At 69.0% G+C, this 55,658-nt stretch carries 59 protein-coding genes and 1 pseudogene (1 of these 60 running past the window's edge); 23 read left to right on the top strand and 37 right to left on the bottom strand.

All coding sequences use genetic code 11. The features are described from left to right. Together H7I57_RS29720 and H7I57_RS29715 are read left to right on the top strand one after the other, a co-directional pair. A protein-coding gene (locus H7I57_RS29720) for a flavin-containing monooxygenase (protein ID WP_264028118.1) crosses the window boundary here: on the top strand, positions 1 to 141 show its final stretch. It extends 1,347 nt beyond the left edge of the window; 141 of the gene's 1,488 nt are visible here — the last part of the coding sequence; its start codon lies beyond the left edge, outside the window; the stop codon is at positions 139 to 141. Between the two features lie 11 nt (positions 142 to 152). Next, a complete protein-coding gene (locus H7I57_RS29715) occupies positions 153 to 419 on the top strand; it encodes a DoxX-related protein (RefSeq protein ID WP_264028117.1) in 267 nt (88 codons plus the stop codon). Here the strand turns inward: H7I57_RS29715 and H7I57_RS29710 are convergent. Beyond that, positions 386 to 1,624, bottom strand: a complete 1,239-nt coding sequence (locus H7I57_RS29710; protein WP_264028116.1) for a TetR/AcrR family transcriptional regulator — start codon at positions 1,622 to 1,624, stop codon at positions 386 to 388. The two genes, H7I57_RS29715 and H7I57_RS29710, sit on opposite strands and share 34 nt — an antisense overlap. Positions 1,625 to 1,656: 32 nt before the next feature. Here H7I57_RS29710 and H7I57_RS29705 point away from each other — a divergent pair, with 32 nt between their 5' ends. Further along, a complete protein-coding gene (locus H7I57_RS29705) occupies positions 1,657 to 2,892 on the top strand; it encodes an APC family permease (RefSeq protein ID WP_264028115.1) in 1,236 nt (411 codons plus the stop codon). 4 nt (positions 2,893 to 2,896) lie between these two features. Next, the gene (locus tag H7I57_RS29700) at positions 2,897 to 4,147 is read left to right on the top strand and encodes a uracil-xanthine permease family protein (RefSeq protein WP_264028114.1); all 1,251 of its coding nucleotides are present in this window, start codon (positions 2,897 to 2,899) and stop codon (positions 4,145 to 4,147) included. Here H7I57_RS29700 and H7I57_RS29695 read toward each other — a convergent pair. Genes H7I57_RS29695 through thiO form a run of 9 tightly spaced genes read right to left on the bottom strand, consistent with a single transcriptional unit; the run spans position 4,144 to position 12,470 of the window. After that, positions 4,144 to 5,613 (bottom strand): M28 family peptidase, encoded by a 1,470-nt coding sequence (locus H7I57_RS29695; protein ID WP_264028112.1) that lies wholly within the window; start codon positions 5,611 to 5,613, stop codon positions 4,144 to 4,146. The two genes, H7I57_RS29700 and H7I57_RS29695, sit on opposite strands and share 4 nt — an antisense overlap. Further along, positions 5,610 to 7,118 carry a M28 family metallopeptidase gene (locus tag H7I57_RS29690; protein ID WP_264028110.1) on the bottom strand — a complete coding sequence of 503 codons (1,509 nt, stop codon included), beginning with the start codon at positions 7,116 to 7,118 and terminating at the stop codon, positions 5,610 to 5,612. Before H7I57_RS29690 ends, H7I57_RS29695 begins: the two co-directional genes overlap by 4 nt. 9 nt (positions 7,119 to 7,127) lie before the next feature. Then, on the bottom strand, positions 7,128 to 8,027 hold the full coding sequence (locus H7I57_RS29685; RefSeq protein WP_264028108.1) for an alpha/beta fold hydrolase: 900 nt from the start codon (positions 8,025 to 8,027) through the stop codon (positions 7,128 to 7,130). Between the two features lie 27 nt (positions 8,028 to 8,054). Further along, the gene (locus H7I57_RS29680) at positions 8,055 to 8,777 is read right to left on the bottom strand and encodes an ABC transporter permease (protein ID WP_264028131.1); all 723 of its coding nucleotides are present in this window, start codon (positions 8,775 to 8,777) and stop codon (positions 8,055 to 8,057) included. 8 nt (positions 8,778 to 8,785) lie between these two features. Further along, positions 8,786 to 9,691 (bottom strand): ABC transporter ATP-binding protein, encoded by a 906-nt coding sequence (locus H7I57_RS29675; protein WP_264028107.1) that lies wholly within the window; start codon positions 9,689 to 9,691, stop codon positions 8,786 to 8,788. Further along, on the bottom strand, positions 9,688 to 10,452 hold the full coding sequence (locus H7I57_RS29670) for an SGNH/GDSL hydrolase family protein (protein ID WP_264028106.1): 765 nt from the start codon (positions 10,450 to 10,452) through the stop codon (positions 9,688 to 9,690). Before H7I57_RS29670 ends, H7I57_RS29675 begins: the two co-directional genes overlap by 4 nt. Further along, positions 10,449 to 11,207 (bottom strand): thiazole synthase, encoded by a 759-nt coding sequence (locus H7I57_RS29665; protein WP_264028130.1) that lies wholly within the window; start codon positions 11,205 to 11,207, stop codon positions 10,449 to 10,451. The genes H7I57_RS29670 and H7I57_RS29665 overlap by 4 nt, the downstream gene beginning before the upstream one ends. A gap of 16 nt (positions 11,208 to 11,223) precedes the next feature. Continuing rightward, positions 11,224 to 11,421 carry a sulfur carrier protein ThiS gene (thiS, locus tag H7I57_RS29660; RefSeq protein ID WP_264028105.1) on the bottom strand — a complete coding sequence of 66 codons (198 nt, stop codon included), beginning with the start codon at positions 11,419 to 11,421 and terminating at the stop codon, positions 11,224 to 11,226. After that, positions 11,418 to 12,470, bottom strand: coding sequence for a glycine oxidase ThiO (gene thiO, locus H7I57_RS29655; RefSeq protein ID WP_264028104.1), 1,053 nt, complete (start codon positions 12,468 to 12,470; stop codon positions 11,418 to 11,420). The genes thiS and thiO overlap by 4 nt, the downstream gene beginning before the upstream one ends. A 135-nt stretch (positions 12,471 to 12,605) precedes the next feature. Here thiO and thiE point away from each other — a divergent pair, with 135 nt between their 5' ends. Then, positions 12,606 to 13,283, top strand: coding sequence for a thiamine phosphate synthase (thiE, locus tag H7I57_RS29650; RefSeq protein WP_264028103.1), 678 nt, complete (start codon positions 12,606 to 12,608; stop codon positions 13,281 to 13,283). On the opposite strand, the gene H7I57_RS29645 is transcribed toward thiE, so the two are convergent. Then, positions 13,267 to 13,758 (bottom strand): NUDIX hydrolase, encoded by a 492-nt coding sequence (locus H7I57_RS29645; RefSeq protein ID WP_264028102.1) that lies wholly within the window; start codon positions 13,756 to 13,758, stop codon positions 13,267 to 13,269. The two genes, thiE and H7I57_RS29645, sit on opposite strands and share 17 nt — an antisense overlap. A 164-nt stretch (positions 13,759 to 13,922) precedes the next feature. On the opposite strand from H7I57_RS29645, the gene glnX reads away from it, so the two are divergent. The 4 genes from glnX (at position 13,923) to H7I57_RS29625 (ending at position 19,445) form a co-directional block, all read left to right on the top strand. Continuing rightward, positions 13,923 to 15,242, top strand: coding sequence for a protein kinase G-activating protein GlnX (gene glnX / locus H7I57_RS29640; protein ID WP_264028101.1), 1,320 nt, complete (start codon positions 13,923 to 13,925; stop codon positions 15,240 to 15,242). Between the two features lie 10 nt (positions 15,243 to 15,252). Next, positions 15,253 to 16,215, top strand: a complete 963-nt coding sequence (locus H7I57_RS29635; protein ID WP_264028100.1) for a glutamate ABC transporter substrate-binding protein — start codon at positions 15,253 to 15,255, stop codon at positions 16,213 to 16,215. Beyond that, complete coding sequence (locus H7I57_RS29630; RefSeq protein ID WP_264028099.1) at positions 16,215 to 18,521, top strand: serine/threonine-protein kinase PknG; 2,307 nt, start codon at positions 16,215 to 16,217, stop codon at positions 18,519 to 18,521. The genes H7I57_RS29635 and H7I57_RS29630 overlap by 1 nt, the downstream gene beginning before the upstream one ends. 459 nt (positions 18,522 to 18,980) lie before the next feature. Further along, entirely contained in the window at positions 18,981 to 19,445 is a 465-nt protein-coding gene (locus tag H7I57_RS29625) for an STAS domain-containing protein (protein WP_264028098.1), read from the top strand. Here the strand turns inward: H7I57_RS29625 and H7I57_RS29620 are convergent. The 4 genes from H7I57_RS29620 to fgd are packed head-to-tail and all read right to left on the bottom strand — an operon-like array spanning position 19,380 to position 24,696. Beyond that, positions 19,380 to 20,585: an acetate kinase gene (locus H7I57_RS29620; RefSeq protein ID WP_264028097.1), complete on the bottom strand. Its 1,206-nt coding sequence runs from the start codon at positions 20,583 to 20,585 to the stop codon at positions 19,380 to 19,382. The genes H7I57_RS29625 and H7I57_RS29620 overlap by 66 nt on opposite strands. Next, positions 20,582 to 22,678 (bottom strand): phosphate acetyltransferase, encoded by a 2,097-nt coding sequence (pta, locus tag H7I57_RS29615; RefSeq protein WP_264028096.1) that lies wholly within the window; start codon positions 22,676 to 22,678, stop codon positions 20,582 to 20,584. Before pta ends, H7I57_RS29620 begins: the two co-directional genes overlap by 4 nt. A 17-nt stretch (positions 22,679 to 22,695) precedes the next feature. Next, positions 22,696 to 23,667, bottom strand: a complete 972-nt coding sequence (locus H7I57_RS29610) for an endonuclease/exonuclease/phosphatase family protein (protein ID WP_264028095.1) — start codon at positions 23,665 to 23,667, stop codon at positions 22,696 to 22,698. Positions 23,668 to 23,685: 18 nt separating this feature from the next. Then, positions 23,686 to 24,696 (bottom strand): glucose-6-phosphate dehydrogenase (coenzyme-F420), encoded by a 1,011-nt coding sequence (gene fgd, locus H7I57_RS29605; protein WP_264028093.1) that lies wholly within the window; start codon positions 24,694 to 24,696, stop codon positions 23,686 to 23,688. Between the two features lie 49 nt (positions 24,697 to 24,745). Between fgd and H7I57_RS29600 the strand changes: the two genes are divergently transcribed. Beyond that, positions 24,746 to 25,492 carry an MBL fold metallo-hydrolase gene (locus tag H7I57_RS29600; protein WP_264028092.1) on the top strand — a complete coding sequence of 249 codons (747 nt, stop codon included), beginning with the start codon at positions 24,746 to 24,748 and terminating at the stop codon, positions 25,490 to 25,492. 1 nt (position 25,493) lies between these two features. Here the strand turns inward: H7I57_RS29600 and H7I57_RS29595 are convergent, their stop codons facing one another. From H7I57_RS29595 to H7I57_RS29580, 4 genes are all read right to left on the bottom strand, one after another. Beyond that, positions 25,494 to 25,784 (bottom strand): hypothetical protein, encoded by a 291-nt coding sequence (locus H7I57_RS29595; RefSeq protein WP_264028091.1) that lies wholly within the window; start codon positions 25,782 to 25,784, stop codon positions 25,494 to 25,496. Between the two features lie 10 nt (positions 25,785 to 25,794). After that, positions 25,795 to 26,292, bottom strand: coding sequence for a GNAT family N-acetyltransferase (locus H7I57_RS29590; RefSeq protein ID WP_264028090.1), 498 nt, complete (start codon positions 26,290 to 26,292; stop codon positions 25,795 to 25,797). Positions 26,293 to 26,444: 152 nt separating this feature from the next. After that, positions 26,445 to 26,891: an SRPBCC family protein gene (locus H7I57_RS29585; protein WP_264028089.1), complete on the bottom strand. Its 447-nt coding sequence runs from the start codon at positions 26,889 to 26,891 to the stop codon at positions 26,445 to 26,447. Beyond that, positions 26,888 to 27,220, bottom strand: coding sequence for an ArsR/SmtB family transcription factor (locus H7I57_RS29580; protein WP_264028088.1), 333 nt, complete (start codon positions 27,218 to 27,220; stop codon positions 26,888 to 26,890). Before H7I57_RS29580 ends, H7I57_RS29585 begins: the two co-directional genes overlap by 4 nt. A gap of 81 nt (positions 27,221 to 27,301) precedes the next feature. On the opposite strand from H7I57_RS29580, the gene H7I57_RS29575 reads away from it, so the two are divergent. The 3 genes from H7I57_RS29575 to H7I57_RS29565 are packed head-to-tail and all read left to right on the top strand — an operon-like array spanning position 27,302 to position 29,709. Further along, on the top strand, positions 27,302 to 28,093 hold the full coding sequence (locus H7I57_RS29575) for a DUF899 domain-containing protein (RefSeq protein ID WP_264028087.1): 792 nt from the start codon (positions 27,302 to 27,304) through the stop codon (positions 28,091 to 28,093). Further along, on the top strand, positions 28,071 to 28,748 hold the full coding sequence (locus H7I57_RS29570) for a maleylpyruvate isomerase N-terminal domain-containing protein (RefSeq protein WP_264028086.1): 678 nt from the start codon (positions 28,071 to 28,073) through the stop codon (positions 28,746 to 28,748). Before H7I57_RS29575 ends, H7I57_RS29570 begins: the two co-directional genes overlap by 23 nt. Positions 28,749 to 28,800: 52 nt before the next feature. Continuing rightward, complete coding sequence (locus H7I57_RS29565; RefSeq protein ID WP_264028085.1) at positions 28,801 to 29,709, top strand: SDR family oxidoreductase; 909 nt, start codon at positions 28,801 to 28,803, stop codon at positions 29,707 to 29,709. Here the strand turns inward: H7I57_RS29565 and H7I57_RS29560 are convergent. The 6 genes from H7I57_RS29560 to H7I57_RS29535 are packed head-to-tail and all read right to left on the bottom strand — an operon-like array spanning position 29,673 to position 33,915. Continuing rightward, positions 29,673 to 30,077: a hypothetical protein gene (locus H7I57_RS29560; protein WP_264028084.1), complete on the bottom strand. Its 405-nt coding sequence runs from the start codon at positions 30,075 to 30,077 to the stop codon at positions 29,673 to 29,675. The genes H7I57_RS29565 and H7I57_RS29560 overlap by 37 nt on opposite strands. Beyond that, positions 30,078 to 31,301, bottom strand: coding sequence for an O-succinylhomoserine sulfhydrylase (locus tag H7I57_RS29555; protein ID WP_372510490.1), 1,224 nt, complete (start codon positions 31,299 to 31,301; stop codon positions 30,078 to 30,080). Continuing rightward, on the bottom strand, positions 31,298 to 31,711 hold the full coding sequence (locus H7I57_RS29550) for a rhodanese-like domain-containing protein (RefSeq protein ID WP_264028082.1): 414 nt from the start codon (positions 31,709 to 31,711) through the stop codon (positions 31,298 to 31,300). Before H7I57_RS29550 ends, H7I57_RS29555 begins: the two co-directional genes overlap by 4 nt. Positions 31,712 to 31,730: 19 nt before the next feature. Further along, on the bottom strand, positions 31,731 to 32,177 hold the full coding sequence (locus H7I57_RS29545; protein WP_264028081.1) for an Rv0361 family membrane protein: 447 nt from the start codon (positions 32,175 to 32,177) through the stop codon (positions 31,731 to 31,733). After that, positions 32,174 to 33,388 carry a formate-dependent phosphoribosylglycinamide formyltransferase gene (gene purT, locus H7I57_RS29540; protein ID WP_264028079.1) on the bottom strand — a complete coding sequence of 405 codons (1,215 nt, stop codon included), beginning with the start codon at positions 33,386 to 33,388 and terminating at the stop codon, positions 32,174 to 32,176. The genes H7I57_RS29545 and purT overlap by 4 nt, the downstream gene beginning before the upstream one ends. Beyond that, entirely contained in the window at positions 33,385 to 33,915 is a 531-nt protein-coding gene (locus tag H7I57_RS29535; protein WP_264028078.1) for a MarR family winged helix-turn-helix transcriptional regulator, read from the bottom strand. The genes purT and H7I57_RS29535 overlap by 4 nt, the downstream gene beginning before the upstream one ends. 62 nt (positions 33,916 to 33,977) lie before the next feature. Here H7I57_RS29535 and H7I57_RS29530 point away from each other — a divergent pair, with 62 nt between their 5' ends. The 3 genes from H7I57_RS29530 to H7I57_RS29520 all read left to right on the top strand — a co-directional run bounded on the left by H7I57_RS29530 (position 33,978) and on the right by H7I57_RS29520 (position 37,571). After that, complete coding sequence (locus H7I57_RS29530; RefSeq protein ID WP_264028077.1) at positions 33,978 to 36,095, top strand: MMPL family transporter; 2,118 nt, start codon at positions 33,978 to 33,980, stop codon at positions 36,093 to 36,095. Positions 36,096 to 36,171: 76 nt separating this feature from the next. Next, positions 36,172 to 37,380 carry a cytochrome P450 gene (locus H7I57_RS29525; protein WP_264028076.1) on the top strand — a complete coding sequence of 403 codons (1,209 nt, stop codon included), beginning with the start codon at positions 36,172 to 36,174 and terminating at the stop codon, positions 37,378 to 37,380. Beyond that, the gene (locus H7I57_RS29520; protein ID WP_264028075.1) at positions 37,377 to 37,571 is read left to right on the top strand and encodes a ferredoxin; all 195 of its coding nucleotides are present in this window, start codon (positions 37,377 to 37,379) and stop codon (positions 37,569 to 37,571) included. Before H7I57_RS29525 ends, H7I57_RS29520 begins: the two co-directional genes overlap by 4 nt. Here the strand turns inward: H7I57_RS29520 and H7I57_RS29515 are convergent. From H7I57_RS29515 to H7I57_RS29500, 4 genes are all read right to left on the bottom strand, one after another. After that, on the bottom strand, positions 37,528 to 38,244 hold the full coding sequence (locus H7I57_RS29515; RefSeq protein ID WP_264028074.1) for a hypothetical protein: 717 nt from the start codon (positions 38,242 to 38,244) through the stop codon (positions 37,528 to 37,530). The genes H7I57_RS29520 and H7I57_RS29515 overlap by 44 nt on opposite strands. Before the next feature lie 24 nt (positions 38,245 to 38,268). Next, entirely contained in the window at positions 38,269 to 39,297 is a 1,029-nt protein-coding gene (locus tag H7I57_RS29510; protein WP_264028073.1) for a GGDEF domain-containing protein, read from the bottom strand. Between the two features lie 90 nt (positions 39,298 to 39,387). Continuing rightward, positions 39,388 to 40,032 (bottom strand): PaaI family thioesterase, encoded by a 645-nt coding sequence (locus H7I57_RS29505; protein ID WP_264028128.1) that lies wholly within the window; start codon positions 40,030 to 40,032, stop codon positions 39,388 to 39,390. A gap of 11 nt (positions 40,033 to 40,043) precedes the next feature. After that, positions 40,044 to 41,339, bottom strand: a complete 1,296-nt coding sequence (locus H7I57_RS29500; protein WP_264028072.1) for an adenylosuccinate synthase — start codon at positions 41,337 to 41,339, stop codon at positions 40,044 to 40,046. Positions 41,340 to 41,449: 110 nt separating this feature from the next. Here H7I57_RS29500 and H7I57_RS29495 point away from each other — a divergent pair, with 110 nt between their 5' ends. The 3 genes from H7I57_RS29495 (at position 41,450) to H7I57_RS29485 (ending at position 43,860) form a co-directional block, all read left to right on the top strand. Continuing rightward, positions 41,450 to 42,055: a peptidase M50 gene (locus H7I57_RS29495; protein ID WP_264028071.1), complete on the top strand. Its 606-nt coding sequence runs from the start codon at positions 41,450 to 41,452 to the stop codon at positions 42,053 to 42,055. 19 nt (positions 42,056 to 42,074) lie between these two features. Further along, entirely contained in the window at positions 42,075 to 42,884 is an 810-nt protein-coding gene (locus H7I57_RS29490) for a site-2 protease family protein (protein WP_264028070.1), read from the top strand. A 67-nt stretch (positions 42,885 to 42,951) separates the two neighbouring features. Next, positions 42,952 to 43,860 carry a cation diffusion facilitator family transporter gene (locus H7I57_RS29485; protein ID WP_264028068.1) on the top strand — a complete coding sequence of 303 codons (909 nt, stop codon included), beginning with the start codon at positions 42,952 to 42,954 and terminating at the stop codon, positions 43,858 to 43,860. Here the strand turns inward: H7I57_RS29485 and H7I57_RS29480 are convergent. Continuing rightward, positions 43,857 to 44,285 (bottom strand): DUF3151 domain-containing protein, encoded by a 429-nt coding sequence (locus H7I57_RS29480; protein ID WP_264028066.1) that lies wholly within the window; start codon positions 44,283 to 44,285, stop codon positions 43,857 to 43,859. The genes H7I57_RS29485 and H7I57_RS29480 overlap by 4 nt on opposite strands. Before the next feature lie 98 nt (positions 44,286 to 44,383). On the opposite strand from H7I57_RS29480, the gene H7I57_RS29475 reads away from it, so the two are divergent. Continuing rightward, positions 44,384 to 45,211: an Rv0361 family membrane protein gene (locus H7I57_RS29475; RefSeq protein WP_264028065.1), complete on the top strand. Its 828-nt coding sequence runs from the start codon at positions 44,384 to 44,386 to the stop codon at positions 45,209 to 45,211. Between the two features lie 51 nt (positions 45,212 to 45,262). Here the strand turns inward: H7I57_RS29475 and fbaA are convergent, their stop codons facing one another. Both fbaA and H7I57_RS29465 read right to left on the bottom strand, forming a co-directional pair. Continuing rightward, entirely contained in the window at positions 45,263 to 46,300 is a 1,038-nt protein-coding gene (gene fbaA / locus H7I57_RS29470) for a class II fructose-bisphosphate aldolase (protein WP_264028064.1), read from the bottom strand. Between the two features lie 54 nt (positions 46,301 to 46,354). Beyond that, positions 46,355 to 47,368 carry an alcohol dehydrogenase catalytic domain-containing protein gene (locus tag H7I57_RS29465; protein ID WP_264028063.1) on the bottom strand — a complete coding sequence of 338 codons (1,014 nt, stop codon included), beginning with the start codon at positions 47,366 to 47,368 and terminating at the stop codon, positions 46,355 to 46,357. An 89-nt stretch (positions 47,369 to 47,457) separates the two neighbouring features. On the opposite strand from H7I57_RS29465, the gene H7I57_RS29460 reads away from it, so the two are divergent. Next, positions 47,458 to 48,141 carry a DedA family protein gene (locus H7I57_RS29460; RefSeq protein WP_264028127.1) on the top strand — a complete coding sequence of 228 codons (684 nt, stop codon included), beginning with the start codon at positions 47,458 to 47,460 and terminating at the stop codon, positions 48,139 to 48,141. On the opposite strand, the gene nhaA is transcribed toward H7I57_RS29460, so the two are convergent. Then, positions 48,138 to 49,991, bottom strand: a complete 1,854-nt coding sequence (gene nhaA, locus H7I57_RS29455) for a Na+/H+ antiporter NhaA (protein WP_264028062.1) — start codon at positions 49,989 to 49,991, stop codon at positions 48,138 to 48,140. The two genes, H7I57_RS29460 and nhaA, sit on opposite strands and share 4 nt — an antisense overlap. Next, positions 49,988 to 51,115, bottom strand: a complete 1,128-nt coding sequence (locus H7I57_RS29450) for a glycoside hydrolase family 76 protein (RefSeq protein WP_264028061.1) — start codon at positions 51,113 to 51,115, stop codon at positions 49,988 to 49,990. Before H7I57_RS29450 ends, nhaA begins: the two co-directional genes overlap by 4 nt. A 73-nt stretch (positions 51,116 to 51,188) precedes the next feature. Between H7I57_RS29450 and H7I57_RS29445 the strand changes: the two genes are divergently transcribed. Further along, positions 51,189 to 51,731, top strand: coding sequence for a TetR/AcrR family transcriptional regulator (locus H7I57_RS29445; RefSeq protein WP_264028060.1), 543 nt, complete (start codon positions 51,189 to 51,191; stop codon positions 51,729 to 51,731). Beyond that, complete coding sequence (locus tag H7I57_RS29440; protein WP_264028059.1) at positions 51,728 to 53,341, top strand: MFS transporter; 1,614 nt, start codon at positions 51,728 to 51,730, stop codon at positions 53,339 to 53,341. The genes H7I57_RS29445 and H7I57_RS29440 overlap by 4 nt, the downstream gene beginning before the upstream one ends. Here the strand turns inward: H7I57_RS29440 and H7I57_RS29435 are convergent. The 3 genes and pseudogenes from H7I57_RS29435 to H7I57_RS29425 all read right to left on the bottom strand — a co-directional run bounded on the left by H7I57_RS29435 (position 53,225) and on the right by H7I57_RS29425 (position 55,553). After that, complete coding sequence (locus H7I57_RS29435) at positions 53,225 to 53,875, bottom strand: TrmH family RNA methyltransferase (RefSeq protein WP_264028057.1); 651 nt, start codon at positions 53,873 to 53,875, stop codon at positions 53,225 to 53,227. The genes H7I57_RS29440 and H7I57_RS29435 overlap by 117 nt on opposite strands. Then, positions 53,872 to 54,770, bottom strand: a pseudogene (locus H7I57_RS29430) (hypothetical protein). Before H7I57_RS29430 ends, H7I57_RS29435 begins: the two are co-directional and overlap by 4 nt. A 6-nt stretch (positions 54,771 to 54,776) precedes the next feature. Then, on the bottom strand, positions 54,777 to 55,553 hold the full coding sequence (locus H7I57_RS29425; RefSeq protein ID WP_264028056.1) for an SDR family NAD(P)-dependent oxidoreductase: 777 nt from the start codon (positions 55,551 to 55,553) through the stop codon (positions 54,777 to 54,779). Between the last annotated feature and the right edge of the window lie 105 nt (positions 55,554 to 55,658).

Here is a 55,658-nt window from a genome sequence, read left to right as displayed (position 1 = left end):
TTCACCAATGGCGACTGCGCATCCGCGAGGTCGTACTATTTCAACCCCAGCGGGGAACCGACGCTGTTGCGCCCCACCTCGACCAAGGCCGCGATCCGGGAAGCCTCCAGCTTCCCGGTCAGCGACTATCAGTTCAACTAGGAGGACCCTCAGTGCCGAAAGAGAATTCGCGTGCCGCGACCGTGACGGGGCTCGCGCTGGCGGGCGCCGGACTGTCGCACTTCGTCGTCCCGCAGTTGTTCGAGGGCATCACCAAGCCGATATTCCCCACGAACACCCGGCAGTACGTGTACATCGACGGTGCCATCGAGACCGCCGTCGGGCTTGGGCTGGCCGCCCAGAAGACACGCAAGCTGGCACTGGTGGGGCTGGCCGGCTACGGGCTCTACTTGGTCGGCAGCGCGGTGCGCAACCGGTAGCGCCCGAGCAGCGTCACATCCACCAGCCGTTCCACCGTCGTCCTGGCCTCGTGCGAGTTCGAGTAGCGCATCAGCCGGCCGAGGTCGATGACCAGCGACGTGGCGGCGTGCACGGCGAAACGCGACTGTGCGGGCGTCCATTCCGGGCGCACCGCGCCCATGAGCTCGACCCACGACTCGACCGTCGACCGCTGCAGGTCGCGCAGTATTCGCTGGTCGGCCGCGCTGAGATTGAGCCGTTCGCAGTAGTAGACATTCTCGAGTTCGGGTTGTGCGAAGGACCGCGTCACGTAGGCGTCGATCACGGTTGCCAGCGCCTCCTCGGGGTCGCTGACCGTCGCGACGATCGTCGACAGTTCGGCGGACAGCCGATCGGAGGCACGGCGGAACGCCGCGGCGAGGATGTCACTCTTTCCCGAGAAGTACTTGTAGATACCGGAAGTCGGCATCCCGACCGCTGAGGCGATGTCGTCCATGCTGGTTTCGCGATAGCCGTTGAGGTTGAACAGCCTCATCGACTCGGTCAGCAGCGCTTCGTACTTGGATGGCTCGACTCGTCGGGGTGCGACCTCGGGTTCCTGATGCTCGGGCACGTCGGGCAGGTCGACGGACAGCGCCGTGCGGACGAGCTGGGTCAACAGATCGTGCACCTGGGCGGCGGGCAGCTTGGCCCGATGGTCGACGATGCTGCCGACAATCGAGAGCACCGCCGTCGACAGCGTGAAGCGTTGCCGCGACGTCAGCTCGGGGCGCAGCGCCGTCAGGGGGCGATGAATCCGCTCGTGCACGGTGCGCAGCTGGTCGTTGAGCATGGCCTGGTCCTCACCATGCAGATACCGGGCTTCCCACCGGTAGAGGCCTCCCGATGACCGGTTGGCCATCGCGGTCTCGATGAGCGCCGACACCAACTGGTCGAGCACCTGCTGAGGGTCGGCACCGTCTACCTGGGCGGTGCAGTCCACGAGCTGCTGGCCGAGGTTGAGGACCGCGCCGCGGAAGAGTTCGTACTTGCTCGAGTAGTGCCGGTACAGCGCGGCCGCCGAGATCCCGACCCTCGAGGCGATGGTCTCCATGCTGACACCGTGGTAGCCCAGCGCGCTGAACGCCTCGGCGGACGCGCGCGCGATCTGCGCCTTCCGATCCTTCGGCCTGCGTCGGATGCCGCTGACATCACGGCCATCACCGTCTCCGGCGGTGCGCGCCATGGCGCCCACGATATCGGACCTATGATCACGCCGTGCGCTCCCCGGACGGACCGGATCTGCAGCGACGGCTCGGCACCTTCGACACCGTCACCATCGGCCTCGGCTCCATGGTCGGAGCGGGGATCTTCGTCGCGCTCGCACCGGCGGCCGCGGCAGCCGGGTCCGGACTGCTCATCGCGCTGGCGGTGGCGGCCGTGGTGGCGTTCTGCAATGCGATGTCCTCGGCCCGGCTGGCCGCCCGTTACCCGGAGTCGGGCGGCACCTACGTGTACGGCCGCGAACGCCTCGGCCCGTTCTGGGGCCACACCGCGGGATGGAGTTTCGTCGTCGGCAAGACGGCGTCGTGCGCGGCGATGGCGCTGACCGTGGGTTACTACGTGTGGCCGGAGTACGCCAAGGCGGTGGCGGTGGCATCGGTGGTCGCGCTGACGGCCCTCGGCTACGCGGGAATCCAGAAGTCCGCACTGCTCACCCGCGTCATCGTGGCCCTGGTCCTTGCGGTGCTGGCGATGGTGGTGGTGGTCGTGCTCGGCTTCGGCGACGTCGACTCGTCCCGGTTGGTTCCCGACGGCACCGGCCTGGGCGTGCTGCAGGCGGCCGGTCTGCTGTTCTTCGCCTTCGCCGGGTACGCGCGGATCGCGACGCTCGGTGAAGAGGTTCGGGATCCGGAGAAGACGATTCCCCGCGCCGTTCCGCTCGCCCTCGGGATCGCTTTGGTCGGGTACGCGGCGGTGGCCGTCGCGGTGCTCGCGCAGTTGGGCAGCGCGGGGCTGGCCGCGGCCGACGCGCCCCTGTCGGAGGCGGTGCGCGCCGCCGGCTTCCCGGCACTCGTGCCGGTGGTCGGCGTCGGCGCCGCGATCGGAGCGCTGGGAGCCCTGCTCGCGCTGCTGCTCGGTGTCTCTCGGACCACGCTGGCGATGGCCCGCGACCGCCACCTGCCGCATCTGCTGGCGGCCGTGCATCCGCGTCACCGGACGCCGTACCGTGCCGAACTGGCCGTCGGCATCGCCGTGGCGCTGCTCGCCGCCGTGGTCGATGTGCGCAGCGCCATCGGCTTCTCGTCGTTCGGGGTGCTGCTCTATTACGCGATCGCCAACGCGTCGGCACTGACACTGGACGCGGGCCGGGTGCTGCCCGCGATCGGGCTGGTCGGTTGCCTCGTACTGGCGGCCACGCTTCCGGTGACCGCGGTCCTGGCGGGAACGGCGGTGGTGCTGGTGGGCATGCTCACCTACTTGGCTGGCGGCAGACGCCGTCATGGTGTCTAGTCGCATGGTGAACCTTGCCTGGAAGCCGGTCGAGTCGCGGTCCGACCCCGACTTCGTCGTCGCCCCCGACGAACGCCTGAGCTGGCTGAGCACCCTGGGCCTGGGAGCTCAGCACGTGGTGGCCATGTTCGGCGCCACGTTCCTGGTCCCCGTGCTCACCGGTTTCCCGCCGGCCACCACGCTGCTGTTCTCCGGCGTGGGAACCATCCTGTTCCTGCTGATCACCGGTAACCGGCTGCCGAGCTATCTCGGATCCAGCTTCTCGGTCATCGCGCCGGTCACCGCTGCGGTCGCGGCGCAGGGCACCGGCAGTGCGCTCGGCGGCATCGTCGCGGTCGGCGTTCTGCTCATCCTCGTCGGTGGCATCGTTCACCTCGCAGGCACCCGATGGCTGGACCTCACCCTGCCGCCCGTGGTGACGGGCGCGATCGTCGCGCTGATCGGCTTCAACCTGGCACCCGCGGCGAAGACGAACTTCGAGGCGGGCCCGCTGCTCGGTTTCGTCACGCTGGTCCTGCTCGTCGCCGCGCTCGCGTTCTTCCGCGGGATGATCGGCAGGCTCGCGATCTTCCTAGCCGTGGCCGCGGGTTACCTGCTCGCCCTGCTCCTCGGCGACGTGGACACCTCCGGCATCGCGTCCGCGCCCTGGATCGGCCTGCCCGAGTTCCAGACACCGACCTTCTCGCTCGCGGTGCTGCCGATGTTCCTGCCAGCGGTGACCGCGCTGATCGCCGAGAACATCGGCCACGTCAAGTCGGTCGGCCAGATGACCCGCACCGACATGGATCCGCTGATGGGCCGTGCCCTGGCCGCCGACGGGGTCGCCACCACGCTGGCAGGCTTCGGCGGCGGGTCTGCCACGACGACGTACGCCGAGAACATCGGGGTCATGGCGGCGACGCGCGTCTACTCGACCGCGGCGTACTGGGTCGCCGCGGCGGTGGCGATCGTGTTGTCGTTGTGCCCCAAGGTGGGTGCGACGATCTCGGCGGTCCCGGCGGGCGTGCTCGGCGGGGCCACGGTGGTGCTGTACGGCCTGGTCGGCATCCTCGGCGTGCGGATCTGGCTGACCAACCACGTCGACTTCTCCAAGCCCGTCAATCAGATGACCGCCGCCATTCCGCTGATCATCGGCATTGCCGACTTCACCTGGCAGGCAGGCAGTCTGACGTTCACCGGCATCGCCCTAGGTTCGATCGCCGCGTTGCTCATCTATCACGGCATGCGCCTGCTGGGCTTCAGACAGCGCGATTAGGGCGTACGCCGGTGCCGCTGGTCCCGCGGCGGCACCCCGTTGACACCGTCTGTCGACTGGGCGTAGGTCCCCACCGCGAAGGCGACGGCGGCGGCCATGATCCCCAGCGCGTCGCGGTCGACGTTGTCGATGGTGTCCCGACCCGTGTGGTAACCGGGATCGAAGGCGATCCCTGCCCGGCCTCCCCAAAGACGTTCCTGCACTTCTGTCTTCGGCTGCGACGAGCCCGTGGTGAGTCCCCCGATCGGGATGCCGGCGGCCAGGAAGGGCGCATAGTCGGTGTTTCTGCCCAGCGGCACGTCCGCGGGCCGCACCCCGGCCAGATTGAGCCGGCCCGCCAGCGTGCGCTCGATGCCGGCCGACCCGTCGGGCGCGGCGTCGATCTCGGGACCGGGTTGCGCGGACTGATCCCCGTCGTCGGTGAAGTAACCCGCGTTGGGTGACGCGATCATGTCGAAGTTCAGGTACAGCGCTATGTCGTCGAGTTGCTCGCCGGTCAACGAGCGCACGTAGTCCGTGGACCCGTCGGTCGAGATCTCCTCGGCACCCCAGAACGCGAACATCACGGTGTTTCCCGCCGCCGGTTCGGGGCCGAGCTGCAGCGCGGTCTCCAGCACCGCGGCGACCCCGGAGCCGTTGTCGTTGATGCCGGGGCCCGACCGCACGCTGTCGAGGTGCGCACCGACGGCGACGACGTTGTCGGTGTCACCGGACCTGGTCTGCGCGATCACATTCCGCGAAGTGGTCATCACCGGTTCGTTGTCGAGCAGCAGGGTCACCGGAGCGTCGGTCCGGCGCAGCGCCGCATCCGCGGTCGGGTCGATGATGCCGACCGGCACCGTCAGGTGGTTGTAGTAGCCCGGCGAGAACAGGCTCGGTGGCGCACCGACCGGCTTTGTCGGGCTGGCCCGGCTGACCACGAGCATCCCCACCGCACCCTCGGCGAGCGCGGCGGCCTGCTTGTCGACGATCGAGCACCCGCTGTCGTCGACCACGGCGATGGCGCCCTCGACCGACGCGGCCCCGTAGTCGGCCACCGTGCATCCGGCGGGCCTGCCGGGCCGCAGGGTGAGGGCACGCAACCCTCCCGGCGGTGTGGTGGTCAGCAACGACGCCTGCTCCACCCGGTGATCGCGACCCGAGACGGTGAGCGCGGGCTTACCGCCGCGGGATCCCGAGAGGCGCTGGAACTCCGGGGTCTGAACCTCGAACCCCCTGTCGCGCAGCAGGCGTGCGAGATAGTCGACGCTGGCCTGGTGCCCCGGCGTGCCGTCGGCGCGGTTCCCGTCGTTGACGTCGGCGATCTTCTGCAGCTCCACGAGATGGCGGTAGACGCCGTCGACGGTCACCTTGTCCGCGAGCAAGGGACCCAGCGCCGGGGCGGGTGCCGGGGCACTCGACGAGCAGGAGACGACGGCACTCACCGCCACCGCGGCGGCGACGGCAGGTCGCCACCGGATTCTCATGACTCGGTCAGTTGGTGGCGGGTCCGGTCATCGCGGACCGGTAACCCGTTGCGGCCACGCTGGTCCTGCGCGTACAGGCCCACCACGTAGGCCACTCCGCCGCCGTGGATCTGCAGCGCCGTGCGGTCGATCTTGTCGAGGGTGTCGGTGGACTTGTGATAGTTCGGGTCGAAGGGTTCATCGGCCTTGCCGCCCCAGACCTCGGCCTGCTGCACGGACTTCTTCTCCTCTGCGCCCGAGAAGAGGCCTCCCGAAGGAACTCCCGATTTCGTGAAGCTGTCGTAGTCGGACCTGCCGTCGAAAGACGTGTCCTCGGCGGGCTTGCCTTCGCCGTCGAGGTAGGCCACCAGGGTGCGCTCGATGCCCGCCGAGCCCTCCGGCACCCGGGGCACTCCTTCGCGCTCGTCGAGCCTTCTCGACTGGTCCCCGTCGTAGGTGAAGTACCCGGGGTTCGGTGATCCCAGCATGTCGAAATTCAGGTACAACGCGATGTCCTTGAGCGCGTCGACATCCAGCGATTCGACGTAGTCGCTGGAGCCGAGCAGGCCGAACTCCTCGGCACCCCAGAATCCGAACCGGACGGCGTTGTTGACCTGCGGTGAACTCCCCAGTTGCAGAGCGGTTTCCAGCACTGCCGCGACACCGGATGCGTTGTCGTTGATGCCCGGCCCCTCGGCGACGCTGTCGAGGTGCGCGCCGACCATGACGACGTCGGCCGTCGATCCCGTCTTGGTCTGCGCGATGACGTTGCGGGTCTTCTCGACGCGGACCCCGGCGTTGAGCCTGATCGCCACGGGCGCGCCCGACTGCGCGCGCACCTGCGCGCCCGCCGCCTTGGTGACGCTGATGACCGGGATCAACACATCGGTCTGATCCCCCAGGGTGCCGCCGGAGATCTCCTCACCCTCTTCGTTGTTCGCGACGATCAGCGCCACGGCGCCGCGCTCGGCGGCGACGGCCTGCTTCGCGCCGAACGGGCACGAACCGCGGTCGACCAGCACGATCGCGCCCTCGACCGGGAGCCCGTCGTAGTCGCCGGCCGTGCAGCCCGGCGTGTCCTCGACTCGTGCGGCCACCAGCAGGCCGGTCACGCCCTCACCCTCGGTGCCGATCGTGTACTCCATCGGTTTGGCGGGCACGGCACCGCCCGCGACGGTCAACGACGGCTCGTCCGCCCAGGGCAGACGGACATCGAACTCGGGGGTTTCGACGTCGAATCCCTTGTCCCGCAGTGCGTTGACGACATAGTCCACGCTCGCGTCGTACCCGGGGGTGCCGAGCGCGCGGTTGTCGTCGTGGGCGTCGGCGATCTCCTGCAGTCTTTCCAGGTGCGCCATGGTGGCATCGACGGTGACCTTCTCGCGGAGTGTGTCGGCGAACTGCGACGCCGCTGCGGCGTCGGTATCCGATGAGGGCGCGGGGCGGGTCTCGACGCGGGCGCAGCCACCGATCGTAAGGACGGCGACGGCCAGCACAGCCGTGAGCGTCCGTCTTGTCCTCGTCACGACACCACGTTAGCGCGAGTCCAAATAGTCCAGGACCGCGTCGGCGACGACGCGCGGCTGTTCGATCTGCAGGAAGTGTCCCGCGGACGGAATGGTCAGCACCCTGCTGCCGCTTGGCAGCACGGTGGCGACCTGTTCGGCGTATTCCGCCATCATCGCGCCGTCCTGCGCACCCTGCAGGTGAAGGACGGGCGCCCGCGGCAACTCGAAACGCCACCGGTCCAGCTCGCGGTACCGCGGCGCCGGGCGCGACGGGCGGGCCAAGGCGCGGTAGTAGGACACCGCCGCCCGCCGGTGCGCGGGGCTCGGGAGGGCGGCCAGAGCCTCGTTCAGTTCGGCGTCGGTCGGGTAGCCGGGTGGCCCCCAGTCGCGCCACAGCCGCGGGATGACCCGCGGGAGCAACCGTTCGGGCAGCCCGGGCAACTGGAAGAACACGATGTACCAGCTGTTGCGCAACTGCTGCGGCATCATCCGCAGCTGACGACCGACCGGACCGCGCGTCTTGTTGATCGCACCCACCGGAGGCACCGCCATCGAGATGTGCTCGGCGAACGGTGAGTCCGGATACGCGGCGATCGCGCTGCTGGTGAAGGCACCCCAGTCGTGGCCGATCAGCACCGCGTCGGCGGGTGCGCCGAGTTCGGTGTGCACCGCCAGCGCGTCGTACATCAGCGCACCGATGTGATAGTCGCCGTCGGCGGCGGGACCGGTCGGCGCGTATCCGCGGGAGAACGGGGCGACCACCCGCATGCCCCGCTCGGCCAGCAGCGGCGCCATCTTGCGCCACCCCCACGCGCTGTCGGGGAAGCCGTGCAGGCACAGCACGAGCCGGCCATCGGCGGGGCCCCACGACAGCGCGGCGACATCCAGGTGCGGGAGCTTCAGCTGGAGGGTCTGCGGTTCGGTCACGATGGTCGAAAACCCTTTCTTCTCATGTCAGGCATCCCGACGATGCACCGTGACGACCGCCGCGACGAACACAACGGCGACGACGGCGGTGAAGTACCCGACCGATCCCGGGACACCCCAGTGCCACGCGTATCCCGGGAACAGCCATTCCACCTCGAGGAACCTGAAGGCGTTGGCGAACGGCAGATAGGGGCCGAACTGCGCGCCCCTGCCCGGCAGATTGCCCAGCAGCGGTTCGACGAGCAGCGGCCACAGCAGAAGGACCGCAACCGCCCCGGCGGTGTGGCGCAGCAGTGCGGCGACACCCACGCCGAGGACCGCCGCCAGCGCCGAGTACAGCGCGATCGCGCCCGCGGTTCGCCACACATCCGCGAGCGGCACCCGCGCCACCAGCACCGACCCGACGACCATGGTCGCTGCCGCCACACCGGAGAACACGGCCGCGACAACGGCTTTGGCGACGAGTACCAGCGTTCTGTCCGGCGTGGCCATGAACGTGGTGCGCACCATCGCGGTGCGGTACTCCCCGGTCACCGTCATCGCGGCGACGACCATCAGCACGGGCACCCCGAACACCGCGACGCCGAGGGCCGCCGCAGGCACCGTCAGCCGCTCGTTGCCGTAGGTGGTGGCTGCCTGGAGCGCGGCGATGCCGAGGCTCAGCGCCGCCGCCGCCCCGGTCGCCCACAGTGGCGACCGGATAGTGGTCAGCTTGATCCGCTCGGCGTTCATCACCGCGGCCGCCGTCATCAGCCGGGTCATGTCCGCCCGCCCCGGTACTCGGTCACATCGTCGGTCGACGACAGGTAGGCCTGCTCCAGCGAGACCTGCTCGGCGCGCAGTTCGTGGAGGACGATCGAGTGCCGGGCCGCCAGCTCCCCGACCGCTTCGGTGGGGGCGTCGTGCACCGTGAGCGCGTCGGGCTGCACGTGCACCGTCAGCCCGGCGCCGGTGAGCACGTCGCGCAGCGTGTCCAGCTGCGGGCTGCGCACCCGGACCGTGGCTCCGCCCGAGCGGGCGATGAACTCGCTCACCGTGGTGGATGCGATCAGCTTGCCTCTTCCGATGACGACGAGGCGGTCGGCGGTGTTCGCCATCTCGGAGAGCAGGTGGCTGGAGACCAGCACGGTGCGCCCCTCGCCTGCCATCGTGCGCATCAGCGTGCGGACCCAGTGAATGCCCTCCGGGTCCAGTCCGTTGACCGGTTCGTCGAACAGCAGTACCGGCGGGTCACCGATCAGCGCGCCCGCGATGCCGAGGCGCTGGCTCATGCCCAGTGACAGCGTGCCCGCGCGGGCGCCCGCGACGGTGGTGAGGCCGACCATCCCGAGGACCTCGTCGACGCGGCGGGCCGGGATGCGGTTGGTCGCGGCGATCCAGCGCAGGTGACTGCGGACCGACCGGTTCGGGTGGACCTGCCGGGCGTCCAGCAGCGCACCGACCGTCCGTAGCGGATCGGGCAGAGCCCGGTAGGCCCTGCCGTCGATGGTGGCGGTGCCCGACGTCGGACGGTCGAGACCGAGGATCATCCGCATCGTGGTGGTCTTGCCGGCTCCGTTGGGGCCGAGGAACCCGGTCACCACACCGGGCTCGATCGTGCACGTCAACCCGTCGACGGCCCGGACAGCTCCGTATGTCTTTGTCAGGGAGGTCATTTCGATCATGTTCCGGTCGCGGCGACGACCATGTCGGCGACCGCACGCATTCCTTCCGCGTTGGGGTGCAGCGGAGCGGGACGGCGTGGCACCGGCCAGCCGAACCGGGTCGTCCACGGCTGGGACGACCACGCATGGTGGTCGCGGCTGGCGTCGGCGGCGGTGACCAGGCCACACCCGGTCGCCGTGGCCGCCGCGGCCGTCAGACGCGCGAGGTCCGTCGCCACCTCGCGACCGAGCGCGGCATCCGGTTCGCGCAGCGGAGGCGCCGGTACGCCCTGAGGCGGGAGCAGCGTGAGGTAGTCCACGAAGAGCACGGTCGCGTCGGGCGAACGTCGGCGCAGTGTCCGTCCCACCTCCACGAGTGATTCACCGACCTCGGAGAGCGCCGACTCGCGGGTCGCGGGGTCCAGCAGTGCGCGCAGCCTCGCCCCGAGGACCGGGAACGATCGGGTGAACCGGGGCAGGCCCGCGGCGAACAGCATCGGCACATAGCCGATGTCGTTCCCGCCGATCGTGACCGTCACCAGGGTCTCGGTGCCGTCGAGGGTGTCGACCTGCGGCGGCGCACCCCGCTGGGAGTCGGTGAGCACGTGCGCGGTGGTGGCGCCGGAGAACGTGACGTCGACCAGGTCGAGGCAGAGGGACTGCGCGACGAGGTGCGGGTAGTTGCGGGCCGACCGCCCGGCAGCCCTCGGCGACCCATCGGCGCGGGGCTGGATCCCCGGCCCTGCGGCCATCGAACTTCCCAGCGCGACATAGCGGTTCACCACAGAGCGGGGCTGCTCGCCTGCGCCCAGAACCTCTTCGGGATACGGCCCGCCCGCCGGGCCAGGTAGCCGCCCTTGACCGCGGCGGCCATCGCCGCGGCCATCATCGCCGGATCGGCCGCCCGGGTGACCGCGCTCGCCAGCAGCACCCCGTCGCAGCCCAGTTCCATCGCCAGCGCGGCGTCGCTCGCGGTGCCGATACCCGCGTCCAGGATCACCGGCACGGAGGCCTGTTCGACGATCATCTCGATGTTGTGCGGGTTGGCGATGCCCAACCCGGTGCCGATCGGCGACCCCAGCGGCATGACCGCGGCGCAACCGGTGGCCTCCAGCCGGCGGGCCAGGACGGGATCGTCGTTGGTGTACGGCAACACGACGAACCCGTCATCGACCAGTTGCTCTGCGGCCCTGACCAGTTCGACGGCGTCGGGCAGCAGGGTCCGCTCGTCGGCGATGACCTCGAGCTTGACCCAGTTGGTGTGGAGGGCTTCGCGGGCCAACTGGGCGGTCATCACGGCTTCCGCCGCCCCGCGGCAACCGGCCGTGTTGGGCAGCGGCGTGATGCCGATCCGGGCCAGCAGTTCGAGCACGCCCGAGCCGCTGTCGGCGTCGACGCGGCGCATCGCGACGGTGGTGAGCTCGGTTTCCGAGGCGATCAACGCCGCCTCGAGCACCGCGAGGTTGGCCGCCCCGCCGGTGCCGAGGATCAACCGCGAGCCGAACTCCCGGCCCGCGATGCTCAGCTTGCCCGACAGATCAGGGGAGGTCGGATCAGCCACCCTGCACCGCCGTCACGACCTCGACCTTCGCCCCGTCGGTGAGAGCGGTGTCCCACTGCGACCTCGGGAGCACCGACCAGTCGACCGCCACGGCGATGCCCTTCTCCGGGAATCCGAGCCATTCCAGCAGCCCCGCGACGGTGATCTGCTCGTCGACCTCGACTGCTTCGTCGTTCACCACGACCTTCATCTCACCCCCACGCTCATCAGGTCCTCAGCTCCGGCCAGCGGCGCGCCGCGAAGCTCGGCGGCGATCGCCTCGGCGGTCCACGGCGCCAGCAGGAAACCCGACCGGCCGTGACCCGCCGCGACCAGTGTGCGCGCATCGAGCCTGCCGACCAGCGGCAGGTTGTCGGGGGTCATCGGTCGCAGGCCTGCGGCGCACTCGGCGAACTCGTACTCACCGAGTGCGGGCACCACCGCGCAGGCGTCGTCGAGCAGTTCACGCACCCCCGTCACCGCGGGAGCGGTGTCTCGACCGTGTTCGTACTGCGTCGCGCCGACCACCACGCCGTCGGCCCTGGGAACCAGGTACACCTGACGGCCGTGCACACGCGCGCGGATGACGCGCTGCGGCACGGGCATACACCCTTTCCGCCGGCGCAACCGGAGGACCTCGCCCTTCACCGGACGGATCGGCAGCCCCGGCCACAATGCGGGCGCATCGAGACCGTTGGCGATCACCACGGTGTCCGCGGCATCGGCGCCGATCTCCGCGAGGTCGTGCACCGGCGGCGCCCATCGGACGCCGAGGCGGTCGCAGTGCCCGGCGAGCGCGTCGACGAGAGCTCTGTTGTCGACCGCCAGCTCCGTCTCGGCGATGAAACCGTGGCGGATGCCCTGGGCGAGAAGGGGTTCGACATCGCGGGCGGCAGTCGTCAACGTCACCGGATGTCCCTGCGCGCGCAGCCATTCGCCGACGGTCGACAGGTCGGCCGCGTCGGCGCGGTCGACGGCGACGACCAGCGACTGGCGGGCGGTGATCACCTCGGGCGGCAGGCCGTCCAGGAAATCCCGGTGCCACAGCTCGAGGGACGCCAGGCCGAGCCGGAGCAGGCGTTCCTCGCCGGGCCAGCCCTCACTGTGCGGTGCGAGCATCCCGCCTGCCACCCAGGAGGCGCCGCGCTGCTCGGTCCGGTGCACGCGGACCCTCCAGCCGTCCTGGGCGGCGCGGCGCGCGACGGCCAGGCCGATGACGCCCCCGCCGATGACGGCCAGGTTCTTCCCGGTCGTCGGCATGATTTGCTCCCTTCGCCGGCATGATCCGGATCAGGTGTGACGGTAAGAGCGGCGCGCTCACTCTCAGTCCCCGTGCCCGGGACTCCCGTGTGGTCGGTTACCAGCCTACGTCGACACGGGGTTAGCGTTCGCAGTGTGAGTGAGTCACCCGCGACGGCCAGATTGCGCCCGGCATCGCTGTACCTGTGCACCGACGCCCGCCGCGAACGCGGCGACCTGGCGGAATTCGCCGACGCAGCGCTCGCCGGCGGCGTCGACATCATCCAGCTCAGGGACAAGGGGTCGGCAGGCGAGCAGCGGTTCGGTCCGCTGGAGGCCCGCCAGGAGATCGAGGCGCTGGCCACGATCGGCGACGCGGCACGACGCCACGGCGCGTTGCTGGCCGTCAACGACCGCGCCGACATCGCACGGGCCGCCGGCGCCGACATCCTCCACCTCGGCCAGGACGACCTGCCGCTGCCGATCGCCCGCGACATCGTGGGCGAGGTGATCCTCGGCCGCTCGACCCACGACATCGACCAGGTGAAAGCCGCGGTGGCCGAGGACGGCGTCGACTACTTCTGCGTCGGCCCCTGCTGGCCCACGCCCACGAAGCCGGGCCGCCCCGCACCCGGACTGGACCTGGTCCGCGCCGCTGACGCGCTCGGCACCGACAAACCGTGGTTCGCCATCGGCGGAATCGATGCGGCCCGGGTGCCCGACGTGGTCGCCGCGGGCGCGCGTCGCATCGTGGTGGTCCGCGCGATCACGGCCGCCGAGGACCCGAAGGCGGCGGCCGAACAGCTGACCGGGCTGCTCAGCTCTCGCGGTTGACCATCAGCGGGATCGACGCGGCCACGCTGCGCAGCCGCTCCCAGCTCGCGGCGAAGCCGGGATGCAGCGGCAGGTCGGCCACCTCGTCCTCGGCAACCCACCGCAACTCCGCGCTTTCGCGGTTGGGCACGGTGTCCAGCTGTTCCCCGGCGTCAGCGATGACGGTCGTGTACGTCCACCCGGACACTTCGGCGGTGACGATCGTGGTGCGCACGACCAGTTGATCGGCGGGCAGCCCGGCTTCCTCGTGGGCTTCGCGCACCGCGGCCTGCTCGACGGTCTCGTGGCTGTCGCGGGCACCGCCGGGCAGCCCCCAGGTGCCTCCCTGATGACTCCACGCGGCGCGATGCTGAAGCAGCACCGCGGCCGATCCGTCGGGGCGGGGCGCCCGCAGCAGCAGCCCCGCCGCGCCGTGCCTGCCCCAGTAGGCGGCACCGTTGGCCGACACCACCCAGCCGTCACCGTCCCCGCGCACGCGTTCAGGATAGGGAACCGACCACGAAATCGGGGTGGTGGGCGCCAATCGCCGTCCGTGAATACCCACACGTCGGACCGGTAGCTCTTAGACTTCTTTCATAGAGTGGGGTCAGTCGGGACGACAGCCGGAGAGATCGAGACCAAGATGAGGTCCGCGCACACGTGACTGTGGAGTTGGCGCATCCCTCGACGGAACCTCTTGCGTCGCGGTCGCCGTCGACCCCGGCGCATCCGCGGTGGTGGTTCATGTGGACGACGCCGGGCCGCATCCTCAGCATCGGCTTCGTCCTGGCCGCGCTCGTGGTCGCCAGCGCGTTCGCGACGTCGACGACGATCAACGATCGCCAGCAGGCGCTGACCACCGTGCTCAACCACACCGAGCCGTTGTCGTTCGCGGCCGGGCAGCTCTACACCACGCTGTCGGTCGCCGACGCAGCCGCGGCCACCGCGTTCATCGCCGGCGCCGAACCCCGCGCCGTGCGCCAGCGCTACGAGCAGGCGATCACCGATGCCGCCGTCGCGGTGACGCGGGCATCCAGCGGCCTGACCGACGAGCCGATGGTGCAACTGCTCGGGCGCATCAACGCCAGGCTGGCGGTGTACACCGGGCTGGTCGAGACCGCACGCACCAACAACCGCGCGGGCAACCCCGTCGGCTCGTCGTATCTGTCCGAGGCGTCGTCGCTGATGCAGCAGCAGATCCTGCCGGACGCCCAACGCCTCTACGAGGAGACCTCGGCGCAGGTGGACGTCGAGACCACCGCGTCGACCCGGATTCCCGGCCCGGTGATCCTGGTGGTGCTGGCCACGCTGCTTTTCGGCGCGTTCGCCAACCGCTGGCTGGCCAAGCGCACCCGAAGACGGGTCAACATCGGGTTCGTCGCGGGCGGATTGGCCGTGCTGATCATGTTGATGTGGGTGGGCACCGCGTTGGTGATCTCGACCTCCGACAGCCGCAGCGCCAAGGACACGGCGGCCGAGTCGCTCAAGACGGTCACCAACCTGGCGATCACCGCTCAGCAGGCACGGGCCGACGAGACGCTGTCGCTGATCCGTCGCGGCGACGAGAACGTGCGAAAGCAGTCCTACTATCAGCGGATCGACCTGATGCAGGAACAGCTTGCCCGTTATCTCGCCCGCGACGACTCGATCGACAAGACCGACCTGTCCGACGCCGACAAACTGCTCGACCGGTGGCGCGCCGCCGACGACCGGATCACCGCCTACATCGCGGTGGGCAATTACCAGGCCGCGACTCAGGTGGCGCTGGGAGTCGGCGAAGACGACGCCACGCCTGCGTTCGACAAGCTGGACGAGGCGCTCAGCAAGGGCATCGAGCAGAGCCGCAGCCAGTTGCGCAACGACATCGTCAACGCCCGCCGGGTGCTGTCGGGGGCCACAGTCGGCGCCGCCCTGTTGAGCGTCGCGGCGGCGGTGGCGGTGGCGTTGGGGATCTGGCCGAGGCTCAGTGAGTATCGGTAGGCGGGGACACATGAACAGGACACTGGGAGCTCTTCTCGCGGCGGCACTGCTGCTGGGCGGGTGCGCGCAGGCGACGCCGATGGTCGCCACCCCCGCTGTCACGTTGGCGCCGCCGACACCGTCGGGGATGGACGAACTGGCGCCGGAGCCTGCGCGGCCGTCCACCGCGGTGGACGACGACTGCGACCGGCGGGCGAGCCTGCGGCCGTTCGAGACCAAGGCCGAGGCCGACGACGCGGTCGCCAACATCAAGGCGCGGGGTCGACTGCTCGTCGGGCTCGACATCGGCAGCAACCTGTTCAGCTTCCGCGATCCGATCAGCGGTGAGATCACCGGCTTCGACGTCGACATCGCCGGCGAGATCGCCCGCGACATCTTCGGAACCCCGTCTCAGGTGGAGTACCGGATCCTGTCGTCGGCAGACCGGATCGAGGCGCTGCAGAGCAACCAGGTCGACGTGGTGGTCAAGACCATGACGATCACGTGCGAGCGCAAGAAGCTGGTGAACTTCTCCACGGTGTATCTGACGGCCAACCAGCGGATCCTGGCCCCGCGCGACTCGACGATCAGGGAAGCATCGGACCTGTCCGGCAAGAGGGTCTGCGTCGCCAAGGGAACCACGTCGTTGCAGCGGATCCAGCAGATCACCCCGCCGCCGCTGATCGTCGGCGTGGTGACGTGGGCCGACTGCCTGGTCGCGCTGCAGCAGCGTCAGGTCGACGCGGTCAGCACCGACGATGCGATCCTGGCCGGGCTGGTGTCCCAGGATCCCTACCTGCACATCGTGGGCTCCTCGCTCAACGAGGAGCCGTACGGCGTCGGCATCAACCTGCAGAACACCGGCCTGGTCCGGTTCGTCAACGGCACGCTGGAACGGATCCGCCGGGACGGCACGTGGAACACGTTGTACCGCAAGTGGTTGACGGTGCTGGGACCGGCACCCTCCCCACCTGTCGCGAGGTACACGGACTGATGGCCGACGAACGTCAGGACGTCGAAGAGCACGACGAGGACCCGGGGACCCAGCCCGCGAGCTACTCCGACCTCGCCGACCTGTCCGACGATTCGATGTCGACGATGCGGCCGATGGCCACCCAGGCGGTGTACCGGCCCAACTTCGACGACGAGGACGACGACGACTCGTTGCAGACCGGCGACACCGAACCGCAGGACCACTCGACAACGGTGATGCGCACGGTGTCACCCACCCGCCGCCTCGGCGGTGGCCTCGTCGAGATCCCGCGGGTGCCTGCGGTGGACCCGTTGGCCGCGCTGATGACCGACCCCGTCGTCGCCGAGTCGAAGCGGTTCTGCTGGAACTGCGGACGGCCTGTCGGGCGCTCGACGCCGGACGGGCGCGCGCTGTCGGAGGGCTGGTGCCCTCACTGCGGCAGCGCGTATTCCTTTCTGCCGCAACTGTCCGTCGGTGACATCGTCGCCGACCAGTACGAGATCAAGGGCTGCATCGCCCATGGCGGACTCGGCTGGGTGTACCTGGCGTTCGACAAGAACGTCAACGACCGTCCGGTGGTGCTGAAAGGCCTGGTGCATTCCGGTGACGCCGAGGCCCAGGCGATCGCGATGGCGGAGCGGCAGTTCCTCGCCGAGGTGACCCACCCGGGGATCGTCAAGATCTACAACTTCGTCGAACACGAGGACAAGCACGGCAACCCGGTCGGCTACATCGTCATGGAGTACGTGGGCGGGTCGTCGCTCAAGCAGGCCACCCGCCACAAGAAGACCGACGGCGCGCGGCTCCCGGTCGCCGAGGCCATCGGCTTCATGCTCGAAATCCTTCCGGCACTGGGCTATCTGCACGCCAACGGGCTGGTCTACAACGACCTCAAGCCCGAGAACATCATGGTCACCGAGGACCAGCTCAAGCTCATCGACCTCGGCGCGGTGTCGCGCATCAACTCGTTCGGATACCTCTACGGCACTCCCGGCTACCAGGCTCCCGAGATCGTGCGCACCGGCCCCACCGTCGCCACCGACATCTACACGGTCGGGCGGACGCTGGCCTCGCTGACGCTGCACCTGCGCACCCGCAAGGGACGCTATGTCGACGGGCTGCCCGAGGACGATCCCGTTCTGGCCGAATACGACTCGTTCGGCCGGCTGCTGCGCCGCACGATCGATCCCGACCCGCGCCGGCGTTTCCAGTCCGCCGAGGAGACGGCAAGTCAGCTGATGGGTGTGCTGCGTGAGGTCGTGGCGCAGGACACCGGGATGCCGCGCCCCGGTCTGTCGACGGTGTTCAGCCCCTCGAGGTCGACGTTCGGCGTGGACCTGCTCGTCGCGCACACCGACGTCTACCTCGACGGTCAGGTCCACTCGGAGAAGCTCACCGCGCAGGAGATCATCAAGGCGCTTCAGGTTCCGCTGGTGGATCCGACCGATGTCGGCGCGACGGTGTTGTCGGCGACGGTGCTGAGTCAGCCTGTGCAGACCCTGGATTCGCTGCGCGCCGCCCGGCACGGGGCGCTGGACTCCGAAGGCATCGACCTGACCGAGTCGGTCGAGCTTCCGCTGATGGAGGTCAGGGCGCTTCTCGACCTCGGCGACGTCGGCAAGGCCACCCGCAAGCTCGACGACCTCGCGGAGCGCGTCGGCTGGCGCTGGCGGCTGACCTGGTTCCGCGCCGTCTCGGAGCTGCTCACCGCCGACTACGACTCGGCGACAAAGCATTTCACCGAGGTCCTGGACACCCTTCCTGGTGAGTTGGCACCGAAGCTGGCGCTGGCGGCCACCGCCGAGCTGGCGGGCTCGGACATCTCTGTAACCCCCGCGCGCAAGTTCTACAACACCGTGTGGTCCACCGACCACGGTGTCATCTCGGCGGGGTTCGGCTTGGCTCGCGCGCAGTCGGCCGAGGGGGAACGCGACGCCGCGGTCCGCACCCTCGATGAAGTCCCGGCCACGTCACGGCATTTCACGACCGCGCGATTGACGAGCGCGGTGACGCTGCTGTCGGGACGGTCCTCCAGTGAGATCACCGAGCAGCACATCCGCAACGCCGCCCGCCGCGTGGAGGCGCTGCCCGACAGTGAGCCGCGGGTGCTGCAGATCCGGGCGCTGGTGCTGGGCACGGCGATGGACTGGCTGGCCGACAACACCGCCAGCACCAACCACATCCTGGGTTTCCCGTTCACCGAGCACGGCCTTCAGCTCGGCGTCGAGGCCTCCCTGCGCAGTCTCGCCAGGGTCGCGCCCACGCAGGCTCACCGCTACGCACTGGTCGATCTGGCCAACAGCGTGCGCCCGATGTCTACCTTCTGAGCTCGATATAGGTGCTGACGACGTCGATCAGCGTCTGCAGATGCCCGTGACGATGGCGACTTTTCCGTCGAGTTCGGCCGTCATGGCCAAAATGATCACATGTTTGATGTTTTTTACTAATCGCCCGGCAACTGCGGAATCCGTTGCTGAGACGTCAAACTTGGCGCAACGCCCACCGGTGTTTGCTGAGCCCGGCGTTCGCGACCAGCAAACATGCAGGTGAGCGGTCCCGATCGAGATCGACCCAAACTTCTGGTCAAGCCACTGATTCCGTAGTATCGTGAGCCAACCTGGTACATGATCGGCCAGAACAATCAGAAAATGATGACGTCATCGGCGCACCGGATGCCGCAGGCAACCACCGCGACGGCTTTGAGAATCTAGGGCCTGATCCCCTGACGGCAGCGGACAGTTCGAACTCGTAGTTTGGCTGACGGTTCCTAATCCTGGGAGGCCACCGTGTCCACATCAGAATCATCGCCCGCACCGAGTACGCAGCGGGTATACCGCGCCGATCCCCGATCCTTCGACCTGCGGGAAGAGCACCACCGGGCCACCTTCTCGGCATGCCAACTCCCCCCGACGCAGGTACTGGTGACCATCCACGGCGAGATCGACGCGACGAACAGCTGCGCGCTCGCCCGCTACGTCGAACGACGGATCTGCGGCTCCCGCCGGCTGGTCCTCGACCTGCAGACAGTGGAGTTCTTCGCGGCATCGGGGTTTGCCGCCTTGTCCAACATCAACGTCATCTGTGCGCGCGCCGGGGTGCAGTGGTCGCTGCTCGCGGGACCCCACGTCTGGCGACTGCTGCGAATCTGCGATCCGGCACGCGAGTTGCCCGTGGCGCGAGGCACCTCAGCCGGCAAGTACCTGCGCACACGCCCGAGCGATCGCAAGCTCCTCGTTGGTGGGAATAACTAGCACCGTCGTCGGTGACCCGTCGGCGGAGATGCGCCTGGCTCCCCTGCCCGGGCTGTCGTTGAGGTGCTCGTCGAGTTCGATGCCGAACGACGCGAGCCCCGACAGCGCGTCGCGCCGGACCACGGCGTCGTTCTCGCCGACACCCGCCGTGAACGTGATGACATCAACCGACCCGAGCACCGCGAAGTAGGCGCCGATGTACTTTCGCAGCCGGTGGATGTACACGTCGTAGGCCAATTGTGCTGCCGCCCGGTCTGATCCGGAACCGGACTCGATCCGCTGATGGAGCACCCGGAAATCGATCTCCCCGCCGAGCCCGCGCACGCCCGACCGCCGGTTGAGCATCGACTCGATGTCCTCGACGCTCATGCCTGCCGTCCGCCACAGATAGGTGATGACCCCGGGATCCAGATCCCCGGAACGGGTCCCCATCACCAGACCCTCCATCGGGGTGAGCCCCATCGAGGTCTCCACCGGCCTGCCACCGACGATGGCCGACGCCGAGGCTCCGTTGCCGAGGTGCAGCACGATCTGGCTCAGCGAGCCCACCGGCACCCCGAGGAATGCCGCCGCCTGCTCGCTCACGTACTGGTGCGATGTGCCGTGAAACCCGTACCGCCGGATGTGCCACTCGGCGGCGATCTCGTGATCGATGGCGTAGGTGGCCGCCGCGGCGGGCAGGTCATGGAAGAACGCGGTGTCGAACACCGCGATGTGCGGCACGTCGGGCAGGGCCCGGCGCGCCACCTCGATGCCCAGGATCGCCGGCGGGTTGTGCAGCGGCGCAAGCGGAGCCAGCTCCCGGAGGCGGGCGATCAGCGCGTCGTCGACCACGGTCGGCCGGTACAGGTCGGGGCCGCCGTGGACCACCCGGTGCCCGACCGCTCCCAGACCGAGGTCCTCGAGACGGGCGCCCGCTTCGTCGAACATCTCGAACACCGTCCGCAGCGCGGCGTCGTGGTCGGCCACCGGCTCGTCGCGGCACGCGGTGGCCCGCCCGGCGGACAGGGTCGCCGACGAGGACTCCTCACCGATCCGCTCGACGATGCCGTCGGCCAGCGAGGCACCCGAGTCCGGTTCCAGCAGCTCGAATTTCACCGACGACGACCCGGTGTTGAGCACCAGCACCGAGCGGGTCACGACCGCACTCCCTGCGCCTGGATCGCCGTGATCGCGACGGTGTTGACGATGTCCTCGACGAGCGCGCCCCGGGACAGGTCGTTGACGGGCTTCTTCAGCCCCTGCAGCACCGGCCCGATCGCGATGGCGCCCGCACTGCGCTGTACGGCCTTGTAGGTGTTGTTGCCGGTGTTCAGGTCGGGGAAGATCAGCACGGTCGCGTGACCGGCGACCGTGGAGTCGGGCATCTTCGTCGCCGCCACCGACGGCTCGACCGCCGCGTCGTACTGGATCGGACCCTCCACCAGCAGCTCGGGTTCGCGCGACCGCACCAATTCGGTGGCCTTCCTGACCTTCTCGACATCAGCGCCGGAACCGGAGGTACCGGTCGAGTACGAGAGCATCGCCACCCGGGGGGCGATGCCGAACTGCGCGGCCGTGCGCGCCGACGAGATCGCGATGTCGGCGAGCTGTTCGGCGGTGGGGTCCGGGACGATCGCGCAGTCGCCGTAGGCCAGCACCTCGTCGGCCAGGCACATCAGGAAGATGCTGGACACGGTGGAGACACCGGCCGTGGTCTTGATGATCTCGAAGGCCGGCCTGATGGTGTGCGCGGTCGTGTGCCGCGCGCCCGAGACCATGCCGTCGACCATGTCGTTGTGCACCAGCATGGTGCCGAAGTACGAGACGTCGTGGATGATCTCGCGGGCCTGCTCGACGGTGACCCCCTTGTGGCTGCGCAACGCCGCGTACTGCTCGGCGAACTGACCGCAAAGCTCGCTGGTCTGCGGGTCGAGGACCGTCGCTTTCGACAGATCGACGCCGAGTTCGGCTGCGCGAGAACGGACCTGGGTCTCCTCGCCGAGGATCGTGAGATCGGCGACGGAGCGCTGCAGCAGCCGGCCCGCCGCCTTGAGGATGCGGTCGTCGTTGCCCTCGGGCAGCACGATGTGTTTGCGGTCGGACCTCGCCCGGTCGAGAAGCTGGTAGGTGAACATCTGCGGGGTCACCACCGAAGGCATCGAGATGGCCAGCTGCGCAAGCAGATCGGCGGTGTCGACGTGGGCTTCCATCAGCGCCAGGGCGGTGTCGACCTTGCGATGGGATTGCGTCGTCACCCGGCCGCGGGTCGCGGCCACCCTGCTGGCCGTCTCGAAGGTACCGAATCCCGTCTCGATGATCGGAAGACGCAGGCCCAGCCCGGACACCAGCGAGGCGATCGACGGGTGCAGCGGCAGACCACCGTTGAGAATGACGCACGACAACGACGGGAACCCCTCTGCCGCATGGGCGCTGAGCACCGCGAGGACGACGTCGGAGCGGTCACCGGGCGTGACGACTGCGACGCCCTCGGTCAGCCGCTCCAATACGTGTTCGGCCGTCATGCCGGCCACCAGCACGTCCATCACCTCACGGGTCAGCAGCGCAGGGTCGCCGCCCAGCACCGCGCCGTCGACCGCGGTCTGCAACTCGGCGACCGACGGCGCGACCATCAGCGGTTCCTCCGGCAGTACGTAGCTTCGCGGCGCGATCTTCTGCAGCGCGGCGGCGACGTCGGCCATCCGGGCCGGCTCGCACCGGTTGACCACCACCGCGGCGGTATAGGCGTGCTGGGCTGCGATCTCGTCCATGCAGACCTCGACCACCTGCATGACCTGGTCGGGTGTGCGGCCCTTCGCCTTGACGGCGAGCACCACAGGAGCGCCGAGGTTGGCCGCGATCCGGGCGTTGGTGGACAACTCACTCGGCGCCGCGACGTCGGTGTAGTCACTGCCGACGACCAGCACCGCGTCGCACCGGTCGGCCACGTGGTGGAAGCGGTCGACGATGTCGGCCAGGGCGGCGTCCGGGTCGTCGTGCAACTGCTGGTAGCTGACCCCGACGCACTCCTCGTACGGCAGTCCGGCGGTGGTGTGATCCAGCAGCAACTCGAGGATGTAGTCGCGCTGATCCGGCCCCCCGGGAACCCGCGTGATCGGCCGGAACACCCCCACCTTGGCGACCGTCGCCGTGAGCCGATGCAGGATCCCCAACGCGATGGTCGATTTCCCGGTGTCACCCTCAGGGGACGCTACATAGATTGCGGATTTCTGGGATCGAGGCTCGTCGGGCACGCGTCAAAGCCTGCCTGTCAACTGGCCGTCATGTCCACCGGCACGCGCAACGTGGCGACCAGACCGCGGTGGTCGGCTCCCGGTACCACCACCGTGCCTGCCGACGCCGCCGCGGCGTTCTTGACGAGGATGTGGTCGATGCCGATCAGCGGTGGCCTTCTCCCGCGGCCGGGATAGGTCCGGGCAAGGCCCGCCCCGGCGTCGGCGCCGGCATCGCCGTATCCCTCGTCGAGAAGCCGCCGGAACGGCGCCATGTCGGCGGTCGCGTTGAAGTCGCCTGCGACGATCACCGCGCCCGCGCCCGCGTCACGGCCCACCTCCCGCAACGTGTCGGGGAACAACGCGATGTCCCGCAGCCACTGCTCGATCGGCTGCGGCCAAGGCGCCGCAAGGTGAATCGACAGCACCGTGGTGTCGACGACCACCCCGGGGATGCGGATCCGCGTGCCCAGCATCGGCAGCGCGTAGCCGTCGATTCGCCCGGAGTTCACGATGGGATGCCTGCTCCAGATCCCGATCCCCGACGCCAGCGCAGCGGGCAGCACGACGCGAAACGGGAACTCGGCGTCCATCCCCGCCTCGACCAACCCGTCGGCCGCATCCTGTGTCATCTCCTGGACGGCGACGATGTCGGCGGCGTCGCGGGCGAGGGCCACCAGAGTGCGTGGATCAGCTTGTCCCATACCGAGGTTGGCGGTCAGCACCCGGACGTCGACCGTCGCCGTCTCCGTCTCCGCAGGTCTCTGGTAACGCGGCAGGTAGACCAGGACCAGGCCTACCGTCACCGCAACGGCCAGCAGGGTGAGCAGCCATCTCCTGCCCAGAAGCAACAACAGCATCGCCGCCGGTGCCGCCGTGGCGAGGTAGGGTGCGGCCGCGGCGACGATCAGGGTGGGGTGCCCGGAGATCGGCAGGTACCGCGCGCCGAGCCCCGCGACCGCGACGGCCAGGGACAGCAGTCCGAGCACCGTCGCGAGAATCCGGATCATCTCGCGGGTTTCGCCGCGTCAGGCCAGGCGCCGCAGCCTGGGCTCCAGGTCTCGCTGGAACAGTTCGAGGAAACGCTTCTGGTCGTGGCCCGGCGCATGGAAGACCAGGTGGTTGAGCCCCCAGTCCACGTAGTCCTTGACCTTCTCGACGGCCTCGTCGGGGTCCGACGCCACGATCCAGCGCTTGGCGACCTGCTCGATGGGCAGCGCGTCGGCCGCCTTCTCCATCTCGATGGGGTCGTCGATGGAGTGCTTCTGCTCGGCCGTCAACGACAGCGGCGCCCAGAACCGGGTGTTCTCCAGCGCGAGTTCGGGGTCGGTGTCGTAGGAGATCTTGATCTCGATCATCCGGTCGATGTCGTCGTGGTTCTTGCCCGCCGCCTCCGCACCTTCCCGCATCGCGGGGATGAGCTTGTCCTTGTACAGTTCCTCGCCCTTGCCCGACGTGCAGATGAAACCGTCACCCGCGCGGCCCGCGTACTTGGCCACCTGCGGTCCGCCCGCGGCGATGTAGATGGGGATGCCACCCTCGGGCACGTCGTAGATCGAGGCGCCCGTGGTCTTGTAGTACTCGCCCTCGAAGTCGACACGGTCGCCCAGCCACAGCTCCCGCATCAGCCGCACCGACTCGCGGAGCCGCGCATAGCGCTCCTTGAACTCGGGCCATTCGCCCTCGTACCCGGTGGCGATCTCGTTGAGCGCCTCACCGGTTCCCACGCCCAGGAAGATCCGGCCTGGGTACAGACACCCCATCGTGGCGAACGCCTGGGCGATGACGGCCGGGTTGTACCGGAACGTGGGCGTCATCACCGAGGTGCCGAGGATCATGCGTTCGGTGCGCTCGCCGACAGCTGTCATCCAGGCCAGGGAGAACGGCGCGTGGCCGCCCTCGTGGCGCCAGGGCTGGAAGTGGTCGCTGACCGTCGCGCTGTCCATGCCGTGCGCTTCGGCCGCGACGGCGAGTTCGACGAGTTCGCGGGGTGCGAACTGCTCTGCAGACGCCTTGTAGCCCAGTTTCAGTTCAGCCATTGTCCCTTTTGCTCCTCACGTCCGCGTGACTTCTTTCTACACTCGCGTGATGGCACCGGTTCTCACGACCGTCACCGACCGTGTCCACTTCGCGCAGACCGACCTGGTGAACTGGACCCTGGTCGCCGGTGAAGACGGGGTGACGCTGATCGATGCCGGCTTCCCCGGAAGCCGTGCCGACGTCCTCGAGTCGCTGCGCCAGCTCGGCTTCGGTGTCCGGGACGTGCGCGCAATCCTGTTGACCCACGCCCACATCGACCATCTCGGGACCGCGATCTGGTTCGCCGAGACGTACGGCACCCCGGTGTACTGCCACGTCGACGAGGTCGGTCACTCGAAGCGGGAGTACCTCGAACAGGCATCACCGGTGAAGGTGGCCGCCCACGTGTGGCAGGCCAAGTGGCTCAAGTGGTCGGTGGCGATCATCCGCAAGGGCGCACTGACCCACGACGGCATCCCGACCGCCGCGCCGCTGACCGATGACGTCGCGGCGAAGTTGCCCGGGACACCGAAGGCGATCCCGACGCCCGGGCACACCGGCGGACACTGCTCCTACGTCGTCGACGGGGTGTTGGTCAGCGGCGACGCACTGGTCACCGACCACCCCGTGGCACCCCGCCGGGGACCGCAGCTGCTGCCGTCGGTGTTCAACCACGACGAGGAGGCCTGCAGGCGCAGCCTGGCGACGTTGGCCACGATCGACGCCGAGGTGATGCTGCCGGGTCACGGGCCGGTGTGGCGGGGCCCGGTCCGGGACGCGGTCGCTCGAGCTCAGGCCGCCACGGCGGAGCCGTGAATCAGACGAGGGTGTCGTAGCCCAGCAGGAACAGCGCCGTGAGGATGAGGCCGCACGCGATGACGATCGCCGGCATCAGGATCATCGTGTCGAGTTCGTCGTCGTCGAGCACGTCGTCCTCGAACCGCCCGAACAGCACCCGCGCGATGCCGGCGCGCCGGAAGGCGTGCACCAGGCCGCGGACCGCCTTGGTCTCGCGGCGGCGGCCGATGACCAGGCGGGACACGCCGCCGAACACGAATACCAGTGCGGCAGCGGCCAGCATCAACCAGCCAACGGTCGCCTGCGACACATCGGCAAGCCTATCGGCCGATCCTCTTGGCGAAGGCGATGGGATAGACCTCGCCCTCGGCGGGCAGTGGTTCGGCCAGGCGTGTGTATCCCATCGACAGGTAGAGCGCCTCGGCCTCGGGTTGGCGATCTCCCGTTGTCAGGTAGATCCGCGAGTAGCCCCGCGTGGCGATCTCAGCTTCCAGGTGTGCCACCAGTGCGCGGGCGTGGCCGTGGCGCCGGTGACGGCTGTCGGTCCAGATCCGCTTGAGTTCGGCGGTGGCGTCGTCGAATCGCCGGAACGCGCCGCCGGTTACGGGTCGGCCGCCGAGCAGGCCGATCAGCAGGCCGCCGCCCGGGGGCTCGAATTCAGCGCCGGGGTATCCACGCAACCACGCATGAACTCTGTCCCGGGATCCCCCGTACCGGTCGGCGTACTCGACCGCGAGCTCATCGATCAGCGGCGCGGCCAAGGGGTCATCCTGGCCGACCTCGACGAAACGCAAGTCACCCACGGCTGGCACGGACATCACATGACTGTGCAACACCGACCGCCGCACCGCATTCCGTCAGAAGGGTGGCGGGTCGTTCCCGTAGTCGGGGGTGTGGTCGGCGGGGCGGAATTGGTAGGGGGTGCTGGATAACTGCGGTCGCTGAGGCCGGCAGCGCGGAACAGCCGGCTTCACCGTCGCGGGAGCAGCGCCGCCAACTGATCGGCCGTGACCGTCCAACCGAGGTCGTGATCCTCGAATGCCTCCGACGGCAGAAGCGAATGCTCGATGGACATCAGGGTCTGGTCGTCGCCCACGGGTTCGAACGCGACGTTGACGATGCTCGTGACCGTGGGATCCGCCCAGCCCGAATGACTCCACGTGAAACGCAGCAGGTTCGGCGGGTCGAATTCCAGGAACTGCCCGGTGATGAGGATGAGCGAGCCCGAGTCGTCGACGTCGAACCGCACCCGACCGCCGACGTGCGGTTCGACGACCACGGCCACACAGCGGGACGGACGCGGACACATCCAGTCCTTGAGGGCCTCGGGGTCGACCCATTCGTCGAACACCTCCTGCGGCGTGGCCGCAAGGACACGTTGGACGTGGACGACAGGGCCGACCGGGCCCTCGCTCACTCGCCGCGCCCCTTCCTGCGCAGCCGCTCCGACAGCGCGTCGGCCCGGGCCGACCAGAACTCGGTCTGCTCGTCCATCCACTGCCGCGCGGCGCCCAGCCCGTCCGGTTGCAGGGACAACCAGTGTTCACGACCGCGGACTTCGCGCCGGACGAGCCCCGCGGACTCCAGGACGCCGACGTGGCGCGACACCCCCGCGAAGGTCATGGGCAACGGGGCGGCCAGGTCGGTGATGCGGGCATCGCCGCGCCGCAGCGTCTCCAGCAGGTGACGGCGCGTGGGATCGGCGAGCGCTGCGTACGCCCGGTCGAGCACCGAATCTTCAACCATTCTGTTGACTATAACCGGACGCCGTGATCTCCTGACAAGAGATATTCAACCGAATTGTTGAACGATCAGAAAGGAGCGGCGGTGAACACCCCGGAGATCGTGACCGCACGCGAGTGGCAGGCCGCGCTGGCGGAGATGCTGGTCAAGGAGAAGGAATTCACGCGGGCACGCGATGCGCTGGCCGCGATGCGGCGACGGATGCCCTGGACACCCGTGGACAAGGACTACCGTTTCGACGGCCCCGAGGGCCCCGCGAGCCTGCTCGACCTGTTCGCCGGCCGTCGTCAGCTCATCGTGTACCGCGCCTTCATGGACCCGGGCGTCAGCGGTTGGCCGGAGCACGGCTGCGTCGGCTGTTCCTTGATGGCCGACCACATTCCCAACCTCGCCCACCTCAACGCGCGCGACACCACGCTCGTCTATGCCTCCCGCGGTTCGCAGTCCGACATCGCGCGCATCAAGGACCGAATGGGGTGGGACATCCCCTGGTACACCATGCTTCCCGACGAGCAGGGCGCCTTCGACGTCGACTTCGGTGTCGACCAGTGGCACGGAACCAACGCGTTCATCCGCCGGCCCGGCGAGGGCGGCGAGCAGGTGTTCCGCACGTACTTCATCGACAACCGCGGCGACGAGGCCTTCGTCAACACCTGGAACTTCCTCGACATGACCGCTCTCGGCCGTCAGGAGACCTGGGAAGACTCACCCGCGGGTTACCCACAGTCCGCACCCTATGAATGGTGGTCCTGGCACGACACCTACGCCGACACCGAACCGTCACGCTGGTTCGGCGACCCTGATCCGGACGACCCCAAGGATCCGCGCCCGCCACGACAGCAGCCTGCGGAGTGTGGTCACTGTGCCGGCCGCTGACGCCCGCCAGGTTGCCGATGTCTACCGGCACACCCAGGCGCGGATCACGCAGCTGCTGACAGGGTCCGACGCCGGGGTGTGGGCATCGCCGGTCCCGGCGTGCCCGGGTTGGTCGGTGCGAGACGTGGTGTCGCACCTGACGGCGGTGGCCCAGGACTGGGCCGACGGTCGGTTGACGGGAGCGCCGACCGACGAGGAGACGGCCGAACACGTCCGCCGGTTCGGCGGCCTCGGCGAAACCGAACTCCTCCACGCCTGGTCCGACGCCACCGATCGTCTGCACCATCGGGTCGGCACCACCGGCCGGGAGCCACCGCTGGGTGACATCGCATGCCACGAGCACGACATCCGCGGCGCCATCGGAAAACCGGGTGCGCGGGATGCCGAGTCGGTGAGGTGGACCGCCGACAGACTTCTGACAATGCTTCGGCCTCCGGTTCCGGTGCGCGTCGCGGTTGAGGATCGCGAGTATCACAGCGACCCGGAGGGCAGGGTCGAGATCGTGCTGCACACAACACGATTCGAAGCTCTTCGCTGGCGGACGGGGCGCCGCAGCCGCTCTCAGCTGGCGGCGATGGACTGGTCGGGCGATCCCGCCCGGGTACTCGATCACCTGTGCCTGTTCGGCCCCGCACGCGCCGACGTCGTCGAATGACGGTCGATTCCGGACTTCCATCCAAAATTTGACACGTGTAAAGTTCGGCCGCATGGACAACATCGCCGGCAAGACCATCGCCATCACCGGCGCGGCACGGGGCATCGGATACGCGACCGCGACGGCACTGCTGAAGCGTGGCGCACGCGTGGTGATCGGTGACCGCGATGTCGCCCTACAGGAGTCGGCGGTGGCCCAGCTGACCAAGTTGGGACCGGTGTCGGGCTACCCGCTCGACGTCACCGACCGGGAGTCGTTCGCCACGTTCCTCGACAAGGCGCGCACCGACGGCGGCGGGCACATCGACGTGCTGATCAACAACGCCGGCGTGATGCCCATCGGCCCGTTCCTCGACCAGTCCGAGCAGGCGATCCGGTCGTCCATCGAGGTCAACCTCTACGGCGTGATCGCCGGCTGCCAGTTGGCCCTGCCGGACATGATCGCCCGTCACCGTGGTCACATCATCAACATCGCGTCGCTGTCCGGGGTCATCCCCGTGCCCGGCCAGGTGGTGTACGTCGGCGCGAAGTTCGGCGTCGTGGGACTTTCCACGGCACTGGCCGACGAGATGGCCCCGCACGGCGTGCACGTGTCGGTGGTGATGCCGCCGTTCACCAACACCGACCTGATCGCGGGCACCAGGGAGACGGCCGGCACCAAACCGGTCGAACCCGAGGACATCGCGGCAGCCGTCGTGAAGACGCTCGACAAGCCGAAGACCCACGTCTCGGTGCCGCCCTTCCTGCGCTTCACCGCGCAGGCGGCCCAGATGCTCGGCCCGCGCGGGCGGCGCTGGATGAACCGCAAGCTCGGGCTCGACAACGTTTTCCTCGAATTCGACACCGCCAAGCGGAAGAACTACGAGGACCGCGCGCAGGCGGCACAGGGTGTGGTCGAGGGGTCGACGCAGACCCAGAAGCAGCCTCAGCCGAACACCGGAAGCGGCTCGCCGATCCGGTAGGCCTCGATCGTCTCGATGTGCTCGAACAGTTCCTCGAGACCGAACTGGTAGTCCTCGTCGGCGCCGACGAACACCACGTGCGCGATCTCCCCGCCGTCGTCCGGGGTCAGCAGCACCACCGTCGCATTCGCCCGTTCGGCTTCGTGGTCGACCTCGGCGGCCGACGCCGGCCACAGCCAGAACACTCCCACCTCGTCATCGGCGTCCTCACCGAAGACCCAACCGCGCTCGGTGAGCCGTGTGTCGAAATCCTCGAGCTCCGCGGCGATTTCGAGCTCTTCCAGCACCCGCTCCGGAATCCAGTTCTGACCGCGGGAGGCCTGTCGCTTCCTGCGGCGCGCCTTCTTGGCATCCGACCGCTTGGACACCTAGGCCAGCGCCCGGTCCAGGTCGGCGATCAGATCCTCGGTGCCCTCCAACCCCACAGAGATCCGCACCACCCCGTCGCCCAGGCCGATCGCGGCCCGGCCGTCCGGTCCCATGGCCCGGTGCGTCGTCGTCGCCGGGTGGGTGATCAGCGACTTGGCGTCCCCGAGGTTGTTGGAGATGTCGACGATCTGCAGCTTGTCGAGCACCTCGAACGCCCGCTCCTTGTTGCCGCCGACGAGTTCGAACGTGACCACGGTGCCGCCGCCGGTCATCTGCCGCTTGGCCAGGTCGTACTGCGGATGCGACTCCAGGAACGGATACCTGACCCAACTCACCGAGGGGTGCGCCTCGAGGAACTCCGCGATCCGGTGTGCTGACGAATTCTGGTGCTGCACACGCAATGCCAGCGTCTCCAGACCCTTGAGCAGCGTCCACGCGTTGAACGGACTGAGCGCAGGTCCGGTGTGGCGCATCAACTTCTGCACCGGTTCGTCGATGTACTGCTTGCTCCCGAGGATCGCACCACCCAGCACGCGACCCTGGCCGTCGATGTGCTTGGTGCCCGAGTAGACCACCACGTCGACACCCAGCGGGAAGCCCTGCTGCAGGATCGGCGTCGCGAAGACGTTGTCCAGCACCACCTTTGCCCCGGCGGCGTGCGCCAGCTCGGACACCGCGGCGATGTCGACGAGCTGCTGCATCGGGTTCGACGGTGTCTCGAAGAAGACGGCTCGGGTGGGTTTGGAAGTGTCAGAGAGCGCTTCCTCCCACTGGGCGAGGTCGTCGCCGTCGACGAACACCGTCTCCACGCCCCAGCGCGGCAGGATCTCGTTGCAGACGACGAAGCACGACCCGAACAGGCTGCGCGCCGCGACCAACCGGTCACCGGCGCCCAGCAGCGCACCCAACGCCGTGAACACCGCCGACATCCCACTGGAGGTGGCGAAGCAGGCGGGCGCGCCCTCGATCAGGCGCAGCCGTTCCTCGAACATCGAGATCGTCGGGTTTCCGTAGCGCGAGTAGACATAGCGGTCGATCTCCCCGGTGAACGCCTTCTCCGCGTCGGCTGCCGTCTTGTAGACGTAGCCCGACGTCAGGTAGAGCGCCTCGGCGGTTTCCTCGAAGCCCGACCGCAACAAGCCGCCGCGGACGCCGATGGTCTCCTGACTGACGCCTTCGGGCAGTTCGGCCGGTACCCGAACCGACGGCACCGGCTCGTTCACGATTGTCTCCAAGGCAGTCCGACCGCTTTCCAACCGGTGCTGCCCCGGTGCTTGTTCTCGTCGAGATCGCCCTCGAAGCCGTCCAGCATGTTGTAGGACGGGGCGATACCGGCCTCCGTCGCGGCCTCGGCCGCACCGATCGAGCGGTTGCCCGAGCGGCACAGGAACACCACGGGCGCCTCACCGGGGGTGACGCCCGAGGCCACCAGGTCGTCGACGAAACCGTCGTTGCGGGTGCCGTCGGTGCGGTTCCATTCGACGTAGACGACGTCGCGATCGAGGCCGGAGAGGTCGGCCACCCCGACGAACCGCCACTCGGCCTCGGTCCGCACGTCGACGAGAACGGCATCGCCATTCTCGCTCAGCAGCTTCCAGGCTTCCTCAGGCGTGATGTCTCCCGCGTAACTCACGGTCGTGAGTCTCCCACAGCTAACGGGGACCGGTCGAACAGACCTTCCACACCCCGTCCTGGCGCGCGAAGGTGATCTCCACCGTCTCGGTGGCGTCGGGGTCCTTGTCGAAGTGGTAGGTGACATCGGCGGTGGCCCGGTCGCCGTCGATGGTGACGGCGGTCGTCCCGTCGACGAAGCGCTCACCTCGCTGTGCCACCGAATTGCGTTGTCCGGCAAGAAGTTCTTCTTCCACGCCGTGTTGTTCGGCGCATGTGTAGGCACGAAAGTCGGCGTAGTCCTGCCGCTGCAGCGCGTCGTTCTGCGCGACCACGGCGCGACCGATCTGCTGGTCGTCGGTGAGGTCATCACCGTCGAACACGTTGAACAGCCAGATTGCGATCACGACGGCGACGATGATCGTCAGCGCACCCAGGAACGGACCGGCGGTCCCGCCGTCGGACGATGTCTCGGACGGTTCGGTCACCGGAGCCTGCGCAGCGCGGTCGCGACCCGGCGGGCACGGTCGCGCGCCACGATCGGATCGGGTGCGGTCGCCATCGACAGGGCCAGCCAGGGCCTGGCGGTGACGTCGGTGGAATCGGGTGGACGGTACAGACGCACGTCGCTCTCGGCGACGGCCAGCGCGTCCGCCAGCACGCCGCGCACCTGCCCTTCCTCCATGACGGCGCCCTCCGACTGCGGACCCGCGTAGCGCACCTCGACCGCGCCCGGCGAGATCATGATGGTGTCCACGGGAAGGCCGAGGATGGCCCGGGCGTGCAACTCGAACTCGGAGAGCCGCTGCGAGCGCAAGGTCACCAGCCCGCTGTCATGGGGGCGCGGCCGCACGTCGGCGAAGTACACCTCGTCACCGCGCACCAGCAACTCGACGCTGAACACCCCGCGGCCGCCGAGGGAGTTGACGATGCGCGCGGCGATCGACTTCCCGGCGTCCAGCGCGGCGGGCGAGAGCTGCTGGGGCTGCCAGCATTCAAGGGTGTCGCCGCCGTCGGACTGATGGTGGCCGATCGGCTCACAGAAGTGCACGATCGGGCCCGCGGGGCCGGTCGTGCGCACCGTCAACATCGTCACCTCGACATTGACGTCGACCACGGTCTCCGCCATCACCCGCTGCATGCTGAGCCGGCCCCCCGCGACGGCGCGGCGCCAGGCGGGTTCGACGTCCTCGGGCCTCAACACCACCGACTCCCCCTCGCCGGGAGCCGCGGCGACCGGTTTGACGACCAACGGGAAGCCCGCGTGCTGCGCGATCGCGGTGAGCTCGGCCGCCGAACCGGCGAACCAGAACGGCGCGGTGGGCAGCCCCAGCTCGTCGGCCGCGAGGCGGCGCAGCCCCTCACCGTCCAGCGACAGCCGGGTGCTGCGCGGTGTGGGGAACACCTCGACGTCGCCGCGTTCGGCGATCGTGATCAGCGCGTCCGTGGCGATCGCGCCGGCGTCGGCCACCACGTAGTCGGGTTTCGCCTCGTCGATGAGGGCGGTGAGGGCCTCGGCGTCGGTCGCGTCGGGGTGTCGCCCGACGACGCGGACCTCCGCGCCGAGGCGCTGGAAGGCCAATGCGAGTTCGCGGCTGCGGTCCCCGGCGCCGAGCAGCAGGACGGAAGCCGAACCCGGGACGGGCGCGGCGGCGGGCTCGGGCGCGGGCGCGGTGTCGCCTTCTGTCGTGTCACTCATCGACCGTCCACCCTGCCAGAACCCGGGGCGCGATGAGTCACGCCATGCTCAAGCGGGCCGTCGAGTTGCGCACGGAAGGCACCCAACGCTTCGATCAGCGCGGCGAACACACGGTGCGCCGCGGTGAGGTCGCCGTCGGGAAGGCCCGCCAGCGCGTCGCGGGTGTGGTCTGCCAGCGGCGTGAAGAAGTCCCGCGCGACCTCCATTCCGTGGTCGGCGACGCGCAGCATGACCTTGCGGCGATCCGCGGGATGGGAATCCCGCAGCAGATGCCCCGAAGCGATCATTCGTTCGACGAGGTAGGTGATCGCCGCGCCCGACATCCCCATCCGGCTTCTGAGCTCACCGGCCGTCAAGGGTGCGCCGGCGTTCTCCGCGACCGTGACGTGCAGCAGTGCGCGAAAATCGTTGGCCGTCAGCGTGTGGAGACCCGCGAAGTGGTGCCCGATCTGGTCTGATTCGGCCGTCAGGGCGCGGGTATCGGCAGCGATCAGCGCCTCGAGAGCCGCCCGATCTTCGTTGTGCACGGCTCCACCATAGCCAGAACATTCGATTGCTTAATTGTTAATTATTTGAAATATTCGGGTTCATGACCCGTCGACTGTCCTGGGTGATCGCACTCGTCATCGTCGCCCTGTCCGGCGCGCTGATGGGGCTCGTCGGCAGCGGCGACTCGGCCGAGCAGTCGCCGGTGCCCGTCCCGTCCGGCGCGGAGTCCGCCCGAGCCGAGGCCGCCGGCAAGCAGTTCCCGGGTGGTGACCGCGTTCCGGCCATCCTGGTGGTCAGCCGCGGCGACGGTGCGTCGCTGACCCCAGCCGACGTCGAGGCGGCCAACAGCGCACGGGACCGGATGCTGGCCGTCGCCGGCGCCGGGGCGACGGCAGGGGCGAGCGAAGCGACGGGAGATGTCACAGGGCCGCCGACGCAGGTGTCGGCGGACGGCGAGGCCGCGGTGGCCACCGTGCCCCTGCAGGCGGACCTGTCGGGGTTCGCGCTCAACGACCAGGTCGATGCGCTGCGCACCGCCACGGCCGACGGGCTGCCCGGCGATCTTCGCGCCGAGGTCACCGGCGGGCCGGCCTTCGGCGCGGACATCGCCAACTCGTTCTCCGGGGCGAACGTCACATTGCTCATCGTCACGGCAGCCGTGGTCGCGCTGTTGCTGATCATCACCTACCGCTCCCCGGTGCTGTGGCTGGTGCCCCTGCTGGTGATCGGCTTCGCCGACCGGGTCGCCTCCGTCGCGGGCTCGGCGGTCGCCGAAGCCGTGGGGATGACCCCGGACGGGTCGACGTCGGGCATCACCAGTGTCCTGGTGTTCGGCGCGGGCACCAACTACGCGCTGCTGCTGATCTCGCGGTACCGAGAAGAGCTGGGCCGCAACCCCTCCCATCACGACGCGCTGAACACGGCGGTCCGCCGCGCCGGACCCGCGATCGTCGCCAGCAACGCGACCGTGGTGCTGGCCCTGCTGACGCTGCTCTTCGCATCGTCCCCGAGCACCCGCAGCCTCGGGATCCAGGCCGCCTCGGGCCTGGTGGTGGCGGCGGTGTTCGTGCTGCTGGTGCTGCCTCCGCTGCTCGGCCTGTTCGGCCGGAAGCTGTTCTGGCCGTTCATTCCCCGGGTGGGGGCCGAGGCGCTCACCGACAGCGGGATCTGGCACCGGGTGGCCTCCGCCGTCGCACGGCGGCCCGCCCGGGTGGCCGCGGTCTCGATCGGCGCGCTGGCACTGCTGTGCACGGGATTGCTCGGCACACCCATCGGCCTGTCGCAGACCGAGCAGTTCCGCGTCCAGGCCGAATCGGTGAGCGGTTACGACACGTTGGCGGCGCACTTCCCCAGCGGCCTGACCGACCCCACCCGCGTCATCGCCTCGACCGACCGGGCCGCCGAGGTGCAGCGCGCGATCGACGGCACCCCCGGCGTGGTGTCGGCCACCCCGACGGGCACCGCACCGAATGGGCTGAGCCAATGGTCGGTCGTCCTCGACGCCGCCCCGGCCTCCGAGGAGACGTTCGAAGCCGTTGACGCGCTGCGGTATTCGGTCCACCAGGTCGATGCGGACGGCCTCGTCGGCGGATCCGACGCCAAGGCGAGGGACGCCTCCGCGGCGGCCGGACGAGACCGGGCGATCGTGGTGCCTGCCATCCTCGCGGTGGTTCTGCTCGTGCTGTACGTGTTGCTGCGGTCCGCGCTGGCGCCGCTGATCCTGGTCGCGGTGACGGTGTTGAGCGCGCTGGCCGCGCTCGGCCTCGGCGGCTGGGTCAGCGTGCACGTGTTCGGGTTTCCGGCGCTGGACATCACCGCCCCGCTGTTCGCGTTCCTGTTCCTGGTGGCCCTCGGCGTGGACTACACGATCTTCCTGGTGACCCGCGCCAGGGAGGAGACGCCGCAGCACGGCACACGCGACGGCATCGTCAGGGCCGTGTCGGCCACCGGCGTGGTCATCACCAGCGCGGGCATCGTGCTGGCCGCGGTGTTCTGCGTGCTCGGCGTGCTGCCCCTGATCGTGCTCACCCAGGTCGGCATCATCGTCGGCCTGGGCATCCTGCTGGACACCTTCGTCGTGCGGACCGTGATCATCCCGGCGCTGTTCACGCTCATCGGGCCCAGGATCTGGTGGCCCGCACTGCAGGACGAGGACCCCCGTCCCGGCGGTGGACCGCCAGGAGGTCGCCACCGCACTCGGACGGCTGCGGATACGTAGCCCCGACGGCGAGCCGACGTTTGGGCCGTCTTTGTGGTCGGTGCCGTTCCCCGCGGGCGTGAGTACCGTCGAATGCATGACTCAAGCTCCCTCGTTGCCGCCGCTGCACATGCGGCGCGACGCGTTCGACCCGACACCCGAACTGCGCGCCGTCCGGGAGGGAGCCGGGGTCACCACCGTCACCAACGCCTTCGGCATGCAGGTCCACCTCGTCACCCGCTACGAGGACGTCAAGACCGTGCTGTCGGACCACGCCAGGTTCTCCAACGGCCGTCCCCCTGGGTTCGTGGTTCCGGGGGCGCCCCCGCAGTCCGAGGAGGAGCAGGCCAGCGCCCGGGCCGGGAACCTGCTGGGTCTGGATCCGCCCGAGCATCAACGGTTGCGCCGCATGCTCACCCCCGAGTTCACCATCCGGCGGATCAAGCGACTGCAGCCGCGCATCGTCGAGATCGTCGACCAACACCTGGATGCGCTGGAAGCCGCGGGCCCGCCCGCCGACCTGGTGGAGCACTTCGCCCTGCCGATCCCGTCGCTGGTGATCTGCGAGTTGCTCGGTGTGCCCTATGCCGACCGCGACGATTTTCAGCGCCGCAGCACACGCCAACTCGACCTGTCCATCCCGATACCCGAACGCCTCGAACTGCAGAAGCAGGGCAGGGCCTACATGCGTTCGTTGGTCGAAGGTGCCAGGGACCGTCCGGGCGACGACATCCTCGGCATGCTGATCCGCGAGCACGGCGATGAACTGACCGACGACGAGCTCATCGGTGTCGCCGGCCTGCTGCTGCTGGCCGGCCACGAGACGACGTCGAACATGCTGGGGCTCGGCACCCTGGCGTTGCTGCGCCATCCCGCAGCACTGGCGGCGGTCCGCGACGATCCCGCCGCGGTGGCACCCGCGATCGAGGAGCTGCTGCGCTGGCTGTCGATCGTGCAGACCGCGATCCCGCGCATCACCACCACCGAGGTGGAGATCTCCGGGGTGTCGATCCCCGCCGGGGAACTGGTGTTCGCGTCCCTGCCGTCGGGCAACAGGGACGGGCACTTCATCGACAACCCGGACACCTTCGACATCAGCCGCGGTGCGCCAGGGCATCTGGCGTTCGGTCACGGTGTGCATCACTGCCTCGGCGCGCCGCTGGCCAGGATGGAGATGCAGATCGCGTTCCCCGCGCTGCTTCGCAGATTTCCCACGCTGTCACTGGCCGAGGAATTCGACGATGTGCAGTTCCGCTCGTTCCACTTCATCTACGGTCTGAAGTCGTTGGAGGTGGGCTGGAGATGAGAGTTTCGGCCGATCGGGAGCTGTGCATCCAGGCGGGCAACTGCGTCATGGTCGCCGGCGAGGTCTTCGATCAGGACGACGACGGCATCGTGGTGGTGCTCGTCGACGAGGTCCCCGAAGACGAGAAAGACCATGCCCGCGAGGCGGTCAAGCTGTGTCCGGCGACCGCGTTGGCGATCGTCGAGGACTGACCTCACCGTCGTCGCCCGGCAGGTCGATCACCCCGGAACGCACCAGCATCACCAGGCTGACCACCAGTACCCACACCGGGAACGCCACCGTCATCCACAGGCTGATGTCGCTGGCGACCAGAACACACAGCGCGACAAGGTAAGTCACGATCACCAACCAGCCGGGCATCAGGCGCGTCCGCAACCAGATGGTGGCCAGCGACATCATGAACACCGCAGCCATCCGCAGCGCGTAGGTGTTGGTGAGCGCGATAAGGAACCCCTGGCCGAAGGCGGCGACCTCGGTGCGGGTGCCTGCCTCCGCCAGGAACTCCTTGCTGGCCAGCAGCCCCGCGCCTGCGGCGGTGGAGACGAAGACCATCGCGAGGAAAAGCAGGCCGCTACCGAGGAACACCGTGGTGAAGAACCTGTCCTCCAACGTGCCGAGCCCGTCGCGCACCACGCCGATGAACCACAGGAACGCGATTCCCGCGAACGGCATCAGCAGCACCGCGAGCCGCAGGCGCCCATCGGCCCCGTCCACCCATTGCGACCCGAGCGCTCCGCCTGCGGGCAGCGCGGTGCGGATCAGTACCAGCGCCGCCCCGAACAGCAGCGCGAACAGCACACCGGCGAACGCCGCAGCCCGAGGTGTCGAGAGGCGGCGGAGGCCGCGGTCAACCGGATGCGTCACCGCCCCATCGTGGCACGCCGAAGGTCAATCCCCGGCCGCAACGGCGTCGCCGGCCGTCACCGTGCGGTTGCCGCCGGCATTCTTGGCGCGGTACATCGCCGTGTCGGCGCGCTCGATGAGTTCGCGGACCGTGTCGCCGTCCTCGATGCGGCCGGTCGCCGCGCCGATGCTCACCGTCGGCACCACCGCGGCGTCACACCGGGCCAGAGCGTCGTGTACGAGCCCGGCCACCCGCAGCACGTCGCGGTGCCCGGCGTCGATCACCACGACGAACTCCTCGCCACCGGTGCGTGCGATCACCGCACGCACCCCGGCGGTCGATACCGCATCCCGCACGGCGTTGGCCACCGCGACCAGGACGCGGTCACCGGCGTCGTGACCGTGACTGTCGTTGATGGTTTTGAACTTGTCGATGTCGACGGCGAGCACACTGACATGTCCCTCGCCCGCCAACACCAGCTCCTCGCCGTCGACGTCGAGGCCACGCCGATTGAGCAGCCGGGTCAGTGGGTCGATCAGCGCATCGACCGCACCCATCCGCAGCGTCAGCAGGTAGGAGTGCACGATCACCGGTACACCGACCACCGTCGGCAACAGCACCAGCAGACGCACCGTGACCACCGCAGCCGAAGTCTCGCCCTGGGCGATGGCCAGCACGTAGAACCACCCGAAGACCAGGACCGTGAAGACCAGATGCGCCAGCAGCGCCCGCGGGCCGTGACCGATCACGATGTAGATGCCATTGGTGGCCAGCAGGGCCAGGCCCGGCATCGCCGTGAACGCATCCTGACACCACGCGATGACCGCGAACACCGCGACGTCGGCGTAGAGCGCGAACACTGCCGACCCACGCTCGGTTGGCCACGGCCCCAGAATCCAGATCACGCCCAACACCGCCGAGCTGATGGCGATCGACAGCACGACCACCCGGCCTCCGGGCGGGCCGCCGTCGACCAATCCCCCCAAGACCGTGAGCAGTGCGGTGAGCCCGTACATCAGGCTGAATCCGCCGATGAACACCTGATGCACCCGCAGGACACCGCGGGCGCGCATATGCCTTACGGTCCAATCGAACTCGAAGGGTTGGCGCCACCAGATCAGCAGGTACTCCCGAATACTCTTTTCCATCGCCCCCCGCGGTGTCTAGGGCTGGCCGGGAAGGAGCCGGATCATCAACCCGTTGGCGTCGGCCAGGAGGCTGCCTTCCGGGTCGCGCAATTCGGCGTTGACGAACGCCTTACGCCCGTCGGCCTCGCGGATCCAGCCCCGCGCGGAAAGCTTGGTGTCGATGGGCGTCACCTTGCGGTACTCGACGTGCAGGAAGGCGGTCCTGCTGATCGGGCGGCCCGCGGCGCGGATCACCATGCCGAACACCGAGTCGAACAGCAGCGGCAGGACCCCGCCGTGCACGGCGTAGTTTCCGCCGACGTGAAAGCGACTGAACTCCACCTGCAACTCGACGCCGTCCGGCTCGAAGCTGGACACCGTCCACGGCGGCATCAGCAGACTGCCCGCGCCGGGCAGCGACGGCACCCGGCTGGCCGGACCGACACCCTCGCCGGCGACGAAGGGGTCGAGCAGTTCGACCAGTCCCTCGACACGGTCGGCCGCCTCGCTCCAGGTGTCACGGTCCGGATTGACCGAGACCGCCAGATCCTGGGCGCGCCGCATCGCCGCGAGGAAGCGCCCGAAACCTGGCCCTGGGTCGGCGGGTTCGAAGACCGGGAAACCGCCGTGGCGGTCGTAGTTGGGGTCGACGCGCCGCGGGTCCAGGCCGTAGTCGCTCACCTCGCGTTCGGTCACTTCTCGGCCAGGATGTCGCGCCGCACGATCGTCTGGTCCCGGCCGGGGCCCACGCCGATGCACGAAACATGCGCTCCGGCAAGCTCTTCGAGCCTGAGAACGTAGTCACGGGCCTTCGCGGGCAGGTCGGCGAACTCTCGCGCACCCGAGATGTCCTCCCACCACCCGGGGAGCTCCTCGTAGATGGGCTCGGCGCGGGCGATGTCGCTCTGGGTCATCGGCATGTCATCGGTGCGCTTCCCGTCGACGCGGTACCCGACGCACACCGGCACCGTCTCCAGGCTGGACAGCACATCGAGCTTGGTCAGGAAGTAGTCGGTGATCCCGTTGACCCTCGTCGCGTAACGGGCGATCACGGCGTCGAACCAACCGCAGCGGCGCCGCCTGCCGGTGGTCACCCCGATCTCGCCACCGGTCTTGGCCAGGTACTCGCCGTTCGCGTCGAACAGCTCGGTCGGGAACGGACCTGAGCCGACGCGCGTGGTGTAGGCCTTCAGGATCCCGAGCACCGTGGTGATCCGCGTCGGGCCGATGCCGGACCCGACCGACGCCCCGCCCGCTGTCGGATTCGACGACGTGACAAAGGGATACGTGCCGTGGTCGACGTCGAGCAGGGTGCCCTGCGATCCCTCCAGCAGCACCGTCTGGCCCTGCTCCAGCGCCGCGTTGAGCAACAGCCGGGTGTCGGCGATGCGGTGCTTGAACCCCTCCGCCTGCGCCAGCAGGGCCTCGACCACCTCCGCGGTGTCCAGCGCCTTGCGGTTGTAGATCTTGACCAGCACCTGGTTCTTGAACTCCAGCGCGCCCTCGATCTTCTCTTCCAGCAGGGTGGGGTCGAGCACGTCGGCCACCCGGATGCCGATGCGCGCGATCTTGTCCTGGTAGCAGGGCCCGATGCCGCGACCGGTGGTGCCGATCTTCTTGCTGCCCGCATAGCGTTCGACGACCTTGTCGATCGCCACGTGATAGGGCATCAACAGGTGGGCGTCGGCGGAGATGAGCAGCCGTTCGGTGTCGACCCCGCGCGCTTCGAGTCCCTGCAGCTCGGTGAGCAGCACCCCCGGGTCGACGACGACGCCGTTGCCGATGACGTTGGTGACACCGGGAGTCAGGACCCCCGACGGGATCAGGTGGAGGGCGAAATTCTCCCCCGTCGGCAGCACCACCGTGTGACCGGCGTTGTTGCCCCCCTGGTAGCGAACGACCCATTGGACCCGGCCACCGAGAAGATCGGTGGCCTTACCTTTGCCCTCGTCACCCCACTGGGCGCCGATGAGGACGATTGCCGGCATGCTGATGTCTCCTGCGTCTCGCGCCTACTCGCGCGCGTACTGCCTCACACTGTGTGCAGCCGGTGAGCTACCTTATCCGACCTGATCGTCGTGCGTTTACAAGGAGCGGATTGACCCCATCCGAAGTCGCGGTTCTGCTGTTCGGCGGCCGCCGGGCTCCCCGCGGGCTGCGCCGCCTTCCCGTCGTCGCCCCCGACGCCGAGCTGGACCGATTCCCCGCATCCGCGCGCCTCGTCGTGATCGGCGCGCCCGCCGACCTGGCCGCGGTGCTGACCCGGCTGCTGCGCGCCGACCGGCTGGACATCGAGGTGGCCCACGTGACACGGCCCTGGCAGGGGCGCCGTGCCCTGACCGGTACCGCCGCCCGGGTTCCCCTCATCCGCGATGAGACGGGGACCGTGGTCGCGCAGGCCGCGTACTGGCTGCCGCAGGAGGGGGTCCGCACGCTCCGCGGCGAGGCGGTGGTCGACGACGAGCGGCTGTTCGACGGCGAGGTGACCGGTGTGCGGGTCGAGCCGATCCCGACGATGCCCGGGCTGCGGGCCACCGTCCTGTCGCGGCGCATGCGTCCGACGCGGTGGGTGACGGGCCGGGCCGCCCAGCTGGGAACCACGGGCGCGGCGGTCGTGCGCGACGGCGAGCCGGGGCCGCGACCCGTGCGGCGGTCGACCTTCTACCGCCATACCGAGGGCTGGCTGCGGGTGGGCCCCAGGTGACCCCGGTAGCTTCGGTGACGTGAGCGTTCGCCCACTGCACCAGGCAGTGCGTCCCAGCCCGATCTTCCTGGCCATCGTGGCGATCACCGCGGCCGGCGGCGTCGTGGCGTGGTTCTCCTCGCCGTCATCCCCCGTCGCTTCGCTCGCCCCGGGACAGATCCGCCCGCTCGCCTACGTCGGCGTCTTCGTCTTCGTCATCTTCGGGTGGCTGGTGTCGCTGTGCCTGCACGAGTTCGGCCACGCCTACACCGCATGGCGGTTCGGCGACCGCGACGTGGCCCTCCGTGGTTATCTCACGCTCAACCCGCTGAAATACTCACACCCGCTGCTGTCGCTCGGGCTGCCGGTGCTGTTCATCGCGCTCGGCGGCATCGGCCTGCCCGGCGGTGCGGTCTACGTGCAGACGGCATCCATGACGACGCGGCAGAAGACGCTGGTCAGCCTGGCGGGCCCGGCAGTCAACCTGCTGTTCGCCGTGGGGATCCTCACGACCATCCGGCTGCTGTACGACCCCGCCCACTCGGTGTTCTGGGCGGGCATGGCGTTCCTCGGATTCCTCCAGGTCACCGCGTTGCTGCTGAACATGCTGCCCATCCCCGGCCTGGACGGCTACGGAGCGCTGGAACCGCACCTGAGCCGCGAGACGCGGCGCGCGTTACAGCCGGCCAAGCAGTGGGGGTTCTTCATCCTGCTGATCCTGCTCATCGCGCCGCCGCTCAACCAGTGGTTCTTCGGCGCGGTGTACTGGTTGTTCGACCTGTCCGGCGTGCCCGCCGCGCTGTCAGCCGCCGGGGGCCAGCTGACCAGGTTCTGGTCCGCCTGGCTGTGAGACCCGTGCGCGCTGCCCCACGGTAGCCCCTTGCAACATATGCATGTTTTCGCATACATTGCTTCGCATGGGTGCGGGACACGATCACGGCCACAGTCACGCCCAGTCGGACACCCGCGTCTCCCGGATGGTCATCGCCGCGGGCATCCTGTCGGTCTTCTTCGTCGTCGAGCTGACCACGGCGCTGGCGATCAACTCGATCGCCCTGCTGGCCGACGCGGGCCACATGCTGACCGACCTGGTGGCCATGTTCATGGGGCTGTCGGCGGTGCTGCTGGCCCGGCGCGGCAGTTCGTCCCCGTCACGGACCTACGGGCGGCACCGCGCCGAGGTGTTCACCGCGGTCGCCAACGCCGCACTGCTGCTCGGGATGGCCTGCTTCATCCTCTACGAGGCGTTCAAGCGGCTCGGGGACGCCCCCGAGATCCCCGGGGTGCCGATGATCGTCGTCGCGCTGGCGGGGCTGCTCGCCAACGGCGTCGTCGTGGCGCTGCTGCGGTCACACTCCCAGGACAGCCTCGCGGTCAAGGGCGCCTACATGGAGGTCCTCGCCGACACCGTCGGCAGCGTCGGCGTGCTGATCGCCGGCATCGTCACGGTCACCACCGCCTGGCCCTACGCCGACGTCGTGGTCGCCGTCCTCGTGGCGCTGTGGGTGCTGCCGCGCGCCATCTCCCTGGCCCGGGCGGCGCTGCGCATCCTGTCCGAGACCTCACCCAGCCACATCGACGTCGATGAGCTGCGGTCGGCGCTGTGCGCCGTCGAGGGCGTCACCGAGGTGCACGATCTGCACGTGTGGACGTTGGTGCCGGGCAAGGACATGGTCACCGCGCACCTGACCAGCAAGCGGGACTCGGCGCTGGTGCTCGACGATGCCCGCGCCGTGCTGACCGCGCGCGGCCTCGACCACTCGACGGTTCAGGTGGAACCCCCGGACGCAGCCGCCGACTGCGAGTGTGAGAGCAACAACCGCTAGACGCCGGATGAGGGCAGTCCGAGATGCCCGCGGGCGGATGGATCGCAGTCGTCGAGCAGGTCCAGGCAACGTTGGTACTCGGGGGTCTCCCCGATTGCGTCGGCGGCACGGGCCAGCGCCGCGACGCAGCGGAGAAAGCCCCGATTGGGTTCGTGCGAGTACGGCACCGGGCCGAAGCCCTTCCAGCCGCTGCGGCGCAACTGATCCAGCCCACGGTGGTAGCCGGTGCGGGCGTAGGCGTACGCGGTGACCGCCTTGTCGTCGTCGAGCGCCTCCTCGGCGAGCAGCGCCCACGCGATCGAGGCCGACGGATGCGCGGCGGCCACGATGGACGGATTCTCCGCGGCATCCAATTCGGCCTCTGCTGCGGGATCGCCGGGCAGCAGCACCGGTTCCGGTCCGAGGAGATCACCCATCCGAGTCATGGACCCATTGTGCAGTGCGCACGCGGGTACTCGTCACCGTGGATGGCTAAGCTTCGCCCGTAGCGTCGTTGGGAAAGACCAGGAGGATCTGATCAGGGATGTCGAACCCCACACCGCCTGACCAACCGGACGAGACGACCGACGAGGTGACGGAGCCGTCCGGGGACGAGGCACCCGACGGCGCGGACGCCGAGACGGAGATACTGCCCGAACCGGAAACCGATCACGAACCGGCCACCGAGATCATGGCGCCCGCCACGCCCCAGGACGAGACCCAGTCCAACGATCCCGGCGAGCGGCGGTTCACCGCGCCATCGGGGTTCGATGCGGGTTCCACGCAGATCATCAACCGGCCCACCGACCCCGCCACCGAGGTGTTCTCGGCCACCGAGAGCGGTGACACCGAGCAGTTCGCCGCCCAGAAACCCGTTGCCCCCCAGATGATCCCGCCCCGCGGCGATGCCCCCAAGGCGCCGAAGAAGAGGCGGAGCTGGGGCTGGGTGGTGGCCATCGTGCTCGTCATCGCGGCGCTGGCGGCCATCGCGATTCTCGGCACCATCCTGCTCACTCGGACGTCCTCGCCCGCGGTGTCCCAGGAGGATCAGGTCCGCTCCACGATCCAGGAATTCGACACCGCCGTGCAGAACGGCGACCTGGCCACGCTGCGCGGCATCACCTGCGGGTCCACCCGGGACAGCTACGTCCGCTATGACGAGCAGGCCTGGGCCGAGACCCACGCCCGGGTGGCCGCAGCCAAGCAGTACCCGGTGGTGGCCAGCATCGATCAGGTGGTGGTCAACGGCGACCACGCCGAGGCCAACGTCACCACGTTCATGGCGTACGCGCCCCAGACGCGCTCGACACGCAGCTTCGACCTGCAGTTCCGCGACGAGCAGTGGAAGATCTGCCAGGCGCCGAGAGGCTGAGACCCGGCGGTATCCAATTGCCGGCTCAGCCGGCGGTATCCAATTGCCGGCTCAGCCGGCGGTCACGCTCCGGCCCGCGCTGTGCAGGTCGTTGCACGCCTCCACGACGCGCTCGCTCATCCCCGCCTCGGCCTTCTTGAAGTAGCTCCGCGGGTCGTAGACCTTCTTGTTGCCGACTTCGCCGTCGACCTTCAGCACGCCGTCGTAGTTGCTGAACATGTGCCCGACGATGGGACGGGTGAACGCGTACTGCGTGTCGGTGTCGACGTTCATCTTGACCACGCCATACCGCAGCGAGTCCTCGATCTCGGACTTGAGCGAGCCCGATCCGCCGTGGAAGACGAAGTCGAACGGCTGGGATCCGTCGGGGAGCCCGAGCTTGGCCGTGGCGACCTTCTGGCCTTCGGCCAGGATCTCCGGCTTGAGCACCACGTTGCCCGGCTTGTAGACACCGTGGACGTTGCCGAACGTGGCGGCCAGCAGGTACTTGCCGTGCTCACCCGCGCCGAGAGCCTCGATGGTCTTCTCGAAGTCCTCGGCTGAGGTGTAGAGCTTGTCGTTGATCTCGGCCTCGACGCCGTCCTCTTCTCCGCCGACCACCCCGATCTCGATCTCCAGGATGATCTTGGCCGCGGCCGCCTGCTTGAGAAGCTCCTGCGCGATCGACAGGTTCTCGTCGATGGGTACCGCCGAGCCGTCCCACATGTGCGACTGGAACAGAGGATTGCGACCCTTGGCGACGCGCTCTGCGGAGATGGCGAGCAGCGGCCGGACGTAGGTGTCCAGCTTGTCCTTCGGGCAGTGGTCGGTGTGCAGCGCGACGGTGATCGGGTACCGCTCGGCGATGACATGCGCGAACTCCGCCAGCGCCACCGCGCCGGTGACCATGTCCTTGACCCCGAGACCGGACGCGAATTCCGCACCGCCGGTGGAGAACTGGATGATGCCGTCGGATCCGGCGTCCGCGAAGCCCTTGATGGCGGCGTTCAGGCTCTCCGAGCCGACACAGTTGATCGCCGGGAACGCGAAGGAGTGCTCCTTGGCGCGGGCCAGCATCTCGGCGTAGACCTCGGGCGTGGCGATGGGCATGGCGTTTCCTCTCGACTGAGCGTTGGTCGCAAGTATGTCAAGAACGATGCGCGCTCACACGGTCAGAACCATCCGGTAGCGCGCCCGGCCCTCGTCCATCGCGGCGTACGCTTCAGCAGCCTGCGCCAACGGCAGTTCCTCCACCTTCGCCCGCACCCCGGACAGCAGTGCGAAGTGCATCGTCTCCTCGACGTCGCGCGAGGTGCCCGACGGGTGGCCGGCCACCGACAGCCCGGAGTTGATCAGGTCGAGCGGGCTGATCGGCAGGTTCTCGGGGGTTACGCCGACGGCGACCAGTTCCCCTGCCGGGCCCAGGCCGCCGACGGTCGCGGCCATGGCGGCGGCGTTGTTGGCCGTGGCCAGCACGACGGCGGCGCCACCGAGCTTCTTCAGTTCCGCGGCGACATCCTGCGCCGTCGAGTCGATGTAATGGTGTGCGCCCAGTTGTGTGGCCTCCTCGGCCCTACCGGTGCCATGGGCGATCGCGACCGTCTCGAACCCCATCGCCCTGGAGAACTGCACGCCGAGGTGACCCAGCCCGCCGACACCGAGGATCGCGACCAGGTCGCCGGCCTTGGCGCGCGTCTCGCGTAGCCCGTTGAACGTCGTCACACCCGCGCAGCCCATGGGTGCGGCTTCGACGAACGACAGCCCGTCCGGAATCCGCGCCAGCGCCGTTACCGGCGCCGTCACCGATTCCGCGTAGCCGCCGGGGTAATGCCAGCTCGGCACCTGCATGCGCTCGCACTGCATGAACGAGCCCTTCCGGCAGGGGATGCAACGGTTGCAGTTTCCGCCGAACCACCCGACGGCCACCCGGTCGCCGACTTCGAAGTCCTCGACACCATCCCCGACCTGAGCCACCGTTCCCGCGATCTCGTGCCCCAGAGTGATCGGCCACTGCAGTCCGGGAAAGTGGCCTGCGTAGAACTCCCGGTCGGTGCCGCAGACACCGCACGCCGCGACGGCGATGCGCACGTGGCCTGCCGACGGAGCCTCGGTGTCGACGTCGACGACGGTGAGGGACTCATTGGCGGAGGCGACCTGGACGGCCTTGTGCGTGGGCATACCCAAGCCTAAGTCGACCGCGCGGATTCGGGACCCGCGTTCACCCGCCGGTACCCTTGGGACCCGTGGTCGTCGACACCCTTGCGCTGATGCCCGATTTCCTGGACCCGATCAACCTTCTGAGCTACTTCGGAACCTGGGCGCTGATCGGGTTGCTGGTGGTGGTCTTCGTCGAGTCCGGCGTGCTGTTCCCGGTCCTGCCCGGCGATTCGCTGCTGTTCGTGGCGGGGATGCTCGCCGCAGGCACCGCCGCCGCCGCCCAGGACGGCACCGTCCAGGCCAACTTCGAGCTCTGGCAGCTGGTGGTGTTCATCCCGATCGCCGCGGTGCTCGGCGGCCAGGTGGGCTACTGGATCGGTCGCAACGTCGGCACGGCGATGTTCAAGCCCAACGCCCGGTTCCTCAAGCAGCGCTACCTCGACGAGGCACACCTGTTCTTCGAGCAGCGCGGGCCGTTCGCGATCGTCATCGCCCGTTTCGTCCCGATCGTGCGCACGCTCGCGCCCATCACCGCGGGCGCGGCCAAGATGAACTACGGGGTCTTCACCCTCTACAACGCCGTCGGGGCGGCCGTGTGGGGAATCGGCCTGACGGTGCTCGGCTACTGGCTCGGCCGGTTCGAGATCATCCAGAAGCTCCTCGAGCCCATCGTGATCGGGATCGTGGTGCTCTCGGTGCTGCCGATGGCAATCGAGTGGTACAAGCGACGCAAGGCCGCCAAGCAGGCAGGCATCCCGACGCCGCCCATGGAATCCGGTGAGCAGACGGCCTAGCGCTCCCGGGTCTGCTCCAGTGCGCGGATGAGGCTGGCGGCGTCCCACGGCCCCTTGTGCCGTTTGCCGTTGACGAACAGCGTGGGCGTCGCGTTGAGGTCCATCTCCTCGGCGTCCTCCGCGTCGTCGGTCACGCGGTGCAGCACCTTCGACGAGTGCACCCGCACGTCCTGATCGAACTGTTCGATGTCGCATCCGGCGGTCACGGCGTAGCGGTACATGTCCGACCACTCCAGGTCGTCCTGGTGATCGAACAGTTCGTGCGCCATCTCCCAGAACCTGCCCTGCAGTGCGGCGGCTTCGCTGGCCCGCGCGGCGTCGAACGCACGTGGATGCGCCCGCTCGAGCGGGAAGTGCCGCCACACGTAGCGCAGCTCCTCACCGAAATGGGCGCGCACCTCGTCGATCGCGCCGGTGGCCCGGCTGCAGAACGGGCATTCGAAGTCGCCGTACTCCACCAGCGTCAGCGGCGCGTCATGGCTACCGCGGATGTGGTCGCGATCGGGGTCGACGGGCCGCAGCAGCTTCATCCCGACCGGTTCGGGAGGGCTGAGCCAGTCGGTGATCCGGAAGATCGCCCAGCCGAGTGCGAACGCGATCACCGATGCCGCGAGCACGCCGATGCGCGCCTGGTCCTGCCTGCCGGGCTCGGAGATCGCGATGTCGACGATGAACAGCGAGATGGTGAAGCCGATCCCCGACAGCGCGGCACCGCCGGCGATCCGGCGCAGCGTGAGCCCGGGCGCGAGCTGGCCCAGCCGGGTGCGGCGCATGAACCAGGTGGCGCCGGTGATGCCGACGAACTTGCCGATCACCAGGCCGGCGACGATCCCCCACGTCAGGGGCGACCGCAGGGCCGTCGACAGGCTCTGGGCGTCCAGCAGCACCCCGGCGTTGACCAACGCGAACAGCGGCAGGACCACGAACGACACCGTGGGCCCCACGGTGGTCTGCAACCTCTCGTTGATCGAGATCGACTCCCGCAGCGAGCGACTCGCCGCGCGGGCGTACTGCGAGTTCGGTGACTGACGGAACGCGCGGATCTGGTCGACGGCCCGTTCCACCGGGCGACGCTCGGGAGTGAACACCGGGATCATCAGCGCCACCACGACCCCGGCCAGCGTCGGGTGAATCCCGGCCAGGTACAGCGCGATCCACAGCGCCACCCCAAGCACGGCGTACGCCGGCCCTCGTATCCCCGGCGGCAGATAACGCACCAGCGCCAGCGCGCCGATCAGTGTCACCGACACGATCAGCGGGCCGACCTGGATACTGTCGGAGTAGAACAGCGCGATCGCACACAGCGCTCCGACGTCGTCCACCACCGCGAGCGTGAGAAGGAAGATCCGCACGCGCGCAGGGAACTTGGGCTTGATGATCGCCAGCGCGCCGACCAGGAACGCGGTGTCGGTGGAGATCACCACACCCCATGCCTGAGCGTTCTCACCGGAGGGGTTGAACACCAGGAACACCACGGCCGGTATCACCAGCCCGGCGGCGGCGGCGACCACCGGCACCGCGGCCCGCGACCGGTCGGTGAGCTCACCGATGGAGAACTCCCTGGTCACCTCCAGCCCGACGATGAAGAAGAAGAACGTCATCAGGGCGTCGTTGACGAGGTGCTTGACCGTCATCTCGAAGTGGTGTTCACCGAAGGCGAGGCCGACGTGTGTGTCGAGCAGCTCCGAATAGCTCTGCGCCCAAGGAGAATTCGCCCACAGGATGGCGATGACGGTGAACGCGAGCAGCAGTGCTGCGGCCGTGTTGTCGGTGGTCCTGGTGGCCTTGCTGCCGCGACCGAGCCGCGCCGGGAGCAGCGGGAAACCCCGCTGCGTCGTCGGTTCAGTCACTGATCGGCGGCTACATCGTCAGCTGAGCCCGCAACGGTGTGGGCGGCTTCCATCAACATCCATCCCGACAGCTGCACCGAGAGATCCCGCTCCGGGATCTCCGAGGAGTTGACGGCGCCCTCGACGAACTCCGCGTCCTTCGACGCCGCCGTCGGCAGCTCGGCGGTCCGCTCCCAGAACGCACCGAACAGCGGGAGGCCGTCGACGTTCTGGCGGTTGTCCCAGGCGGCCCTCGCCGAGGACAGCACCACCGAACGCGCAGTCCCACAAGCCTTCTCGTCCTCGGGACCGCGCCGGGGCAGCGCGGTGGTCACCAGCGCGAGGTAGCGCGCCAGGATCCCGTTGAACAAGCCACCGTCACCGCCGCCCGCGCCCTTGATCACACCGCCGGGCGCCATGTGCTCGGCAACCGCGGCCACCAGGCGGTGCACACGCTCGGCATGGTCGGCGTCCTCGGTGCGCACGGCCAGTTCGGTCTCCAGTCCCAGCACCACGCCTTGGCAGTAGGTGTACTGCGCGCGCACCAGCGAGCCGGACTGGATGCCGTCGAAGACCAGATGGGTCTCCGGGTCGATCAGCGTCTCGTCGATCCAGTCGGCCATCTGCTGCGCCCGCCGCAGTCGGTCGTCATGACGGGCGAGGAAGACACCGGCGGGTCCGTTGGCCGGTGCGTTGAAGAACTGATCCTGCTTGCGCCACGGTATGCCGCCGCCGTCCTCGGGCACCCACGCGTTGAGGAACTGCTCGGCGAGCTTGTCGAGTGCCCTGTGCCGGCCCACGCCGGTCAGCCGGCCCGCGCGCTCGAGCGCCAGCGCCAGCCATGCCATGTCGTCGTAGTAGTCGTTGACCCATTTGCCGGTGTTTCGCAGCCGATGCCCTCGGATCTGCCGGGCGATCGACTTCAGGCGTTCCGGATCGGGATCGCGAACCTGCGCGTCGACCAGGTTGTCGAGGAGGTGGGCCTGCCACCAGTAGTGCCAGGTGCCGAACCGCCGGTGCCGCCGGGCGGCAGGCCACGCGACCACACCGAGTTGGGTGCCCGGCAGGCCCCACAGCCGCTTCAGGTGCCGCTTCGCGATCGCTGCTTCCGCACTGGCGGCGCGGTTGGCCCACAACTGATCCATGGTGTTGATCCTGCCTTAACGAACGTCCCGAAGCTATGAGACAGTTTTGTCTCAAGTGAGATAGAGTTGTCGCATGTCGGGGACACGTGACGAGTTGCTGCGCGCCGCAGCCGACTTTCTCGGGCGTCGCCCGAACGCCACCCAGGATGAGATCGCCAGCGCCGTCGGGGTGAGCAGGGCGACGCTTCACCGGCATTTCTCCGGAAGGGCCGCGCTGATGGAGGCGCTCGAGGCGCTCGCCGTCGCCGAGATGCGTGAGGTGTTGAGGCGTGTCCGGCTCGACGAGGGGTCGGCCACCGAGGCGCTGTGCCGGCTCGTCGCGGCATGCGAGCCGGTGTCGCCGTATATGGCCCTGCTGTACAGCCAGAGCCAGGAGCTCGACCTCGAGGCCACGCTGGATGCGTGGCAGGAGATCGACACCGAGATCACGTCGCTGTTCGAGCGCGGGCAGCGCGACGGTGACTTCCGGCCCGACCTCACCGCGGCGTGGCTGACCGAGGCGTTCTACAGCCTGGTCGAAGGGACGGCGTGGGCCATCCGCGCGGGCCGCGTCGCCGCCCGCGACTTCGACCGCCTGATCACCGACCTGCTACTCAACGGAGTGCGCACCTCATGAACCGCCGCTGGTTCGCTCTCGGCATCCTCACGATGGCCGTCCTGCTGATCGGCATCGACGGCACGGTGCTCGCGTTGGCGACCCCATTCATCAGCGCCGACCTCGGTACCACCGGCACCCAGATCCTCTGGATCGGCGACATCTACTCCTTCGTGCTGGCCGCACTGCTGATCAGCATGGGCAGCCTCGGCGACCGCATCGGACACAAGAGGCTGCTGCTCTGCGGCGCAACGGCATTCGCGGTCGTCTCGGCGATCACGGCGTACTCGTCGACCCCGGAGATGTTGATCGTGACCCGCGCGCTGCTCGGCATGGCAGGCGCGACCCTGACCCCTGCCACCCTGGCGCTGATCCGCGGCCTGTTCCCGGACCAGCGCGAGCGCAGCATCGCCGTCGGCGTGTGGGCCTCGGCGTTCTCCGCGGGCGCCGCGCTGGGGCCGGTCGTCGGCGGGGTGCTGCTCGAACACTTCTGGTGGGGATCGGTCTTCCTGATCAACGTCCCGGTGATGCTGGTCCTGCTCGTCGGCGGCGTCGTGCTGCTGCCCGAGCACCGCAACCCCGAACCGGGGCCGTGGGACCTGCCGAGCGTGGCCCTGTCCATGGTCGGGATGCTCGGCGTGGTGTACGGCATCAAGGAGGGGTTCACCGGCCTGGCCCACGGTCTGCGCGTGGACGCCGTCATCGCCGGTGCCGTCGGCGCGACGGTGTTGACGTTGTTCGTCCGACGCCAGTTGCGGCTGCCCACGCCGCTGATCGACGTGCGGTTGTTCCGCAACCCGGTGTTCACCGGCGTCGTCTCCGCCAACCTGCTGTCCGTGCTCGGCCTGTCCGGCCTGGTGTTCTTCCTGTCGCAGTACTTCCAGCTGGTGCACGGTTACGGTCCCCTCAAGGCGGGCCTGGCCGAACTGCCCGCCGCGGTCACGGCGACGGTGTTCGGTGTCCTCGCCGGTGTGGCCGTGCGCTACGTCTCCCACCGGTTGGTGCTCACCACGGGGTTGACGCTGGTCGGTGTCGCCATGGCCTCCCTGGCGGCGTCGCTCACACTATTCACGCCCGTGACGCCCTACCTGCCGCTGGGCGCTGCGCTGTTCGTGGTCGGCGTCGGCCTCGGCCTGGCGTTCACTGTCGCCAGCGATGTCATCCTGGCGAGCGTGCCCAGGGAGAGGGCCGGCTCGGCGGCGGCGGTGTCCGAGACCGCCTACGAGCTCGGGATGGCGCTGGGCATCGCGACGCTGGGTTCGATCGTCACCGCCGTGTACCGGACCGTCGCGATCGCCCCCAGCGTCCCCTCCGACGTCGCCGCCGAGGCGCGTGACTCGCTGCCCGGCGCCCTGCGCGCCGCGGAGGCGCTGCCCGCGAGCCAGGCGACCGAGCTGCTGACGGCCGCCAGGACGGCGTTCACCGACGGCCTGGCGCTCGCCTCCGGAGTCGGCGCCGCGCTGCTGCTGACCGCGGCTGCCGCCGTCTGGCTGCTCCTGCGGCCGCGCGACGCCTTACCAGGCTCGGTCGAGATCGGCGTGCTGGCGGATCCAGGTGTGCATGGCGATCCCCGCGGCGACCGCTGCGTTGATGCTGCGTGTGGAGCCGAACTGGGCGATCGACACTGTTGATCGGGCGCCCGCCGTCGCCTCGGCCGTGATCCCCGGCCCCTCCTGGCCGAAGATCAGCAGGCAGCCGCGCGGCAACGTGACGTCCTCGATCCGTGAAGCGCCGGGGACATTGTCGACCGCCACCACCGACAAACCGGCCTGCGCGGCGAAGTCCAGCAGGTCGGCGGTCGTGTCGTGGTGGCGCAGCCGCTGGTACCGGTCGGTGACCATGGCGCCGCGCCGATTCCAGCGGCGGCGGCCGACGATGTGGACCGTGTCGACGGCGAACGCGTTGGCGGTGCGCACGACCGCGCCGATGTTGGCGTCATTGCCGAAGTTCTCGATCGCCACGTGCAGCACGTGCCTGCGCTCGTCGATGTCGGCGACGATGGCTTCCCTGCTCCAATAGCGGTAGGCGTCAACGACATTGCGGGTGTCACCGGTGCGCAACAGCTCCGGGTCGTAGCGGGGGTCGTCGGGCAGCGGCCCCGGCCAGGGCCCCACCCCGTGACCCTCGCCCCACTCGGTGGGTCCGGGAACGTCGGATTCAGTCATCCTTGGGGATCTTCGGTCCACACCGCCGCATGCGTCCCCGACAGCGACACCGTCGCGTAGAGAAGTGCGGCATTGATCTCGCCCTGGGTGCACAACGACGCACGGACCTGCACCGCGTCCCGCGATGCCTCCGGCAGCACGAGCACCGACGCGCCGTAGACGCTGCACGCATAGCTCAGGCCCCGGCCCGGCAGCGTGGGAGCGGCCAGCACCATCATCGGACCGCCGCGCTGAGCCGAGTCGTCGCGGTAACGCGCTGCCAGGCCGTCGATTTCGAGTCCGAGGAGCATGTAGCCGTTTCCTTCGAACGCGGCCGGGTCGCCGAGCGCCGGGGGCTCGATCCTTTCCCCGTCCGCCCGGAACGCGTCCACACTCGTCGTCCGCACCGTCAGGCCCGTGTCGTTCTCGTTGGTGGGCATCACCCCGACCGGGAACGCCGCCGGGTACGCGGCGGTGGTGCCTGCGATTCGGTCGCGCGGGGAGTAGACGTACACCCCGCGCACCTGGGACTGATCCCGCAGCGGGCCGAGGCACACGGTGCCCGTCAACCGGTCCGGAGTAGGAGCCGACAACGGTTGGATGTCAAGGCTTGTCACGTCTTCGCAGCCGCCCAGGCCCGGTGACTCGACCGGATGCGCCAACGCACCGTAGAGGCCGAACCTGACGTCCCGGGTTCGGCGTGCGCCGCGCCCTCCTGCGAGGGTGACGCCTCGACGTCGACCAGGACGTAGTCGGCGTCGAATCGCAGATTGGCCACCGCCATGTTCCAGCCGAGAATCGCCAACGATTCGCCGAACGCCGCGCGCGCGGAGGAGAAGACGTCGGCGCGACGTTCTTCCCCCGAACAAGAGGTGGCGGCAAGCACGATCGCCACCAGGATCGCGATTACCCGCACTGGGCCTCAGGTACGGTCACGGCCCTTGCCCACAACTCTGGTCAAGGCGCGCACCACGTTTCGTGGCACCATGCGCCCGCCGGTGGTCAGCGCCTTGTACTGCAGCCCCGGGATGATGACAACCCTGCCCTTGGCGATGCCGGCCATCGTCTCGCGGACCACGTCGTCGACCTCGAGCCACAGAAACGACGCCGTGCCCGCCATGTCGATGCCGGCCCGCTCGTGGAACTCGGTGTGGACGAACCCGGGGCACAGGGCGTGCACCCCGACGCCCTTCCCGCCGAGACCGTTGGCCAGCCCCTCGGAGAACGAGACCACCCACGCTTTGGACGCCGAGTACGTCGACCCCCGCCCCGGCAGCAGCCCGGCGACGCTGGCCACGTTGAGCACCGTGCCCGTGCCCGCGGCCAGCATGGACGGCAGCGCGGCGTGGGTGAGCTGCATGACGGCGGTGACGTTGACGTCGAGCTGGGCCTGCAGCGTCTCGAAATCGGTGGACCAGAACTCTCCCGCCGTGCCGAAGCCCGCGTTGTTCACCAGGACCTGCACCCCGGCCCGCAGCCGCTCGGCGACCCGCTCCCGGTCGGCGGCGACGGCCAGGTCCGCGGGAATGACCTCGACCTGCGCACCGGCCTCGTCCCGCAACTCCGCGGCCAGGCATTCCAGCCGTTCCACATCCCGGGCGACCAGCACCAGGTCGTACCCGTCGACCGCGTACCGGCGTGCGAAACCCTCACCCAGCCCGGACGTCGGCCCGGTGATCGCGGCGACGGGGCGGGACATGCCCCAGAGGATACTTACCGCTGATAGTGGGCCGACTGCCGACCGTTGCGCGACGGCGGCGGCGTGCGGCGCAGCGGGTCGGGCCGCGGCGCGGCCGCATCGGAG

It is taken from the genome of Mycolicibacterium pyrenivorans, from assembly GCF_025821625.1.
GTDB lineage: Bacteria > Actinomycetota > Actinomycetes > Mycobacteriales > Mycobacteriaceae > Mycobacterium > Mycobacterium pyrenivorans.
This window is presented reverse-complemented; position numbering and strand designations above follow the sequence as displayed.

Coding starts and splice junctions, on each gene's coding strand:
- fbaA (WP_264028064.1), bottom strand. CDS start 46,300: ATGCCCATCGCCACGCCCGAGGTCTACGCCGAGATGCTGGCCCGCGCC.
- H7I57_RS29580 (WP_264028088.1), bottom strand. CDS start 27,220: ATGGTTGAAGATTCGGTGCTCGACCGGGCGTACGCAGCGCTCGCCGAT.
- H7I57_RS29485 (WP_264028068.1), top strand. CDS start 42,952: ATGGGTGCGGGACACGATCACGGCCACAGTCACGCCCAGTCGGACACC.
- thiS (WP_264028105.1), bottom strand. CDS start 11,421: ATGAAGGTCGTGGTGAACGACGAAGCAGTCGAGGTCGACGAGCAGATC.
- H7I57_RS29460 (WP_264028127.1), top strand. CDS start 47,458: ATGCCCGATTTCCTGGACCCGATCAACCTTCTGAGCTACTTCGGAACC.
- H7I57_RS29475 (WP_264028065.1), top strand. CDS start 44,384: ATGTCGAACCCCACACCGCCTGACCAACCGGACGAGACGACCGACGAG.
- H7I57_RS29500 (WP_264028072.1), bottom strand. CDS start 41,339: ATGCCGGCAATCGTCCTCATCGGCGCCCAGTGGGGTGACGAGGGCAAA.
- H7I57_RS29450 (WP_264028061.1), bottom strand. CDS start 51,115: ATGGATCAGTTGTGGGCCAACCGCGCCGCCAGTGCGGAAGCAGCGATC.
- thiO (WP_264028104.1), bottom strand. CDS start 12,470: ATGCCGACGACCGGGAAGAACCTGGCCGTCATCGGCGGGGGCGTCATC.
- H7I57_RS29530 (WP_264028077.1), top strand. CDS start 33,978: ATGACCCGTCGACTGTCCTGGGTGATCGCACTCGTCATCGTCGCCCTG.
- H7I57_RS29510 (WP_264028073.1), bottom strand. CDS start 39,297: ATGCGCGCCCGCGGTGTCCTGCGGGTGCATCAGGTGTTCATCGGCGGA.
- fgd (WP_264028093.1), bottom strand. CDS start 24,696: ATGGCTGAACTGAAACTGGGCTACAAGGCGTCTGCAGAGCAGTTCGCA.
- H7I57_RS29565 (WP_264028085.1), top strand. CDS start 28,801: ATGGACAACATCGCCGGCAAGACCATCGCCATCACCGGCGCGGCACGG.
- H7I57_RS29480 (WP_264028066.1), bottom strand. CDS start 44,285: ATGACTCGGATGGGTGATCTCCTCGGACCGGAACCGGTGCTGCTGCCC.
- H7I57_RS29440 (WP_264028059.1), top strand. CDS start 51,728: ATGAACCGCCGCTGGTTCGCTCTCGGCATCCTCACGATGGCCGTCCTG.
- H7I57_RS29520 (WP_264028075.1), top strand. CDS start 37,377: ATGAGAGTTTCGGCCGATCGGGAGCTGTGCATCCAGGCGGGCAACTGC.
- purT (WP_264028079.1), bottom strand. CDS start 33,388: ATGAGTGACACGACAGAAGGCGACACCGCGCCCGCGCCCGAGCCCGCC.
- H7I57_RS29590 (WP_264028090.1), bottom strand. CDS start 26,292: ATGTCCGTGCCAGCCGTGGGTGACTTGCGTTTCGTCGAGGTCGGCCAG.
- H7I57_RS29600 (WP_264028092.1), top strand. CDS start 24,746: ATGGCACCGGTTCTCACGACCGTCACCGACCGTGTCCACTTCGCGCAG.
- H7I57_RS29700 (WP_264028114.1), top strand. CDS start 2,897: ATGGTGAACCTTGCCTGGAAGCCGGTCGAGTCGCGGTCCGACCCCGAC.
- H7I57_RS29445 (WP_264028060.1), top strand. CDS start 51,189: ATGTCGGGGACACGTGACGAGTTGCTGCGCGCCGCAGCCGACTTTCTC.
- H7I57_RS29635 (WP_264028100.1), top strand. CDS start 15,253: ATGAACAGGACACTGGGAGCTCTTCTCGCGGCGGCACTGCTGCTGGGC.
- H7I57_RS29425 (WP_264028056.1), bottom strand. CDS start 55,553: ATGTCCCGCCCCGTCGCCGCGATCACCGGGCCGACGTCCGGGCTGGGT.
- H7I57_RS29435 (WP_264028057.1), bottom strand. CDS start 53,875: ATGACTGAATCCGACGTTCCCGGACCCACCGAGTGGGGCGAGGGTCAC.
- H7I57_RS29680 (WP_264028131.1), bottom strand. CDS start 8,777: ATGACGGCGGCCGCGGTGATGAACGCCGAGCGGATCAAGCTGACCACT.
- H7I57_RS29695 (WP_264028112.1), bottom strand. CDS start 5,613: ATGAGAATCCGGTGGCGACCTGCCGTCGCCGCCGCGGTGGCGGTGAGT.
- H7I57_RS29630 (WP_264028099.1), top strand. CDS start 16,215: ATGGCCGACGAACGTCAGGACGTCGAAGAGCACGACGAGGACCCGGGG.
- H7I57_RS29525 (WP_264028076.1), top strand. CDS start 36,172: ATGACTCAAGCTCCCTCGTTGCCGCCGCTGCACATGCGGCGCGACGCG.
- H7I57_RS29675 (WP_264028107.1), bottom strand. CDS start 9,691: ATGATCGAAATGACCTCCCTGACAAAGACATACGGAGCTGTCCGGGCC.
- H7I57_RS29610 (WP_264028095.1), bottom strand. CDS start 23,667: ATGATCCGGATTCTCGCGACGGTGCTCGGACTGCTGTCCCTGGCCGTC.
- H7I57_RS29465 (WP_264028063.1), bottom strand. CDS start 47,368: ATGCCCACGCACAAGGCCGTCCAGGTCGCCTCCGCCAATGAGTCCCTC.
- H7I57_RS29710 (WP_264028116.1), bottom strand. CDS start 1,624: ATGGCGCGCACCGCCGGAGACGGTGATGGCCGTGATGTCAGCGGCATC.